Origin of the sequence: Alicyclobacillus herbarius DSM 13609, assembly GCF_000430585.1 — a bacterium.
Classification (GTDB): Bacteria; Bacillota; Bacilli; order Alicyclobacillales; family Alicyclobacillaceae; genus Alicyclobacillus_G; species Alicyclobacillus_G herbarius.
Genome location: NZ_AUMH01000008.1, coordinates 1 through 57,671, shown reverse-complemented (window position 1 = coordinate 57,671; position 57,671 = coordinate 1). Strand labels below are relative to the sequence as shown.

General features: G+C 56.2%; 46 protein-coding genes (1 of these 46 running past the window's edge). 6 read left to right on the top strand and 40 right to left on the bottom strand.

Going from position 1 to position 57,671, the window contains the following annotated elements; translation table 11 throughout:
• The 13 genes from neuB to H522_RS18035 form a co-directional block, all read right to left on the bottom strand.
• On the bottom strand, window positions 1–680 hold the 5' portion of the coding sequence (gene neuB / locus H522_RS0106910) for an N-acetylneuraminate synthase (RefSeq protein WP_026961769.1). Its footprint begins 403 nt before the window's first position; only the first 680 of its 1,083 coding nucleotides appear in the window; its start codon is at window positions 678–680; its stop codon lies off the left edge, out of view.
• Complete coding sequence (gene neuC / locus H522_RS0106905; RefSeq protein ID WP_026961768.1) at window positions 681–1,838, bottom strand: UDP-N-acetylglucosamine 2-epimerase; 1,158 nt, start codon at window positions 1,836–1,838, stop codon at window positions 681–683. It lies immediately after the preceding gene.
• Complete coding sequence (locus H522_RS0106900; protein WP_026961767.1) at window positions 1,825–3,012, bottom strand: LegC family aminotransferase; 1,188 nt, start codon at window positions 3,010–3,012, stop codon at window positions 1,825–1,827. Before H522_RS0106900 ends, neuC begins: the two co-directional genes overlap by 14 nt.
• Window positions 3,009–4,019, bottom strand: a complete 1,011-nt coding sequence (locus H522_RS0106895) for an NAD-dependent 4,6-dehydratase LegB (RefSeq protein WP_026961766.1) — start codon at window positions 4,017–4,019, stop codon at window positions 3,009–3,011. The genes H522_RS0106900 and H522_RS0106895 overlap by 4 nt, the downstream gene beginning before the upstream one ends.
• A gap of 212 nt (window positions 4,020–4,231) precedes the next feature.
• Window positions 4,232–6,553, bottom strand: coding sequence for an alpha-xylosidase (gene yicI / locus H522_RS0106890; protein WP_026961765.1), 2,322 nt, complete (start codon window positions 6,551–6,553; stop codon window positions 4,232–4,234).
• 143 nt (window positions 6,554–6,696) lie between these two features.
• On the bottom strand, window positions 6,697–7,854 hold the full coding sequence (xylA, locus tag H522_RS0106885) for a xylose isomerase (protein WP_026961764.1): 1,158 nt from the start codon (window positions 7,852–7,854) through the stop codon (window positions 6,697–6,699).
• Window positions 7,855–7,948: 94 nt separating this feature from the next.
• Window positions 7,949–9,493, bottom strand: a complete 1,545-nt coding sequence (xylB, locus tag H522_RS0106880) for a xylulokinase (RefSeq protein ID WP_026961763.1) — start codon at window positions 9,491–9,493, stop codon at window positions 7,949–7,951.
• A gap of 112 nt (window positions 9,494–9,605) precedes the next feature.
• Window positions 9,606–11,246, bottom strand: coding sequence for a glycoside hydrolase family 9 protein (locus tag H522_RS0106875; protein ID WP_051343990.1), 1,641 nt, complete (start codon window positions 11,244–11,246; stop codon window positions 9,606–9,608).
• An 84-nt stretch (window positions 11,247–11,330) separates the two neighbouring features.
• Window positions 11,331–12,305 (bottom strand): ABC transporter ATP-binding protein, encoded by a 975-nt coding sequence (locus H522_RS0106870; protein WP_026961761.1) that lies wholly within the window; start codon window positions 12,303–12,305, stop codon window positions 11,331–11,333.
• Window positions 12,292–13,281: an ABC transporter ATP-binding protein gene (locus H522_RS0106865; protein WP_026961760.1), complete on the bottom strand. Its 990-nt coding sequence runs from the start codon at window positions 13,279–13,281 to the stop codon at window positions 12,292–12,294. The genes H522_RS0106870 and H522_RS0106865 overlap by 14 nt, the downstream gene beginning before the upstream one ends.
• The gene (locus H522_RS0106860; protein WP_026961759.1) at window positions 13,278–14,171 is read right to left on the bottom strand and encodes an ABC transporter permease; all 894 of its coding nucleotides are present in this window, start codon (window positions 14,169–14,171) and stop codon (window positions 13,278–13,280) included. Before H522_RS0106860 ends, H522_RS0106865 begins: the two co-directional genes overlap by 4 nt.
• A 65-nt stretch (window positions 14,172–14,236) precedes the next feature.
• Window positions 14,237–15,199, bottom strand: a complete 963-nt coding sequence (locus tag H522_RS0106855) for an ABC transporter permease (protein ID WP_026961758.1) — start codon at window positions 15,197–15,199, stop codon at window positions 14,237–14,239.
• Window positions 15,200–15,407: 208 nt separating this feature from the next.
• Window positions 15,408–17,462, bottom strand: coding sequence for a peptide ABC transporter substrate-binding protein (locus tag H522_RS18035; protein ID WP_051343989.1), 2,055 nt, complete (start codon window positions 17,460–17,462; stop codon window positions 15,408–15,410).
• A 375-nt stretch (window positions 17,463–17,837) separates the two neighbouring features.
• Between H522_RS18035 and H522_RS18030 the strand changes: the two genes are divergently transcribed.
• Both H522_RS18030 and H522_RS0106835 read left to right on the top strand, forming a co-directional pair.
• Window positions 17,838–18,464 (top strand): polysaccharide deacetylase family protein, encoded by a 627-nt coding sequence (locus tag H522_RS18030; RefSeq protein ID WP_051343988.1) that lies wholly within the window; start codon window positions 17,838–17,840, stop codon window positions 18,462–18,464.
• A gap of 198 nt (window positions 18,465–18,662) precedes the next feature.
• Window positions 18,663–19,322: a YesL family protein gene (locus H522_RS0106835; protein WP_026961757.1), complete on the top strand. Its 660-nt coding sequence runs from the start codon at window positions 18,663–18,665 to the stop codon at window positions 19,320–19,322.
• A 77-nt stretch (window positions 19,323–19,399) separates the two neighbouring features.
• On the opposite strand, the gene H522_RS0106830 is transcribed toward H522_RS0106835, so the two are convergent.
• The 16 genes from H522_RS0106830 to H522_RS0106750 form a co-directional block, all read right to left on the bottom strand.
• On the bottom strand, window positions 19,400–20,200 hold the full coding sequence (locus H522_RS0106830; protein WP_245578046.1) for a carbohydrate ABC transporter permease: 801 nt from the start codon (window positions 20,198–20,200) through the stop codon (window positions 19,400–19,402).
• A gap of 56 nt (window positions 20,201–20,256) precedes the next feature.
• Window positions 20,257–21,180, bottom strand: a complete 924-nt coding sequence (locus H522_RS0106825) for a carbohydrate ABC transporter permease (protein ID WP_026961755.1) — start codon at window positions 21,178–21,180, stop codon at window positions 20,257–20,259.
• A 112-nt stretch (window positions 21,181–21,292) separates the two neighbouring features.
• On the bottom strand, window positions 21,293–22,606 hold the full coding sequence (locus H522_RS0106820; RefSeq protein WP_026961754.1) for an ABC transporter substrate-binding protein: 1,314 nt from the start codon (window positions 22,604–22,606) through the stop codon (window positions 21,293–21,295).
• Between the two features lie 91 nt (window positions 22,607–22,697).
• Window positions 22,698–23,939 (bottom strand): hypothetical protein, encoded by a 1,242-nt coding sequence (locus H522_RS0106815; protein WP_026961753.1) that lies wholly within the window; start codon window positions 23,937–23,939, stop codon window positions 22,698–22,700.
• A gap of 32 nt (window positions 23,940–23,971) precedes the next feature.
• Window positions 23,972–24,739 carry an SDR family NAD(P)-dependent oxidoreductase gene (locus tag H522_RS0106810; protein ID WP_026961752.1) on the bottom strand — a complete coding sequence of 256 codons (768 nt, stop codon included), beginning with the start codon at window positions 24,737–24,739 and terminating at the stop codon, window positions 23,972–23,974.
• A 3-nt stretch (window positions 24,740–24,742) separates the two neighbouring features.
• Window positions 24,743–25,993 (bottom strand): enolase C-terminal domain-like protein, encoded by a 1,251-nt coding sequence (locus tag H522_RS0106805; RefSeq protein WP_026961751.1) that lies wholly within the window; start codon window positions 25,991–25,993, stop codon window positions 24,743–24,745.
• A 47-nt stretch (window positions 25,994–26,040) separates the two neighbouring features.
• Window positions 26,041–26,745 (bottom strand): GntR family transcriptional regulator, encoded by a 705-nt coding sequence (locus H522_RS0106800; protein ID WP_026961750.1) that lies wholly within the window; start codon window positions 26,743–26,745, stop codon window positions 26,041–26,043.
• Entirely contained in the window at window positions 26,742–27,824 is a 1,083-nt protein-coding gene (locus H522_RS0106795) for a Gfo/Idh/MocA family protein (RefSeq protein ID WP_026961749.1), read from the bottom strand. The genes H522_RS0106800 and H522_RS0106795 overlap by 4 nt, the downstream gene beginning before the upstream one ends.
• Window positions 27,825–27,858: 34 nt before the next feature.
• Window positions 27,859–29,022, bottom strand: a complete 1,164-nt coding sequence (locus H522_RS0106790; protein WP_026961748.1) for a Gfo/Idh/MocA family protein — start codon at window positions 29,020–29,022, stop codon at window positions 27,859–27,861.
• 496 nt (window positions 29,023–29,518) lie between these two features.
• Window positions 29,519–30,532, bottom strand: a complete 1,014-nt coding sequence (locus H522_RS0106780; protein ID WP_026961746.1) for an endo-1,4-beta-xylanase — start codon at window positions 30,530–30,532, stop codon at window positions 29,519–29,521.
• Between the two features lie 5 nt (window positions 30,533–30,537).
• Window positions 30,538–32,613, bottom strand: coding sequence for a beta-galactosidase (locus H522_RS0106775; RefSeq protein WP_051343987.1), 2,076 nt, complete (start codon window positions 32,611–32,613; stop codon window positions 30,538–30,540).
• A gap of 15 nt (window positions 32,614–32,628) precedes the next feature.
• Window positions 32,629–33,615 carry an NAD(P)-dependent alcohol dehydrogenase gene (locus H522_RS0106770; RefSeq protein ID WP_026961744.1) on the bottom strand — a complete coding sequence of 329 codons (987 nt, stop codon included), beginning with the start codon at window positions 33,613–33,615 and terminating at the stop codon, window positions 32,629–32,631.
• Window positions 33,616–33,697: 82 nt separating this feature from the next.
• The gene (locus tag H522_RS0106765; protein WP_026961743.1) at window positions 33,698–36,055 is read right to left on the bottom strand and encodes a glycoside hydrolase family 3 N-terminal domain-containing protein; all 2,358 of its coding nucleotides are present in this window, start codon (window positions 36,053–36,055) and stop codon (window positions 33,698–33,700) included.
• A 94-nt stretch (window positions 36,056–36,149) separates the two neighbouring features.
• A complete protein-coding gene (locus tag H522_RS0106760) occupies window positions 36,150–37,025 on the bottom strand; it encodes a carbohydrate ABC transporter permease (RefSeq protein WP_035452952.1) in 876 nt (291 codons plus the stop codon).
• Window positions 37,026–37,030: 5 nt separating this feature from the next.
• Window positions 37,031–37,921, bottom strand: coding sequence for a carbohydrate ABC transporter permease (locus H522_RS0106755; RefSeq protein ID WP_035452950.1), 891 nt, complete (start codon window positions 37,919–37,921; stop codon window positions 37,031–37,033).
• A gap of 54 nt (window positions 37,922–37,975) precedes the next feature.
• Entirely contained in the window at window positions 37,976–39,322 is a 1,347-nt protein-coding gene (locus tag H522_RS0106750) for an extracellular solute-binding protein (protein ID WP_245578045.1), read from the bottom strand.
• 253 nt (window positions 39,323–39,575) lie between these two features.
• On the opposite strand from H522_RS0106750, the gene H522_RS18025 reads away from it, so the two are divergent.
• The gene (locus H522_RS18025) at window positions 39,576–41,852 is read left to right on the top strand and encodes an alpha-galactosidase (RefSeq protein WP_051343986.1); all 2,277 of its coding nucleotides are present in this window, start codon (window positions 39,576–39,578) and stop codon (window positions 41,850–41,852) included.
• A 179-nt stretch (window positions 41,853–42,031) separates the two neighbouring features.
• Complete coding sequence (locus H522_RS0106740) at window positions 42,032–43,204, top strand: ROK family transcriptional regulator (RefSeq protein ID WP_026961739.1); 1,173 nt, start codon at window positions 42,032–42,034, stop codon at window positions 43,202–43,204.
• 99 nt (window positions 43,205–43,303) lie between these two features.
• On the opposite strand, the gene H522_RS21450 is transcribed toward H522_RS0106740, so the two are convergent.
• Window positions 43,304–43,471: a hypothetical protein gene (locus H522_RS21450; RefSeq protein ID WP_155836235.1), complete on the bottom strand. Its 168-nt coding sequence runs from the start codon at window positions 43,469–43,471 to the stop codon at window positions 43,304–43,306.
• Between the two features lie 65 nt (window positions 43,472–43,536).
• Between H522_RS21450 and H522_RS22310 the strand changes: the two genes are divergently transcribed.
• The gene (locus tag H522_RS22310; RefSeq protein WP_281173080.1) at window positions 43,537–43,668 is read left to right on the top strand and encodes a hypothetical protein; all 132 of its coding nucleotides are present in this window, start codon (window positions 43,537–43,539) and stop codon (window positions 43,666–43,668) included.
• A gap of 268 nt (window positions 43,669–43,936) precedes the next feature.
• Here H522_RS22310 and melA read toward each other — a convergent pair whose 3' ends face one another.
• From melA to H522_RS0106685, 10 genes are all read right to left on the bottom strand, one after another.
• A complete protein-coding gene (melA, locus tag H522_RS0106730; protein WP_026961737.1) occupies window positions 43,937–45,235 on the bottom strand; it encodes an alpha-glucosidase/alpha-galactosidase in 1,299 nt (432 codons plus the stop codon).
• Window positions 45,236–45,276: 41 nt separating this feature from the next.
• Window positions 45,277–46,203, bottom strand: coding sequence for a carbohydrate ABC transporter permease (locus H522_RS0106725; protein ID WP_081411956.1), 927 nt, complete (start codon window positions 46,201–46,203; stop codon window positions 45,277–45,279).
• A gap of 77 nt (window positions 46,204–46,280) precedes the next feature.
• Window positions 46,281–47,639 (bottom strand): ABC transporter substrate-binding protein, encoded by a 1,359-nt coding sequence (locus H522_RS0106720; protein ID WP_245578044.1) that lies wholly within the window; start codon window positions 47,637–47,639, stop codon window positions 46,281–46,283.
• A gap of 79 nt (window positions 47,640–47,718) precedes the next feature.
• Entirely contained in the window at window positions 47,719–48,546 is an 828-nt protein-coding gene (locus tag H522_RS0106715) for a carbohydrate ABC transporter permease (RefSeq protein ID WP_245578043.1), read from the bottom strand.
• A 51-nt stretch (window positions 48,547–48,597) separates the two neighbouring features.
• Window positions 48,598–49,596: a LacI family DNA-binding transcriptional regulator gene (locus H522_RS0106710; RefSeq protein ID WP_026961733.1), complete on the bottom strand. Its 999-nt coding sequence runs from the start codon at window positions 49,594–49,596 to the stop codon at window positions 48,598–48,600.
• A gap of 207 nt (window positions 49,597–49,803) precedes the next feature.
• A complete protein-coding gene (locus tag H522_RS0106705; RefSeq protein WP_035452946.1) occupies window positions 49,804–50,964 on the bottom strand; it encodes a mannitol-1-phosphate 5-dehydrogenase in 1,161 nt (386 codons plus the stop codon).
• A complete protein-coding gene (locus H522_RS0106700; RefSeq protein ID WP_026961731.1) occupies window positions 50,964–51,398 on the bottom strand; it encodes a PTS mannitol transporter subunit IIA in 435 nt (144 codons plus the stop codon). The genes H522_RS0106705 and H522_RS0106700 overlap by 1 nt, the downstream gene beginning before the upstream one ends.
• A 5-nt stretch (window positions 51,399–51,403) precedes the next feature.
• Complete coding sequence (locus H522_RS0106695) at window positions 51,404–53,533, bottom strand: BglG family transcription antiterminator (RefSeq protein ID WP_026961730.1); 2,130 nt, start codon at window positions 53,531–53,533, stop codon at window positions 51,404–51,406.
• Between the two features lie 5 nt (window positions 53,534–53,538).
• Window positions 53,539–55,044 (bottom strand): PTS mannitol transporter subunit IIBC, encoded by a 1,506-nt coding sequence (locus H522_RS0106690; protein ID WP_051343985.1) that lies wholly within the window; start codon window positions 55,042–55,044, stop codon window positions 53,539–53,541.
• Between the two features lie 134 nt (window positions 55,045–55,178).
• Window positions 55,179–56,315, bottom strand: a complete 1,137-nt coding sequence (locus H522_RS0106685; protein WP_026961728.1) for a zinc-dependent alcohol dehydrogenase — start codon at window positions 56,313–56,315, stop codon at window positions 55,179–55,181.
• A gap of 200 nt (window positions 56,316–56,515) precedes the next feature.
• On the opposite strand from H522_RS0106685, the gene H522_RS0106680 reads away from it, so the two are divergent.
• A complete protein-coding gene (locus H522_RS0106680) occupies window positions 56,516–57,490 on the top strand; it encodes a hypothetical protein (protein ID WP_026961727.1) in 975 nt (324 codons plus the stop codon).
• Window positions 57,491–57,671 lie beyond the last annotated feature (181 nt).

The following is a 57,671-nucleotide window of genomic DNA, read 5'->3' as shown; positions in this document are numbered from 1 at the left end:
ACGGGCAATTGAAAAGCCTGACGAAGCGTATCCATCGCTCGCAAGTTCACGTCTTGGTATGGCGCCGGGTACTCTGACGTGGTGTGCAACAATATCACATGGTCTGCGAGCGCCTTCTGACCCACTTCGGAGCTGTATGCAAGACGCATGTCATGCAGGCTGGGCCGGCATCCGCACGGTTTTGTGAAACCAAAAGCGAGTACAGCCAACGCCTGTTCCACCTCTCCCAACGTGCACATCCCGGTAGACAAAATCACCTGCCTGCGAGTTTGGGCAATGTGCAACAGTAGGGGAGCGTTCGTCACGTCCCCTGAAGAGATTTTTACAATGGAAACACCGAGTTCATTGACCAACAGGTCTGCGCTGTCGCGGTCAAACGGGGTCGACAAAAACTCGAGGTGTCTCTTTTTGCAATAGTCGTATAGTTCCTGATGTGCCTCGGCCGACAGTTGGAATCTGCGCAGCATATCATATTGAGATTCGTCGATGTCTGTAGTATGCCTTTGATACTCGGGCTTCGGCGCATCCGTGCGTAATAACTGATCCGCCCGAAACGTTTGGAACTTGACAGCGTCCGCCCCCGCCGACGCCGCGGCGTCGACCAACTGTTTGGCCAAATCCAATGAGCCGTTGTGGTTGACGCCGATTTCAGCCACCACGAATGTACGAGAGAGATCCATCTAAATTCCCACCTCGAAAAACGGCTTGAGTTGTTGCCTCACTCCGCGATACAGGTGTCGTTTGATTTCCTGTACAATCTTCTGGCTGCTGGTTCCGTCACCGTAGGGGTTTTCGATCTTCCCATGGAATCGCAGTGCACAGTCGATAGCCCGGAGAATTGCGTCCGTCTGGGCCTCACAGTGAATGACGGAATTCCCTCTCAGCCTTCCCTTCTGTCGATCCCCGATGTCCACCGTCGGCCTGCCCAATGAAGGCACTTCACAAATTCCACTGGACGAGTTCCCGACCACGACGTCAACCCATCTGACGGCACTAAAGTAGTGTTGTTGGCCCAGCGAAATAAAGGCCTTGGCGTTCGAATGATGAGCCACGAAGTCGTCCACCATATCTGCCAGCACACGGCCCTCCGGATCCGCGTTCGGTTTGGTAAACAAAATCCCTGTCCCCTCGCCGAGACGATTCAACGCATTGAGTAGTTCGCCAAACTCCGTCGCTGAATCCCGCCGGCCCATCGTAACCGGATGAAACGTCACAAGAAGGTTTCGCGGGTGGAACTGAAACGCCAACGCACGCTCCAACTCCTTCCGAGACAACAGCCTCAATCGCCGAATCGCATCGATACCCGGGTGCCCAACGTTGAAGACACGCGCTGGGTCTTCACCGAGTTGGCACACGCGCCGGCGTGAACCTTCATTGGTGACGAAATGCAGAAAGGCCATTTTTGTGATGCTGTGACGGATAGATTCGTCAAACGCCCCCTCTGTGACATCGCCACCTCCGATGTGGGCAATCGGGATTCGCTCAATGAATGCGGCCAAAGCTCCCGCAAACGTCTCAAACCGATCACCCAAAACAACCACCATGTCCGGCTGCAGCCTTTGCAGGGTATCGGCAAACCCGATGACGCCCAGGCCAATAGATTTGGCCACACCTACCGGAGTATCACTGGAAACCAATATTTCGACCTTTTCGTCAATCTCGAATCCATCTCGCTCAATGGCTTGGTACGTCAACCCGAACTCCGGCGAAAGGTGCATACCGGTTGCGACAATTCGCAGTTCAAGCTCAGGATCGTCCCGAATCCTCCGCATCACACCATACAAAAGTCCGTATTCTGCACGGCTGCCGGTGATGACACAGATCCTACCCTTCGCCATGATGCCCTCCCAGAAATGAACTGCTTGGAATGTTCACGGTTCTTTGCGCCAAACTTTCAGCCACAGACAGATCCATGCGTGGACATCCCTTGTACATCTCAAGCTGGTGTAAGGGCGTCCAAAACGGCCGCGTCATCACGCCGGCGCGGTGGGTCTGTTCAAGCACGTCTTCCAAGTAATTAGCAAACGGTTCATCAAGAATCAGGGCATTCATCCAGTAGTTGCTGCGCGCAAACTTCGGCTCGCTGACCCAGCGATACCCGACCGCCCCTTCAAAAGCCTTTTGATACGCCAGAGCCAGCTCTCTCTTTCGGCGCACCAAGTCTGGCAAGCGCCTTAATTGAGCAATCCCGAGTGCAGCGTTGAGATTCGGCATCCGGTAATTGTACCCAATCCGGTCGTGCACAAACTTCCACCGATGTGGTCGTTTCGCCACCGTCGTGAGGTGTTTCGCCATACGCGCCAGGCTCTCGTCGTGGGTGAGGATGGCTCCCCCGCCGCCGGTCGTGATGATCTTGTTGCCATTGAAACTGAGAGCTGAAAGCTTCCCCCAACTCCCGGTATGGCGGCCCTTGTAAAAGGAGCCAAGGGACTCCGCCGCGTCCTCGATAAGTTCCAGTTTGTAACGAGTGCACAATTCGACGAGCGGATCCATATCCACTGGGTGGCCAAAGGTGTGCATCGCGACCACCGCTTTGATCCTGCGGCCAGTGACCCGATTCCACGAACCTTCTGCACGGATCTCGGCAACCTCCTTGAGGTGGTCAGCTAGTTTTCCTGGATCCATCCCCAGTGTTTCTTCGGAGCAATCGACCACGTGCGGAATCCCGCCGCAATACGAAACCGCGTTGGCTGTCGCCACGAATGTCAGCGCGGGAACCAACACCTCATCACCCGGTTCGACCCCGGCGAGCAACAGGCAAATGTGCAGGGCAGCGGTTCCATTCACCGTAGCCATGGCATACGCAATCCCTGTATACTCCGCCAGCCCCCTCTCAAACTCATCCACCAGTGTACCGGCAGAAGATACCCAACGTTGATCGAGACACTCTTTCACAACCGCCCATTCGCTTCCGTCAAAATCAGGCTCGTGGAGGGCTACGGGTTTCTCCGTCTCTCGAACCACATTCCGCAGTCGGGACAAGATGTCGGCGACCAACTGATCCTTCGTCATAGGTTGTACATGTATGGCTTGTAGCCACGTAGGTTTGTTGGATCCGTAAACCACGCCACCGTCTCTTGCAGTCCTCGTATCAGCCCTTCCCGGCCGCCATAGGTTGGAACCCACCCGAGCAATTGTTGGGCTTTCGAAGTATCCGCCCATAAGCGCTCCACTTCACTGCCTGGTGGACGAAGCCGATTCGGCTCCACTTCCACTTCGACGTCAACTCCCATCACGTCCGCAATCAGGTGTACAAGATCGCCGATGGAAATCTCATGGTTGCTGCCAACCTGGATGACTTGACCCACGGATTGATCCGACTCCGCTATCGCCACAAATCCACGGACCGTGTCTTTGACGTACGTAAAGTCTCGTGTCGGCTGCAGCGCCCCCAATCTGATTCTCGTTGTCCCGCTCGCAATTTGTGCAACAATGGTAGGAATGACAGCCCGCAGCGACTGCCTGGGACCGTACGTGTTGAACGGACGAAGGATGGCCACTGGCATGCCAAACGAGTGGTGAAAGGACAGCGCCAACTGGTCGGCCCCAATCTTGGTCGCCGCATAAGGGGACTGGCCCTGTAGAGGATGCTCCTCTGTTATGGGCACCCATCTGGCAGTGCCGTAAACTTCGCTAGTTGAGGTATGGATAACTTTTTGGATTTCCAAATCTCGAGCTGCTTGAAGCACGTTCAGCGTACCCTTCACGTTCGTCTCCACGTAGCTTTCTGGTGCGTGGTACGAATACGGAACCCCAACCAGTGCGGCGAGATGGAAAACCGTATCGCAACCAGACAACGCCTCCTTAACCATGCAAGAATCGCGAATATCCCCTGCAACAATGTCAATCTGCGACATGACATCCTTTGGTAAGTGTTCAATCCAGCCAAACGAGTTCAATGAGTTATAAAACACAAACGCTCTCACATCGGCCCCAACGCGGACAAGCTGTTCAACCAGGTGCGAACCAATAAATCCGTCCGCCCCGGTGACCAGTACACTCTGATGGGCGAGCTTCACCGCTCATCCTCCAATCTTTGGAACCAAGAAACTCCTCCTTCTGTGCCAGCTTATTCACCGGGCTGCCGCTTTGTTCCGCCAGAAAATGTCAATGCGGGTCATGTCAAGGTCAAATTCGAATACACCGTGAGTCGTTTTACGTTGTCGATTCCTCCAGGGGCACTAAGAAAAGAGGCCTGGATACCCAGACCTCTTTCAAACTCCCGTTGCCTTCAGTGGGAAAGCCGAATCGCCAAGGAGGAAGCGCCATCTTCGGGGACAATGCGCACCCCACGCTCTGTCCTCTCGACGCCGCCTCCCTCGACGCTGGCCACGTTCTGCACTCCGTTCAGGAGCACGGTCCACGGCTTCACCGCCCCGTCCACCCGGAAGTCGATGCGATTTGCGTGACGTTCGGCCACCGCCTTGGCACGTCCGGAGGCGCCAGGAGTGTACACGGTGGCTTCCGCCCTATGTTCGTCCTCCAGCGCGAACACCTCATAGCAGACACCGTCGGTATAGTCGTATTCCGCCTTATCCGATCGCGATCCGGTCGCCAAAATGGTGTTGCCGCGCACGAACAGGGGCAGGCTGAAATAGTCGTAACGGCTGCGCAGCCAGCGGCCCCCGACCACCTGCTCACCGGTCAGGTAGTGAGTCCACAGCCCTTCCGGCAGGTAAAAGTCAACCAGGCCATCGGGCGAGAACACCGGCGCCACCAACAACGAGTCCCCCAGCATGTACTGACGGTCCAACGTGTCACAGGCCGGATCGTCCGGGAACTCAAGGAACATCGCCCGCATCATCGGAATTCCTTCGGTATGCGCTGTGACGGCCTGCCCGTAGAGGTAGGGCATCAGCTTCAACTTGACGGTAGTGAAGTGGCGCAGGACATCGACTGCCTCCTCGTCAAACAGCCACGGCACACGGTAGGACGAGCTCCCGTGCAGGCGGCTGTGGCTGGACAAGAGACCAAAAGCAATCCAGCGTTTGTAGACGTCTGCGGTGGCTGTTTCCTCGAAGCCGCCGATGTCGTGGCTCCAGTAGCCAAACCCACACACCCCCAAGGACAGCCCGCCGCGCAGGCTTTCCGCCATCGACTCATAGCGCGCATAACAGTCGCCACCCCAGTGGACCGGGAACTTTTGTCCACCTGCGGTCGCAGAGCGGGCAAACACCACCGCTTCACGCTCGCCGCGCTTCCTCTGCAAGAGCTCAAACACCGTCTGATTGTAGAGGTAGGTGTAGTAGTTATGCATCTTTTGCGGATCCGCCCCGTCGTGATAGGCCACGTCGGTGGGAATGCGCTCGCCGAAGTCGGTTTTGAAGCAATCCACCCCCATGTCGAGGAGAGGCTCCAGCTTGCTCTGGAACCAGGTCCGGGCCGCTGGGTTCGTAAAGTCGACCAAGCCCATGCCTGGTTGCCACAAATCCCATTGCCAGACGTCCCCATTCGGCCGTTTGAGCAGAAAGCCCTGGGCGGCCGCCTCATCAAACAAGGGAGACTTCTGCCCGATGTACGGGTTAATCCAAACGCAGACGTGCAGCCCCTTTTCCTTTAGTCGCCGGAGCATGCCTTCTGGGTCAGGGAAGACCCGCTCGTCCCAGGTAAAGTTGCACCACTCAAACTCCTTCATCCAGAAGCAGTCGAAGTGGAAGACGTCGAGCGGAATCCCCCGTTCGGCCATTCCATCGACGAAGTGGTTGACCGTCTGTTCGTCGTAATCGGTGGTAAACGATGTGCTCAACCAGAGGCCGAACGACCAGGCCGGCGGCAGGGCGGGTTTGCCGGTTAAATCGGTATAGCGACGGATGACGTCTTTGGGTGTCGGGCCATAGATCACAAAGTATTCCAGCACCTCCCCGGTGACAGAAAACTGTACCCTGGACACCTTCTCCGATGCGACCTCAAACCCTACGTGTTCCGGGTGGTTGACAAACACCCCATAGCCGCGGTTGGTGATGTAAAAAGGAATGTTTTTATACGCCTGTTCGGACCCGGTGCCGCCATCTTCATTCCAGATGTCAACCACCTGTCCGTTCTTGACAAACGGGCCAAACCGTTCGCCCAGGCCGTACACGCATTCGCCCACGCCCAAGTCCAGCTCTTCCTTGACGTAGGGTGTCTCTTCGTTCATCCGGATGTAGGCCATCGCCTTGCTGCCGCTGCCGGTCAAGCGCCGCCCGTCTCCGAAAAAGTCCATTTGAAACCGACGCTTGTTTACCCGCACAGACAACTTGCCAGAGGTGAAACGAACCGTGTCCTCCGTCTCCTCCACGGCTACAGGAACCGGATGGTCCGCCAATTCAAACTCGGGGCCCCGCATCTTGCCGCCGCGAAAGTGCTCCACACGCACACGGATTACGTTCTCCAAGGGGGACGACAGGTGTATCGTCAGCAGGGGTCCTTGTAAGGTCGCGCCGCGGTGAACGATGGGGTGGCAGGGTGCATATAAGACCAGAGACCGCTCGCGATGGTCGACTGTATGCACCTCTGCCGGCAGGTGCATGTCCACCCCGGGGCGGTTGAGCCAGTTCCCGTTGCTGAACTTCACAGGCTTCTCTCCTTTTCCGTCGATGATGCGCGTACGGACGGCCGGGGTGCTCCAGCCGTCCGTTTTTCAGCTGATGTGTACAATGTGCTGCAGTCTCCTGGCCGCCGGTCAGAAGTGTACGTGCGTGGATGCTCGGTCCAGAGTCAACGGACGCCAAGCAGCAGTTCGACGACCAACTGGTCGAGCTTCTCGTACTTGTACCCTTTCTGTCCGTACGCCACGCGGTCAAACGCCTGTGTGCGCAGACGGTTGACCGTGTCCGTCGAATACACAATCGAGTGCCCATCGTCTTCCGCCTGGATTTCCTTGAGCAAGCCCTGAATCTCCGCGTCTTGGTTGAACCGCTCCACCTTGTCGCGGAGGATAAGGTAGTTGCGGATGCAGCCACGGGCAAAGTCCTTTACCCCTTCGAGGTCTTCACTGCGGTACGCGTGTGCGTCAAAGTGCCGCATGCCTTGATAACCGGCATCCTCCAGCAGCTTGACCAGGTAGAAGGTGGCCTTGATGTTTTCCGATCCAAACCGCAAATCCTGGTCAAAACGCCCGATTTTCTGATCATTCAGGTCGATGTGGAACAACTTGCCGGCCGCCAACGCCTGTGCCACCTGATGGTGGAACACCAGACCCGCCATCTGTTCATGCGCCACTTCCGGGTTGACGCCGACCATCTCGGGATGGTCAAGGGTGGCGATGAATCCGAGCATCGCGCCGGTCGTCGGTAGGAACAAATCCCCGCGCGGCTCGTTGGGCTTTGCCTCGAGCGCAAACTTCAGGCCGTACTTATGATCCAGTACGTATTCACACAAAAAGTTGATCGCTTCCTGATACCGTTTCAGCGCATCGCGCGGGTCTTTGGAAGCATCCACTTCTACACCCTCGCGGCCGCCCCAAAGCACGAACACTTCCGCGCCCAGCTCGTGCGCCACGTCAATCGCGTCGATGGTCTTGCGAATCGCGTATTCCCGCACCGGCTTGCGATTTGACGTGAACGCGCCGTCGCGGAACACCGGATCAGTAAACAGATTGACGGTCATCATCGGCACCTTGAGACCGAGAGATTGTGCCTTGTCCTTGAACTGGCTGACAATCTGGTCGCGTTCGGCCAAAGTCGCGTCGATTGGAATCAGGTCGTTATCGTGCAGGGTGACCCCGTAGGCCCCGACTTCCGCCATCAGTTCCAGGTTGTCCAAGGGATTGAGTACCGGACGCACCTCGACGCCGAACGGATCGCGCCCGCGGTTGCCGGTGGTCCACAAGCCAAACGTAAAGTGATCTTCGGGACGGGGGGTGAAATTGCTCATTGATTCGCCAACTCCTTTTACTCAACGTTGCTGTCTCCATTCACTTTGACGCTTAGACGAGCGGTGCATCGTGTACTGGCCGCCAACGAGAGTTCTACGCGTCCAACGCGCGCAGCGACGAAAACACCGGCTTAAGCGCTTGGTACGCCTCCTGGTACAGCCGGTACTGGCGGTCATAGCGAGACTGCCAGGTGAGATTGGGTGCGACCGTATCGGCCACTTCAATCCAGGCCGCGATGTCCTCAAGCCCGATAACGCCAGCGCCCAGCGCGGCGAGGATGGCTGCCCCGTAGGCCGGTCCCTCGATACCGTGGACGATTTGAATCGGACGTCCCAAGACCGAAGCCAGGATTTCCACCCAAAGCCGTCCTTTGGCGCCGCCGCCGGACACCCGCCAGGTGTCGGCCGCCATGCCGCTCGCGGCCAGGCACGCCCAGCAGTCCCGCAGGCTGAAGGCGACCCCTTCGAGCACGGCTCGCACCATCTCTGGTCGACCGTGCCGCCAGTCGAGGCCAATCCAGCTGCCGCGCGCGTCCGCGTCCAAGTGCGGCGTCCGCTCGCCCAAGAGGTAAGGCAGAAAGAGCACACCTCCGGCGCCCGCCTCCGCCTGTGCCGCCTCTCGCGTCAGCAGGTCGTACACGTCTTGGCCCGATAAGCTGGCGGCCGCATCCTCCACCTGGGCCAACTGGCGCCGATACCACTGGAGCGATCCGCCCGCGGCCTGGGTCACGCCCATCGTAAACCACTGCCCAGGTACCGCGTGGCAGAACGTATGCACACGGCCGAGCGGATCGCGAATGGGATGATTGGACGGGCTGAGCACCACGCCCGAGGTGCCAAGGACTACCGAGACGGTACCAGGGTCCACGATGCCAAGGCCAATGGCTCCAGCCCCCTGATCGCCCGCACCGGCGACGACCGGAACACCCGGCGGGATGCCGAGGACGCCCGCGGCCTCCGGCGTCACCCGCCCGGCCACAGAGCCCGATTCAAACACCTGTGGCAGCCACGCCATGGGAATGTCCAACGCTTTGCACATCTCCTCCGACCAGTTCCGCGCGGCCACGTTAAACAGGAGAGTGCCCGACGCGTCACAGACATCGGTGGCCCGCACCCCGGTCATGCGGAACCCGACATAATCTTTTGGCAGTAAGAACGATGCGATGCGTGCGTATGCTTCCGGTTCATGCTGGCGCATCCACAAGAGGCGCGTGGCGGTGAAGTTGGCGAGAGGTGGGTTTTCGGTCAGGCGAATGACCGTGTCTCGGCCCATCTCCCGTTCAATCCACTCGGCCTCCGCCACGGTGCGCAGGTCGCACCAGATAATGGCCGGGCGGACCGGTTTCCCATCCTGATCCAGTGGCACGAGGCCATGCATCTGCCCGGACAACCCGATGGCGACGATGTCCGGGTCACCATCTTTGGCCCGCAGTTTATCCATCAGGTCGTGCACGGCCGTCACTGTGGCCTGCCACCAATCCTCTGGGTGCTGCTCCGCGTAGCCGGATTTGGGGGCGTACAATTCATAGGTCGCGCCCGCCGCGGCCAACAGTCGGCCGTACGCAGACACAGCCACCACCTTGACTCCGCTTGTTCCAACGTCAATGCCCAGCAGTACGGAAGGCGCTTTCTCGGTCACAGGCCTTCCCTCGCTTTCTCCGAAATCCAAACTCTTTGTTCTCTGTAATTTAACTCTCTACTCGACTCTCTATTAGTTTATTGAATCACCAAATGAACGTCAATGAATATTTTCAGATTCGCAAGGCGTTCGCGTAGGCCGATACAAAGACGGCCGGCGAGTTCCAGTAGATGGCCACCTCGTTCGTCGAATAGCTGCCCTCATCGTCGATGTAGCACTTGGCCGGCGGGATTCCATCCGGCAGCTTGGCCCGGGCCGCTTCATCCTGGCGGTGACAGTTGGGTCCTCCGGCCAACATACCAGGTACAGGCTCCGGTAGACCATCTGCTACCGACGGGCGATGGTGGGGATAGCGCATCGGCTTTGTCCCGAATCCACTGACGTAGCTTTGGGCAAGCGGGTTGAACCCGAGGATGTAATGCAGTTGCTGGAGCACGTGTTCTCGATAGACGGCCGTATTCTGCAACCTATCGACCAGAATCATGTGCATCGCGCGGTTGAGCAGAACCATGTTGCTGCCCCAGATATAATCTGATTCACTCAGGCACACGCCGTACGGGTTGGCTTGGCATAAATCGGCCCACGACGCTGCCCCCTCGCACCAGACCCGCTGGAGTTCTCTCAGCCACGCTTGAGTGGATGGATTGCCATGCCGGCCGTCGCGAGAACCGTCTAGAATAGCCCAGGTTCCGTATCCGCCAACGTCGGCCCAACCCAGCTCCGTCGGATTGAACGCCTCGTCCCACAGGCGCCGGGCGGAGTCCAGGTACGCTCGGTTCCCGGTAAGACGCCAGAGTTCCGCGCTGGCCCAGTACCATTCGTCCGCGACCATGTTGTCCCCGTATTCGCCGGTGTGAATGTCGAACGGATTGCGAAATCCTTGGCGAACGGCGTCCGGATGGTTGCACCCCCACTGGTAAGCCTGATCGGCGTTACGTTGACAGCGTTCTGCCAATTTCGGGTCCCAGGCCTGGTAGATGCGAGATGCCAATGCCATAACTGCCGCAAACGCCGCCGTTGCGGAGGACGAGACTGGCGAGAAGTATAGCTGGTCCTTATCGTCCTCCGGCATCACGTTCAGTCCTGGAAACTCCTTCGTCGTCACCTTGTGATAGACCGCCCCGTCCGGCCTCTGCATGGTCCACAACCAGCGTAGTTCATACGCCACCTCGTTGAGAATGTCGGGCATCCCGTTTCCCGATTCAGGAATCGAAAGTGAATCTCGAAAGGCGTGTGGGAAGCATTCGTACGCGAGCAGCAAATCGGCCACTGTCACCGCTGCGGCCACCGTGTACTTACCATAATCCCCCGCATCGTGCCAGCCGCCGATGGAAGGACGCCGCACCTCAGGATGGTCGTAGTCGATACACTCCCCTAAGTGACAGGCCGCGTGCGACCACGGCCCGGCATATTCTTCCGAAAGCTGAGTTCCACAGCGCTGATAATAGAAAAATTTCAGCAACGCTTGCTGCAAACCTTGGTACACATTATGAGCAACGACAAATTCTGGACGTTCCGCGACACCCGGAATTACCAGCTTATATTGACCCGGCGCCCGCACAGGACTAAAGTCCCCGCGGCGCACCACTTCACCTGAGATGGCGCTCGGCGTTGGCTCTTCGAGGCGCCCCTCATAGATACACCAACCGTGGGCATCGTATACGGCAAACGTCTCCGCCGAACAATCGGTCACAAACCCCTTCTTGGCTCCCGGCAGATAGCCGAGTTGGTTCATGCGAATGGAACCTTGCATTGGAACCCTCTCCCCATACATTCTCCGATGCAACAAGCAGCCGCCCGTGTCTGAGTTTCCAGATGGGCGGCTCACGTATCTCGCTCACACGACCTGAGCGACCAACTCCGCTTTGTGACAAGCCACCTGATGCTGTTCGTTGACAGGTCTTACCTCTGGTTTGACGCTCCGGCATTCGTCGCTCGCCAACGGGCAGCGGGGATGGAACGGACACCCGGAAGGTGGATGGATGGGGCTTGGAATTTCCCCGGGCAATGTCTTGAACGTGGACCTCTGCTCCAACGACGCGGGCACCTTCAGGACCGACTGCATCAGGACGCGGGTATACGGATGCTGCGGGTTGGCAAACAGCTCGTCGACCGGGGCCTGCTCGACAATCTCGCCCAGGTACATGACAGCCACGTAGTCGCTCATGTACTCGACGACAGCCAGGTTGTGCGAGATGAAAATATAGGACAAGTGGTTCTCACGCTGCAGGTCCTGCAGGAGCGAGATAATCTGCAGCTGAATCGATACGTCCAACGCGGACACCGCTTCGTCACAGACGATGAGCTTCGGGTTTAAAGCCAGGGCACGAGCAATCGCCACCCGCTGCTGCTGACCACCAGACAGTTCCGTCGGATAGGCGTGCGCCATGTTGTCCGACAACCCAACCCGCTCCATCAGCTCGCGGACGCGGCGGCTGCGCTCCTTCGCATCGCCGATATCGTGAATGATGAGCGGATCTTTAATATTCCGTTCCACAGTCATGCGTGGATTAAGCGAAGAGAGTGGGTTTTGAAAGATCATCTGCATGTCTTTACGCTTCTGACGCAGTTGCTTGGCAGACAGGCTGCGAATATCGACGCCGTCAAACTGGATGCTGCCACTGTCTGCCTCAATGAGACGCAGGACCGTTCTTCCCAACGTCGATTTGCCCGATCCGCTCTCTCCTACCAAGCCGAGTGTCCTGCCAGCCTCCAGGCGAAAGGAAGCGTTCTGTACCGCCCGGAGCGTGCCCCCCGGAACCTTGAAGGTCTTGTTCAGGTTTTCGACCACCAGCAGGTCATTGCGCGACATATTCCAACACCTCCTCGGCGCGGTGACAGGCCACGAAGTGCTCGGCCTGTAGACCGCGCAAGTCCGGGACTTCGGTTCGACAACGGTCGATGGCGAGCGGGCAACGATCGGCAAACGGACAGCCGCGAGGCGGCTCAATCATCACCGGCGGGTTACCCGGTATCGGCGCGATTTTGCGGCCGCGGCTGCCAATCTCTAAAATGGACGACTTGAGCGCGCGGCTGTACGGATGCGCCGAGTGGCGGATAAACTCCTCCACCGGTGCCGATTCCATCACTTTCCCGCCGTACATGACAATGATTCGGTCGCAAAGGTTCGTGGCCACACCGAGGTCGTGGGTAATCATGATGGTGCTCATCTGCCGGTTGACCTGCGCCTCCCGGAGGATTGACAGCACCTGCATCTGCACGGTGACATCGAGCGCGGTGGTCGGCTCGTCGGCAATCAGAAGCCGGGGCTGGCAGGCGAGGGCGATGGCAATCATCACGCGCTGACGCATACCGCCCGAGAGCTCAAACGGGTAGTTCTTCATCCGTCGTTCCGGATCGGAAATACCAACTTCCTCGAGCAGCCGCACCGCCCGCTGACGGGCTTCCTGCTTGCTGCACAGGCGGTGGACCAACATCGCCTCCATGACCTGCTCACCGACCCGCTTGATGGGATTGAGGCTGGTCATCGGGTCTTGGAACACGACGCCGATTTCACGGCCGCGTATCGCCCGCATCTCGTGCTGGTTCAACTCTAGCAGGTTGACACCCTCGAACTCTGCCGTCCCGGCTACAACCTTCCCATTTTCGCCAATCAGTCCGAGAATCGACAGGACCGATACCGATTTGCCCGATCCGCTCTCACCAACGATGCCCAGGGTCTCACCCCGACGCACCTGAAAACTCACGCCGTTGACGGCGTACACCACCCCGTCCGGCCGCCGAAACTGGGTGGTCAAGTCGCGCACATCAAGCAGGATGTCACTCATTTCGAGGCCCCCTTCGTATTAAACGCTTCCTGCAACCCATTTCCGACGAACAGAAAGGCCAACAAGGTTATCCCGAACAAGACGGCCGGAAACACGAGCAGCCAGGGATACCCCATCATGTCGGCCGCCCCGGTGGTGACCAAGTTGCCAAAACTCGGCATCGGCGGACGTAACCCGAGGCCCACCACGCTCAAACCGGCATCTTGAATCAAGGCGTACGGAATGCCGAAAGACAACGACACGATGACGCTGCCGATGATGTTCGGGAACAGGTAGTGCAGGGCGATGTGCCGCTTAGTGGCGCCCAGGGAGATGGCCGCTTCGACCATTTCTCCACCTCGCAGGGACAAGACAAGCCCTCGAATCAGGCGGGCGTAGCCAGACCATTGGGTGATGCCAATTGAGATAAAGATGGGCAAGAGGCCGCGGCCCAGGTCGATGACCAAGATGAGGTTCAAGAAATAGGCCGGAAAGGCAAACATCAAGTCCACCAGACGCATGATGATGTTGTCGACGACGCCGCCCATGACACCGGCCAACAGACCCAGGATGGCGCCGATGATAAACGCGACGGCGGTCGCACCGAAACCGATGATACAGGCAAAGCGGATGCTGTAGAGGATCTCGCTGAACATGTCGTGCCCGAGGCTGTCGGTGCCAAACCAGTGGGCGGCGCTTGGGCCCATGTTGGCGTTCACAGTATCCGTGGCAGTATACGTGTACGGAGCAATCCACGGACCGATGATCCCAAACAAAATAAAGATGCCCACCCATACCAGACCCATTACGGCCAAACGGTTGCGCGCAAATCGGCGCCAAGCCAGCCTACGCCTGGAAGCCGGCGGTTTCGGATTGAGACCGGTTTGCACAGCACTTTCAAGAACCGCCATGGACCATCTTCCCCTTTCCTCGTTATTCGTCGGGCGCAAAGCTTTCGATGGATGCATCTGCACCATTACTTGAGTCGGATACGTGGATCGAGCAGGGTATAACAGATGTCCACCAAAAGGTTCGTAATCATGACGAGTAGACAAAGGATAAAGATGTAGGTAATGGCGAGCGGCAGGTCGTCTGCGCCAAACGCCTGGTTCAGGAGCGAACCGAGCCCGGGGATGGAAAACAGATTCTCAATCCACACCGTTCCGACGACGGTAAACGCAAACTGGGGACCAATGACGGTGACTAATGCAATCAAGGAGTTCGGGAAGGCGTGACGCATGATGGTCGCCCATTGCGGCACCCCTTTCGCCTTGGCCGTCCGGATGAATTCCAGCCCCATCGTGTCAATCATGCTGCTACGCATGTATTGCGCCACATTGCCGATATTGCCAACCGCCAAGGCGATGATAGGGAGAATCGCCTGTTGCACGGTGCCCCAACCGCTGATTGGGAAGATGGGGAAGATCACCCCGAAAACCAACATCAACAGCACCGCGATGACAAAGGCCGGGATGGCCTGTCCGCCCAAGGACAGGGTGGTCATAACGTAGTCCACCCAGGTGTTTTTACGAATGGCCGCCAAGATGCCGAGCGGGATGCCAATGATGGTCGACAAGATGATGGAGCCGAGCGCCAGGATAAAGCTAATTGGAAAGCCCGACTTGAGTAAGTCCATAATCGGTGTGGTCGGGTTTTCAAACGAGGTTCCGAAGTTGAGCGTGAAACAATGGTAAATATAACGCAAGATCTGCAGATACAACGGTTGATCCAGACCGTAGCGTTCCTTCCAGTCCTGCATCATCGCCTGGTACGCTTGTGGGTTTTCAGCAGCCAGCGTTTGCGCCTGTTGGCCCACCTGTTGTTGGTTGAAGAAACTCCCTGGGGCGATGTACATGAGAATGTAGGACAGGGCGATGATGACGGCCGTCGTAATGAGAATAAGGATGATGCGCTTGACTAAAAACTTGGAAATGGCCATCCTGAATCCCCTTTCCACGAATCATTTACGCAACACGTTGCCTATATGGCACCGTCCCTGAGGGCGTCCGACGAACCCTGACGATACGCCGCGCCGGATGCCAGCGTACCGCCGGAAGTGCCCCGATTGGCCCCTTTGGCTCACCTAAGACCCCCGGGATGCCTCCGGAGGGTCTGCATGGCACCCGGCCTAGCGCGGGCTGACGCGTTTACTGGGTGGTATCCTTCCCGTTATCCACCGTCATGTATTGCAGCTGAAAGACGTTGCCCCACGCAAACCGGTTGGCGACGACGTTGTGCACAAACGGCTTGGTCAGGTACGTGTTCATGCTGTCATACAACGGCACCATCCAGGCGTTGTCGATGATGGACTGGGCCAGCTTACCCGCATCCGCAGCTGCCTGAGCATCCGTGTCATAGAACTGCTGCTTGGTATTCCAGACAAACCAGTTGTACTCGGTCTGGTTGCGGTGCTGGTCCTTCCAGACGGTAATATCGAGCCCATCCGTCGCACCGCCACTGTTGGACGCGGACCCAATCCAGTTCCACGCATTCACCCAGGCCTGGTGCTTGTCGGCATCCGTCTTCGCATCCTTCCAACTCTGTACAAAACCGTTCCAGGTTTGCGAGTACGGGATAATCGGCGTCAGGTATTTCTTGATGTCTGGGTCGGTCTGTTTGTTGGCGAAAGCCATGAGAAACTTGGCATCCTTCTGGTACGCCTTCTCGAGCGGCACCCAGTCCGACCAGGAGATACCCTTGCTCTTGTCATCCGGGTTCCCGTATTTCGTGACGGAATATGGATTGTTGTTCGCAATGGCGGCCTGGCCGACGTAATTTCGCCACTCGTAGTGGAAATCGTACCAGCTCGCCTGGGCCGCACCCAGGTCGGCGTTGGCCGGGCTCGGCCAGTTGAGGGCCTGATTGAACATCATGTAGCCTGGTTTGACGCCTTTTTGGTAGTTGCCCCAGACATAACTGCCGTAGACGGAGCTGGGCGTCGGTTCAATCTTGAAATTGATGTTCAGGTTCTGTTTCAGTTGCTGCTGAATGGATTCGGCGGCTAACAAGGCTGGACGGTTGTCCGTCTCGGTCCACGTGTACAATTCAAACGTCGGGAGACCCTTGCCGTTCGGGTAACCCGCCTTTGCCAACAGTTTCTTCGCGTCCGCCACATTCGCCTTGATACCATGTTGGTACTTGGTCGCCGGCCAGGAAGAAGGACCAAACACCTCTGTGGGATTGGCCATCCCGCTCAGGGCCTTGACAACCTTGTTACGGTCTATTGCCTCGGCAATTGCCTTGCGCACCAACGGATTATCCAGTGGCGATTTTTCGATGGACTTGTCAAAGGCAAACGTGTAGACATCATAATTTGGCACCTCATGAAGCTCGTTCTTCAGGCTTCGCTCTGCGTACTGGAAGTCGGACGGATTGTTGATTTGCACCACGTCCAGCTGGTTGGCCTTATACGCCTGCAACGGTGATGTCGGGGTGGGCACAATGTTGATGGTCTGCACATTGCCGACGTTGACTTCGTTCTTGTTGCCGACATAATGCTTGTTACGCGTGAGTACAATCTTGCCGTTCGGTTTGAACGAAGACACCACATAAGGTCCGTTGCCGACAAAGTACTGCGGGAGATACCAGTTGGTCGGGTGCTTATCGACCACCTTTGGGTCCAAAGGCATGGCCGACGCCAGCGCCAACTCGTTCGGCAGGCCGTAGTTCGGGTTCTGCAGCTGAATCTGGATCTCGTAGTCGTTGATGACCTTTATGCCTACGTCAGACTTCTTCGCGCTGCCGGTGTGGTAGTTGGTCGCGTTTTTCACGGTCGGCAGGAAACTGGCCCACAACTGTGCGCTCGTATTTTTCGGATCGAGCATGCGCATCCATGCGTAGTAGAAATCGTGAGCGGTGACCGGATCGCCATTGCTCCACTTGGCGTCTTTGCGCAAATAGAACGTCCAGGTCAGGCCGTCCTCGGAAGTCGTCCAGTGGTCTGCCACCTTCGGGACGATTTTCAGGTTCTTGTCATACCCGGTCAGCCCCTCGAGAACGGTGCCCTGGTCAATCAAAATCTGCGCCTGCCAAGCCGTGGGGTCGAGGGATGGAATCGGCGGCAGTCCCACCGTGACCGAATCGTGTTTTTGCGATCCGTTCGATGAACAGCCGGCCAACGTCAGGCTAGCGGTCATCGCGATAGCCACGGTCGCCGCGCCGGAAAACGCGGTGTACTTGCGCTTGTTCAGCTTCTTGGACATGGTTTCCCCTCCCTGAAATCCACACATCGACATCCACTGCGAAACGGAACGACTTCGTAACAGACCGAATTTGTTTTGATGGGCAATCAACTAATGGTGGAACGCAGAATGCCTGCAGAGACCCACCTATGGCGACCCTCAGATCCCGGCTACTTATACCCCCTCTATGTGTTGTAACAACTTTGTAACACCAATGATAGCGGTTACTTCATATTTAGACCATGTACGGGAATAGATGTTTGTGGTCAAAATTCGTTATTTTTTGCATAACAAAATCAATGGGTTTCGAAACCGGACCGAGGTTTCCCCACAAGGCGAAACGTGCTATAAGTTTAAGCAACAATCGAACTTTCAGTAGACACAGGAGGAATACGTATGCAAACCGACGCCCAGAGCAGAGTCGTGAGAAGAATAGACCGGCCCACTCTCACGCTGACCTTCGATGACGGCCCCGATGCTGACTATACCCCTCAGATTCTAGCCATCTTGCATCACTACTCGGTTTCGGCCACCTTCTTCTGCCTGGGCCAGCAGATTGACCAATGCCCGCACATTCTGAAACAAATCGCCGCAGCCGGCCACACGGTAGGGAATCATAGCTACAGTCATCCCAACCTGACCGAAATCACGTCAGGTGAAGTGCTGAAACAAATGACCGAAACGGACGAGCGGATTGCCAACGAGCTGGGCAGCAGACCCCGCTGGATGCGTCCGCCGTACGGCGCAATAAATGAAAACGTCAAGGCACAGCTGCAGGAACTGGGCTATGAGATCATCCTCTGGGACATTGACTCGCGCGACTGGGCGGGGATCCCCGGCCCACAAATCGCCCGCAACATTCTCAGTCAACTCAAACCGGGAGCCATCATTCTGCAGCACTGTTCGAAAAGTGCCGCCGGGACCGTTGAAGCCCTTCCCTATGTCATCGAGATTGCCTTAGGTCTCGGTTATGAGTTCACGACCCTGGATGCGTTGCTGGGCCAGTCCCCCTATCAAGACTAGGCATTCTCCCGGTGCGGCCTTTCGGCCGCCCCGCGTTCGCAGGATCTTTTGTAAGCCTGCCCCGTCCCGAAGATTGGCACTTGTCGGATGGGCCTCGGTTCAAGCATACTGATATGGAAAGTAATTTTGTCGTGAACAAAGATGAAAGGGCCTTCATAGCTACCAAGTACTCCGACTTGCAGGTGAGGTGTGGAAGCTGTGTTTCAATTGGACGGATTTATATACCGGGCGTGCAAGTGGATTTACAATCTCCTCGTTCTCAACTTTCTCGTGCTCGTCAACTGTGTTCCGATCATCACGGTCTATCCTGCGGTTGCTGCTGGTTTTGCCATTGCCCGCCAGTGGATGAAAGGGAACGATCCGGCCGTCTTTCGCACCTATTACCAATATTACCGCGAGAACTTTCGGCAAAGCCTGGTCACCGGTGTCATCCTGACTGGCATCGGGATCATCCTGTTTGTGGACCTGCGTATCGCCCTGCACCTGCACACCGGCCTGAGCCTGGTAGCCGAGCTGTTCTTCGGCGTTTTGACCATCCTGTATGGGAGCACCTTGTTAAGCCTCTTCCCGCTGATGGTGAACGGGTACTACTCGAATCGAGCACTCCTTATCAACAGCGTCAAGCTCGGCATCTACAAGTTCCACCTCACCTTTCTTAATCTACTAAGCATCGCCGCGCTGTTAGTTCTGTCGCTGCGGTTCACCTTTCTGCTGGTTTTCTTCTTTGTTAGTTTGTGCATCTTTGTCACATACTGGTTTGCGGAGCGGAAGTTTGTACGGCTGATTCAGGTGACCGAAGACGCGAATATCCCGTCCGATGCGAAGACCTCGTCCGCCACCGGAGAGGACATGGTGTGATGGAATCATCGCAGAAACTTGGCAAAATCCCCCTCCAGACGGAAGGGGGATATCATTCAATGAGCTGCTCTCTTCTTCTAACCCTTAAGTCCATGTGTCGCTATGCCCTCAACCAAGTAACGCTGGAAGATCATAAAGATAATCAGCAAAGGTATGACGGAAAGGATGGACATCGCAAACAAATCTCCCCATTGTGTCATTCCCATGTTTGAAAGAAACATACTCAAGCCGAGAGAAACCGTGAACAAATTCGGATTTGAGAGGTAAATGAGTTGACCGAAGAAATCGTTCCATGTCCAATAAAACGCAAAAATAGAAATTGTAATGAGCGCGGGACGCGCCAAAGGCAGAATCACGGAATAAAACAACTTGAATGTACTACACCCGTCAATCACGGCGGCTTCATCCAGGTCTTTCGGGATGCCTCGAATAAATTGAACCATGAGATAGATAAAAAACGGGACGGTTCCCAGAAAACTGGGTAACATTAGTGGGATAAAGGTGTTCACCCACCCTAATTTATGGAAGATAATGTACTGTGGAATCATAACCACCTGGGCTGGAAGCATCATAGTCGACAACATGAATCCGAACAAAAACCCTCGTGCCCGAAACTTCAGGCGTGCAAATGCAAACCCCGTCAGCGACGAGCTAAAGAGCGAACCGACAACCACCACGGCGGAGATTTCGAAGGAGTGTACGAACATCGGTCCAAAATTCATACCCGAGGCGCCCGTAAACCCATTGATATAATGCTGCAACGTCCAATGCGTAGGCAAGAGTCGGGTTGTTGAGAAAATCATGTTATCCGGCTTAAACGATGAAAAGAACATCCAGAGTATGGGATAGAGCATGATAAACGTCACAATAATCAGCACTACATGTCGCGAACACGTAGAGATCTGAGCTTTTCGCCACACGGATTGACCCCACCTTATACGTCGTAATTTACCCAGAGTCGACTCGTCAAAAAGAGAATTCCTGAACAGAGTGCAATCAGTACAAGCAGAATCAAGGATAAGGCTGCAGCATAGCCCATGTTCAGGTAGGTAAACGCTTCACGGTATAGGTATAGAACGTATACTAACGTGGAATTAATCGGTCCCCCATTTGTAATCACGTACACTTGAGTAAAGACCATGAAGGAAGAGATGGTTCCCATCAGCAAATTGAAGAATATCAGTGGCGACAGCATGGGGAGTGTGACCCTAAACCATCTTTGTATGGAACCCGCTCCATCAATGGTGGCCGCCTCGTACAGATAAGCGGGAATCTGTTTAATTCCGGCCAAAAAGATGACCATTTCAGAACCAAACTGCCAAACACTTAATAGAATCAACACAGCCATGGCGGAAACTGGACTTCCTAACCACACCGGACCATGAATCCCGAAGACCTGAAGTAGTGCATTGATGGGACCGGTTTGGTCGAACATTTTCCTCCATCCAATTGATACTCCAACGCTACCTCCAATCAATGAAGGTAAATAGATAAGGGCACGGTAGATGCCGATTCCGCGAACATTTTTACTCAATAGCGTCGCGATGAGTAACGAAGCAATCAGCCGAGCAGGAACAGAGAGCACGACATAAATGAACGTAACACGAATCGCCGCCCAGAAATTCCCATCCTTCACAATGGATGCGAAATTTTGTGTTCCGACCCACTGTGGGGCACTGATTAGATTGTATTTGGTAAACGCCAAGTAAAACGTAAACAACATTGAGCCCATCGTCAGAAACATCATCCCGATGAGCCAAGGAGTCATGAATCCATAAGCTGCCGCACCATTTCCAACGCGTTTTCTGGTCGCCTTTTGAGGTCTCGCTCTTACGATGATATCCACCTGAGTGTCCACTTGCGGAACCCTCCTTTCGACCGAGGCCCGGAGTCCGGGCATCGGCCCAATCGAATCACACATTGAGTGCGTCCGGAAGGGGGATAGGGAACCCCTTCCCGGGATAGCCCCGTTACGAACCTTGGGACAGAATTTGGTTCGCCTGGGTGTAGAATTCGTCTGCTCCCTCTTTCGCGGAGATTTGCCCAAATAACACCTTCTCCGCAATCGTTTTCAAGGCATCGTGAATGTTGCTGTCGACTGGAGGTGATAAAGGTGCAGCTTGCGCAATTTTTTCGACTCGCTGCATGAATTCGTCTTGCTTTTTAACCTCTTCTCCTCCGACCTTGGCATCCGCCTGTAAATTCTTATTGTTGGCCGGGATTCCGCGGTCATTTAGAAACAACTTGGACACCTGCGGATCGTTCTCCAGAAAATTCACCAGCTTTGCCGCAGCATCCGGATACTTGGTTGTCGACGAAATGGTCCAGTACATCGCTGGATGCAAGATATACGGTTTATTCGTGTTTCCCCACTCGGGCAGTAGAGCCCTCACGATGGGCTTACCGAGATCCTGCTCAAATTCCGGTTCTTCGCCAATCCACATCCAGTCAAAAGCAACCTTTCCTTTGTTAAAAGGGCTCGATTCAAGATCGGAGTGCGTGTACGATGTCTCTTCCTGCGCGGGAGGACATCCGCCGTTCTTTTGCATATCGAGCCAGTAGTTAAACCAATCTTCAATGGTCTGTTTGGTGAGTCCAAGGGATTTGCCGTCGGCTGAGTATAGGCTCTGACCTCGCGTACGAGTATAGTAGTCCAGTGCAAATGTTTGCCACACGTCATTCTGTGAGCCATAAACGTCCGGCAATTTCTTGTGAATTTCCTCGGCCATATTCTTAAAGTCGTCCCATGAGTAGTTCCCGGTTGGGAACGTAATTCCGGCCTTCTTGAGAATTTCCGGGTTATAAATCCACGCCGACGTATTAACGGCGGTCGTTAAGGCATAAAGTTTTCCGTTCACCCTACCTAGGTCAACTGTGTTCTTACCGATTTGTGACGTATCAATGTGAACCTTAGACAGATCCATGAGCCGACCATTGTTCACGTATTGTTTTAGATAGCTTGCGTCCATCTGCATAACATCCGGTTGACTTCCACCCGCTATCTCCGTGGACATCTTCGTCCAATACCCGCTCCATGGATAGTATTCCATGGTCACATGGATGTTTGGATATTTCTTTTCAAAGAGCTGCACGGCCTTTTTCGTGACAACAGTCCGATTGGGGTTCGTCCACCAAGCAAAGGTAATGTTTTCCTGTTTATCCGATGACCCTGACGACTGGCCGCCAGCATTCTGACCCGTCCCAGTACCGCACCCTGCAGCAGCAAGCGTTGCGGCGATTCCGGCCACAATCCAAAATGTCTTTCCAAACTTGGATTTCTGCATTTGAGATCCCCCTTCAGATTCGAACGTTGAAATATACTAGGATTCTTGTATACGAACCACTTTCAGTAAACGGTCGTTTCTTCTCCCAGGGTCACTCCACCCCCGCAAACTGCTTGAAATTCCCGGACAGCAGCCGCTCCACGTCACGGCGGATCTGGTCTTCCGAGATGGACCAGCCGGAGGCGGCCAACGCCTGATACTTGTCTACCAACACGCGAGTCAAAACACGTCTTGCCCGCTGCCACTTGTAAATCAGGTGTTCGAGTACGCGGGCGTCGGAGTGCTGCGGGATGAAGGTGGGTCCCAACAGTTCCAATCGCATGCGGATGATTTCCTCGACGAGAGTGTCTGTGTTAACGAACCACCAGCAGCCAAACGGCATCAGGTTGTGGAACTTGCGCGCGGCTACCACCAGGGCGTGCTGGTTCTCCCTTGAGAGCATGCTCACCAAAAACCGATTATCGGGATAATCGGCACAAAGGGCCTCCAAGGGTCGAACGGGTGCATACACGACGCTGTCGCCCGCATCCCGGAGATCCGGATTGACCTGGCGTCGCGCGCCAATCATCAATGACAAGGGAATCCCGCGTGCCCGGCAGAACGGCAGCAGTGCCTCGCGCAGGATGCGTCCGCGCGGCCCGGTCTCCTCCGGGTAAGCAAAGTCGGCCGCAGTCGAAAAGGCGACATAGACGGGGTTCACCGCATTCGCGCAGTCCTCTAAAAAGCGTCGCACTTCGGCCGTCGAACGGCCCGACAGTTCCAGGTCCACGTCATAGCCTTTGGCCTGCAGGATGAGCACGACAGAGGCATACTGATTCATCAGCTTGTCCAGTCGCAAGGACGCGAGGAACCGTTTATCCATCGTGGCAAAGTCACGCCAGAAGGCCGTTTCCTGGTCGTCGAACGGATCGTTCGTCATCACAATCTGGGTGACGTTGGCCAACTCCATAATGCGCGAGATGTACTCAGGCGTGGGCACGTCTGACAGGGCTTGACGCAAATCCTGCAAGGTCAAGCGGCTGGTGTCACAGCCCAGCGCTTGGGCAATCTCAATCACCCCGGAAGCCGCCTCGCTCAACGGCGAGGTATCGCGAAACAAGGCGTTCCACACAACCTCGGCCCGCTCCGATTTGGTCAACCCCCAAAACGCTGAATAGGGCATGTGGTGAACGCGAAAAGATTCGGAGACCAGATAGTGAAAATTGAGCGCCTCGTCCGCGCCGCACAACAAGAGCGAGCCCATCTCCGGCGCGTACAGGTGCGTGTGCATGTCGAACGCCGGGGTCTCCTGAACGATACGGGCAACCATCGATGCCAACTTGTCTTGGGACACGCCCCATCCCCCTTTCCATGGGCAGAGTGGATTCAAATGTAACCGTTTGCCAAAACGCCCCCATCGACAATCAGGGTTGTGCCGGTCACGTAGTCACTGTCAGAAGACGCCAGGAACACAGCCGGACCGGCGATATCTTCAATCCGTCCCATCCTGCCTGCCGGAATGCGAGCCTCCAGCTTGGCCGGGTCATGCACACCCTGTTCGACAAAGCGCCGGAAGATCTCGGTGTAGATGTAACCGGGAGTGATGGCGTTGACTTGGATGTTGTGCTTTCCCCACTCCACGGCCAGGTTTTGCGTCAGCTGCTTTACCCCGCCCTTGCTTGCCGCGTACGCAGCTCGGGCGGGGATGGCGGCGTGCGCCACGACCGACGTGATGTTGATGATTTTCCCGCCTTGTCCTCGTTCAATCATGTGCCGACCCACTTCCTGGCAGAAGAGAAACGTTCCGTCCAGGTTGATGTTCAGGCACTCCTTCCATTTGTCAAACGGCAGCGCCTCAGACGCGCCCGCCACCGAAATACCAGCGCAGTTGACCAGGATGTCAATCTTCCCGAAGGTCTCAAGGGCGGTTTGAACGGTCCGCTTCACGTCCTCGGGGCGGCTGACGTCGCCGGTAACGGCCAAGGCGCGGCGTCCGGTGTTTTGCTCAATCCAGGCGGCTTGCTCTTGCAGCTCGCTCTGTGTCCGGCTGACCAAACAGACGTCAGCTCCCTCTTCCGCCATACGCCTTGCAATGGCCGATCCGATGCCACGCCCGCCGCCGGTCACGAGCGCCACGCGATTTGCCAGTCGCACGGTTTATCCCTCCTTGACGGCCACTTTGTCATACGCCTGATTCGGATCTGCCCAGCGGTCGTTCGGAATCAACGGGAACCAGCCCGGGCGGGCGGGGTCTCGGTCGTACGGGTAGCCGCCGAGCCGCTTGTATTCCTCGGCGTAGTGGCCCAATTTATCTTCATCCAGTGTCACTCCAAGCCCCGGGCCTTCGGGCACCCGGATGCAGCCATCCATGTACTGGAATTTGCCGCCGGCAAGGATGTCGTCCCGCAGGTGGTGATAGTGGGCATCCGCGCTAAAGGTCAGGTTAGGGATCACGGCTCCCAGGTGGAGCATGGTGGCCAACTGGATGCCCAGTTCTCCGGAAGAATGAACCCCAACGGACACCTGGAACGTCTCGCACACCCCGGCCGCCTTGATGCAGGGACGAATCCCACCCCAGAACGTGGTGTCCAAAAGCACCACATCGATGGCCGGATGGAGAATGTTCTCAGCAAGTTGCTCAAAGTTGACGACCACGGTGTTGGTGGCTATGGGCAGCCCTACCAAGTTGCGCACGCGGCGGTTTCCGTTTAACCCCCAGGTCGGGTCTTCCAGGTAATCGTTGTTCAGGTCACGAATGGCCCGACCGAAACGAACCGCCTCTTCCACGCTCAGAGCTGCGTTCGGATCATACCGAAGGGTGTCTTCCGGAAACGCGGCCGCCAGCGCCCGGTAGCACTCCAATTCATAGTCGGGCGGAAAGACACCGCCTTTCAGCTTGTGCGAACGGAAGCCATAGCGCCCACGGAGTTCGCGGGCGTGATCGACCAACTGGTCGACCGTACGCACCTCTCCTTCCCCCGAGGCCTCATCCGGTAAGCGAAAGAACAGGTAGCTGGCAAACGGAACTTGGTCTCGCAGTTTGCCGCCAAGCAGCTGGTACACAGGCACTCCGAGCGCCTTGCCCACGATGTCCAGGCAGGCGAACTCGATGGCCGCCAGCATTTGTGTTCGATTGTTGTAGAGACTGGCGGTCGGGTTGGCGATTTTGAACCGCAGTTCCTCGAGGGAGAACGGGTCATGCCCGAGTAGATACGGCTTTAAGCCCGCAAACGCCTGCTCAGCGCTCTCACCCCCGCCGCCCATTTCCCCTAAACCAATAAGCCCGTCATCCGTCTCCACCTCGACGATGGTCCGTACAAACCGCCCCCAGTGCGCACCGTTGCTGTGGCGCAGAGGCGCCTCCAACGGTACACTGACGGTCGTCGCGCGGATGTCCGAAATACGCATCGCAATCCACCTCTCTGCGGTCTATCTCTTTTGTGTGAAGGTACGCGTTAGTCTCGAAAGTATTGAGGATATTGACTCCGCACGACCGCAACGTCCTGTTTGAGCCGGCGCAGGTGGCGCGTCAACAGGCTGACCGCCTGCTCCTCATCTCCTGCCGCCAACACGGACACCAACTGTTCATGCTCCTCAATCAGTGTCGACACATTTTGCAACTCCTGCAAGGAGAGGGTGCGAACCCGGTTCAGGTGCGCGCGCATCTGCGTCACGATGGAGACGAGGGTTCGGTTGTCGGCGGCAGCCATCAGCACCCTGTGGAACGCCTCATCGGCTTCGAGAAAAGCGAGTACGTCCCCCGCGTCCGCCGCCTGGCGTTGGGCGGTGATGGCCTCCTCCACCTCGTGGGTCCATTGGGCACGCCTGGTGGCGTCGCTCTGCCAGCGCGCCATCGCTGCGCGCAGTGCACTGACCTCCAAACTCTCGCGGACGAAGCGTGCCTCCTCCACCTTTTTCTCGGAAATAAGCGCAACCTTCATCCCGCGCTGGGGCAGAACCTCCATCAGCTCTTCCACCAGCAGGGTGCGCACCGCCTCACGGATGGGCGTCCGGCTCATGCTCAGCAGGTTGGCCAGCTCATTTTCGTACACCGTGCGCCCAGGTTCTAGGCGCAGCGACAGAATCATGTCACGGATGGCCTCATACGCCTGCTCGCTGAGCGAACGCCGATCCGTCTCAAGTCCAAACGGATTGGTCACTGTGCCCCCTCCAGCCGGACTGCCTGGCGTTGGGCGAGCACCGCCAGTTCCGCAGCCTTGAGGGCGTGTTCCTGGGTCATAGCCCTTTCCGTCCGCTCCAAACAGTCGAGAATCAAATCCCCGAAAAACGGGTATCCCACCCGTCCCGATACCGGGATGTGATATTCACCTTCGTCGTTGACCAAGTAGACGTGATCACCCTGTTCGTCGCGGCCGATGTCGATGTACTTGCGCAACTCAATGTACCCGTGGGTACCGAGAATGAATGTCCGGCCATCGCCCCAGGTACGAAGGCCGTCAGGCGTAAACCAATCAACCCGGAAGTAGCCGGCGGCCCCGTTGGCCAGATTCAGCTGACAGTCGCCAAAGTCTTGAAACTCCGGATACTCCTTGTACCGGTAGTTGGCAATGCGGCTTTGCGTGATGGTGGCGTCATCACAGCCGGTGTAAAACAGGATTTGTTCAATCTGGTGGCTCCCAATGTCACACAGAATTCCACCGTATCTCTCGGGTTTGAAGAACCAATCGGGCCGGCCGCTAAGCCCAATGCGATGAGGCCCCATGCCTATCACCTGCACCACCCGGCCGATGGCGCCGTCTTGAATCAACTGCCCAGCAAACACCGCACTCTCCACGTGCAGGCGCTCGCTGTAATACACCGCGTATTTGCGCCCGGTCTTGGCCACCGTATCACGCACCCGCTGCACCTGTTCCAGGGTGGTTAACGGCGGTTTGTCGACGAAATAGTCCTTGCCGTGGTTCATCACCTGAATGCCCAAGGGGGCCCGGTCAGCCGGGACCTTGGCGCTCGCCACCAGGTGCACCTCCGGATCCTGCAAAACCTCTTGCAGAGACCGGGCCGCTCGGGCTGATGGGTAATTGCGCTGGAACGCCTCAACCTTGCTCTCATCCTCGTCGTACACCCACTTCAGTTCCCCGCCTGCCTCGATGAGGCCATTGCACATCCCATAGATGTGGCCGTGATCGAGCCCCACGGCGGCAAACACAAATTCAACTTTGTTGCACACCGGGTTGGGTTTGCCTTTGGGGGCATAGTTCATGCCGTCCGCTTTTGACACTCTTAACGCCTCCTTGAGATGCATGCCCGAAACCTTACGCGTTGCGCCCGTAGGTCCCACTGGTCGTAATCTCGTTATCCGCAAACGAAACCACCGAACTGGTCTTTTCGTAGAAGTGAGGCGCCCGCGCCAACAGCCCGTCGCGGGTATAGAACTCATCGTCTTGGGTAAGGGGCAGACTGACCGGCTGGCTGGTAATGGCCGATTTGTAGATGGCGGTAATCAACTCCAGCGTCCGCCGTCCCTGCATACCATCAATTAGGACCGGCTGACCGGTTTCAATCGCGGTCAGAACGTTGTCAATCTGACCCGTGTGCGCCTCGTAGCGAACCTCGGGCAGAGAATCGTAGAACGATTGAATCTCCGCCTCGACGTCGCTCGCGCGCTCAGGGAATCCGTTTTCACGCGAAACCGAGGCATACAACCGCCAGGGCATCGCCACCATCGCCTTTTCGGTCTGAAACACGAGCTGCTGCTCCTGACCGTGGTGGACGACCGAGCTGGTGATTTGAGCCAACGCCCCGTCTCCAAAACGCAAGAGTGCCAGCGAGATGTCCTCGACTTCCGCGTTGTCGTGGGCGAGGTTTGCCATGACGGCGGTGACCTGCGTCGGCATGCCCATCATCCACTGCAGGGCGTCGATGTGGTGGACCGCGTGATTCAGGGTGCAACCGCCGCCTTCACTGGCCCATGTGCCGCGCCACCACAAATCGTAGTAGCTGTGCCCCCGCCACCAGTGCGAGTCCACCTGGGCATGTAGGACCTTGCCAGCCACACCGGCCTCCAGCACCTGCTTAAGCTTCATCATCGGCGTGCGGAAGCGGTTTTGCGCCACCACCGACAACACCTTCCCCGATTCGTCCGCAGCGCGAATCATCTCGTCACACTCGGCCAGGGACGCGGCCATGGGCTTTTCGACCAGGACATGCTTGCCCGCCTTCAAACACGCACAGGTGATCTCCTTGTGTGTCCCCGGCGGGGTGCAGACAGAAACCAGTTGAATCTCCGGATCGTCCAAAAGGTCCTGGTAGTCTTTAAGCGCGCGTGCCGTCAGGTGGTAACGGAAAATCTGCTGTTCCGCCTTCTCTGGATACACATCCGCCACGGCGACAATCTGTACCCGATCTGGAAACGTTAGGTACGCCTCAATGTGACTGCTCGATATCGCGCCAGCGCCGATTACGGCCACCTTGGTCATGACTACGCCTCCCTGTTCTATGTAAAGTCGAGCCTCTCACAAACCGTCGAAGAGAGCGAATCCTTTCACAGCCAAGTCTATTGTATACTTGCATGCAAGTCAAGTGGGAAAAAGGGGGCTTGACAGACTTTTTGAGCTACTAGCTTGAAGGGGAATTTTGATAGAATGAAAGGCGAGGACAGGGAATCGTGCGCGTGCCTTGCCGAAGCCGAGATCATCGGCGAGGAGGTGAGGTGCGCATGGGATGGATACAAGCAGCACGTGCTCTTGTACAAGCGGCTGGTGCCTTGGCCCGCCTGTACCTCGACTGGATCGAGTGTAAGAGACGTAGCTAAGTCGGAGGAATGGCAAGGCCACCTGTGATTCGCGGTCACAGGTGGCCTCCGGCTCAGGTAAGGCCGCTCCCGATAACGTTTCCCTGTCCTCAGTATATTTCCCGCAAAGTTTCGTTGTCAAACGGTTTTTAAAGATTGTCCGGAAAGGGGGCCTGAACGGTCTACTCCACCGTCGACAGGACCCGCCAAAACGCCGGTTTCGGTGCGCCCTCCCCGGTAAACAACAGTGGCCAGTTCCCCCGGCCACGCACCGGAAAGTCGTTCAACCAGCTCAGGTCGTCCGTTGTTCCCCAGAAGGTCACCGAATCGATGACATTCCGGTATTCTCGAAACACCCGAAAGATGTCCGCGTACCGAGCGGCCTGCCGCTCCAAGAGCTCCTCCGGCGGCTCGGCCCAGCGCTCTGTGTCATTCCAGGCAAACAACGAGACATCCAACTCCGTCACCTGCAGCCGCAGGTTCAAGCTGGCAAACCGTTCGATGGTCCGACGAATCTCGTCTAAAGAAGGGCTGTCCAGTCCCCAGTGCCCCTGCATCCCGATGCCGTGAATCGGCACCCCAGATTCTTTCAGGCCACGCACCAGGCGATAGATTTTCTCCCGTTTGTCCGGGTGGCATTCGTTGTAGTCGTTGTAAAACAGCTGCGCCTCCGGGTTGACCTCGTGCGCCATGGTAAACGCCTCGGCGATGTACCCGTCGCCGAGGATGGACCGCCAAGGAGACTCCCGCAGCCAATCCCCGCCACCGTCCGCGACGGCTTCGTTGACCACGTCCCAGGCGTACACCTCTTTTGGCCACCGCCCCATGACCCGCTCCATGTGCTCGCGCAGTCTGCGGCGCAATTCATCCGGACGCACCGGCTGCCCGTCTTCACCCGCGAACACCCAGTCCGGGGTTTGGTTGTGCCAGACCAACGTGTGGCCGCGCACCACCAGGCCGTGTTCGACCGCGAACCCCACCAGTCGATCCGCCTCGTCAAACCGATACCGATTGGGCTCTGGGTGCACCTCGCTGAATTTCATGTGGTTTTCCGGGGTGAGACTGTTAAAATGGTGAGCCAACAGCTGCCCGTGCCGGGTCAGCGCCTCCGGGCTCACCGCAGCGCCGATGCGAAAGTCCGCCGCAAACGCCTCCGCCAACGACGGCGCCAAAGGTGTGTACTTCGACTCAGCCATGGTGGTCACTCTCCTCTCACTGGCGGCGCATCTGTGCGCACGACCCAGACTTCTCCAGGATTCAGCTGAACCTCTCCCGCCAGACGACGGCTGGACAGGATATCTGTTCCAGACGCAGTCAGATTCAGGGTGACCGGTTCCGTTCGATGGTTGACGACAAACCGGTGTACCTGCTCACCCGCTTGACGGTCCACGACCTCCACCCCAGCCGGGGCGTCAAGCAGCGGTTGAATCCCTTGTTCAGCACATACGTGTTGAATCAGTTCCGTCAACACCACCGCATCTGGGCAGGTCGCCAGGTAGTACGCGCGCCCCGCTCCGAAACGGTTCTCGGTCAGGCACGGCATCCCCGCGTAAAAATCCTCCCCGTAGACAGCCAAGGCCGTAGCCCCCTCAAGGTGAACGAGATCGCACAACAGGCCGCACTGATAGGCACCCTGCAATCGCCCCAGCGGCTGCACAAACCGCATATGGTTGGACTCCTCCGGCATCAACGCGTCCGTTTCCTCGACCCATAGTCCCAAAAGGTCCCACCATTCCCCGGGCGATCCACCCGTGAACACGCGGTCGTGCTCGTCCACGAGGCCGCTGAAAAAGGTGGTGACGAAGGTGCCCCCCGCGCGCACGTGGGCCTTGATGCGCTCGCTGAAGCCGGGGTGCAGCAAATACATCAAGGGCGCCACCACGACCTTGTACGAGGAAAAGTCCTGCCCTGGGTGAAGAATGTCCACCGGCAGGTGCTGTTGCCAGAACGCTCGATACACCTGCTCCACGAAGGGGACGTATTGCAAATCCTGGCTTGGCCCACTCGACATCTCGAGCGCCCACCAGTTCTCCCAGTCGAACAAGATGGCTGCCTCGGCCCGACGCACCGGTCCCAACTGCTGCGGCGAAACCTTTTGCAACTCCTCGCCCAGCTGCGCCACGTCGCGAAACACGCGGGTGTGTTCATGTCCGGCGTGGCTAATCACGGCCCCGTGGAACTTCTCGCATCCGGCGACGGACTGACGCAGCTGGAAGTACATCACTGTGTCCGCCCCGTGCGCTACGGCTTGCCAACTAAGGCGACGCAGCTCACCCGGCCGCTTCACAGCGTTGTACGCCTGCCAGTTCTGCTGGTTGGGTGTCTGTTCCATGAGCATGAATGGCTGGCCGTTTTTTAAGCCGCGCATCAGGTCGTGGCGAAACGCAATCGACGCCATGTCCGCGTTTTTGACCGGATAGTTGTCCCAGGAAACGATATCCAGATTGGGCGCCCAGGCAAAATAGTCGAGCGGCTTGAACGTCCCCATCAGGTTGGTCGTAACCGGGATGTCCGGAGTGAACAACTTGAGGATGTCGTACTCGGCCCGATAACAGGCCAGGCTGCTCTCCGACATAAACCGCATGTAGTCGAGGGACATCCCAGGCAAAACGCTAGAATCGGCCGGGCGGGATCGCGGAATGTTATTGGACCGGTTGTCGGGCGGTACGATTTCCTCCCAATCGCGATACAGGTGGCCCCAGAAGGCCGTGTTCCAGGCCTTGTTCAAAGCCTCCAGCGTCTTGTAGCGCGCCTTCAGCCAGTCCCTCCAGACGTCCGCACAGACGTCGCAATAACAATACGTTCCGTATTCGTTACCCACGTGCCAGGCAATCAAGGCCGGATGATGGGCATAACGATCCGCCAGACGGCGCACTAATTCGGCGGCGAAGTGACGATACACTGGACTGTTGGGACAGAAGTTCACCCGACCACCGTGCCGCCGCCGCATCCCGTTTTTGTCCACCGGGAGCATCTCCGGGTACTTGTGCGACATCCACGGCGGCTGAGCGGCAGTGGCCGTCGCCAGACAGACATGGATGCCGTTATCCCAGAGCTTATCAAGGAGCGCATCCAGCCAGGCAAAGTCATACACATCTTCCGCCGGCTGCAGGCGGGACCACCCGAACACCGGCAGCGTGGCCACGTTTAGGTGGGCCAGCCGGAACAGGCGCATGTCTTCCTCCCAAACCTCTTCCGGCCACTGGTCTGGGTTATAGTCTCCGCCATATAAAATGGTAGGAAAAACAGGATACGTCGCCGCTTTCTCGGCTGTCATGCGGCCCCCTCCCTGTCACAGTGTGACCAAGGTTTTGACGTACTGCCGGTGCGCGCCGGACCTCAGGCACTCCGGCAAATCCGCTAAGGGAATCCGGTGTTCGGTAAAGACCTCCAGCACGTCCTGGCGACGGCGTAGCAGCTCAATGGCCGCCGGGAATGTATTAGCATACCGGAATACGCCCTGTACGGAGACCTCGCGCAAACAGAGGTCCAGCCCGTCCAACTGGACTGCGCCCGGCGCGCCCATCCCCACCAGGACAATGCGCCCGCCGGGCCGCACCGCCTTTTGCCCCCAGGCCACCGCGGGTCCACTGCCGCTGCAATCGATGACCACGTCAAACTGCTCCTGCCGCTCGGCATCGAAGGTCAGCGTCGTGAAACCGAAACGCTGAGCAACCTGCAAGCGGTTCTCCTGTATGTCACAGAGCGTCACCCTGGCTCCTTCCGCATCGGCCGCCAGCGCGGTCAACAGGCCAACCGGCCCGGCCCCAAGAACCAACACCCGCGCCCCCAGGTGCAGCTGCGCCTTGCGGACGGCCGCAATCCCCACCGACAACGGCTCCGCCAGACTGGCTTCCGCCGGCGTCAATCCGTCCGCCCGATAGGTGAACGCGGCCGGGTGATTGACCAGCTCGGTCATGGCCCCGTCGACCGGCGGGGTCGCGAAAAATTTCACGTCCGGGCACAGGTTATACCGCCCCTCTCGACACGCCGGGCACTGTCCGCAGGGAATCCCCGGTTCCAGCGCCACAACCGCGCCCACCGGTAAATCGACGCCCGGGCCGACCGCCGTAATCACGCCGCCCACCTCGTGGCCGAGAATCATCGGCTCCTTCAATACGAACGATCCGATGGCTCCTTCCTGGTAGTAGTGCACGTCCGATCCACAGATGCCTACGGCCTTGACGGCGACCTGCACCCATCCAGGGGCGGGATCGCCAGGCGTTGGGATGTCGTCAATGACCAGGTCCTTTACCGTCCGTAACACGGCTGCCTTCAAGCGCTTTCACCTCAATGGGTCCAGGGGTGCCATGACAGCACCCTGAACGAAGTAGATTGGCGAGAGTCCCGACAGGTTAAACTCAGAGTTGACCGCCGGTCATAACTTGCACGCGCGTCGTGAACACCTTCTCTGCCTCCACTTGGGCTGTCTCCCCGATGACGGTGAAGCTGCCCTGCAGGCGGATGTCCTCACTGGAGGCACCCACCATGACCTCTATCTCTCCCGGCTCCACCACATACTCCAGTGCGCGGTTGTAGAATCCCAACTGGTGCGCGGAGAGTGTGAACACCACCTGAGCCGCTTCGCCCGCCTTAAGGTGAACGCGAGCAAAGCCCTTCAGCTCTTTTACCGGACGGGTTACGTCGGCTTCGGGGTCACGGAGATAGAGTTGAACCACTTCCTCCCCATCGCGATCCCCGACATTCTGAATGGTGCAGGTGATGTCCACCTGGCCGTGCACATCGACCTCAGCGGCAGAAATCTGGAGATTGCGATACTCGAATCGAGTATAGCTTAGGCCATGGCCGAACGGGAACAAGGGTTTGGTGCTCTCGTCCAGGTAGCTGCCTGTCCAATGGGAACGTCCACCCGACAGCTTGTGTCCGTAGTAAACGGGTAGCTGCCCGACAGATCGGGGCACACTGATGGGCAGGCGTCCCGCCGGGTTGACATCGCCAAACAGGACATCGACCACCGCCTCGGCCCCTTCTTCCCCGGGTAGCCAGGCTTCCACGACGGCCTGCACATGCTCTGCAATCCAGGGAATCGCAAGCGGACGCCCGCTGACCAGCACGACGACGGTCGGGGTACCCGTGGCCACAACCTCCTGCACCAGCCGCTCCTGGTCACCAAGTAGCCCCAGGGTTGCCCGGTCGCGGGACTCACCGGTGGTGCACTCCGCAGTCAGCCCGGCCTTGTCGCCGACCACGACCACCGCGACGTCTGCTTCCTTGGCCGCTGCCACGGCTTGCGACAAGTCGGCTCCGGTCTCCTGCACGTCGCAGCCTTTCGCGTACACGACCTCAGTGTCCGATCCGACCTTGGTCCGCAGCGCCTGCAAAATACTGTTCATGCGGACAAACTCGTCGACCGTCGTCACGCTCTCTGGCATCGGCGTATCGAACACGTTGTCTTCGTCCCACTCGAGCAGGGTTTCGATGTGGCATGGATACGCATAGTCGCCGACCAGGTTGCGTGTACTGTCCGCGTTCGGCCCAATGAGGGCAATCTTCGCCACGTCGGGACGCAAGGGGAGCAATCCGTCATTCTTGAGCAGCACAATCGATTTTTCCGCCGCCTCCCGCGCCAATTGGCGCTGTTCTGCGTTGTCAAACACGGTGAGGGCTCGCCCTTCATCGACAAACGGGTGCTCGAACAAGCCAAGACGCATCTTCATCGTTAGCACACGACGGACCAGGGCATCCACTTCGCTCACGTCTAGGCGTCCCGCGGCCACCGCGTCGATGAGTGGATCGGCATACACATCCCGGCTCGGCAGTTCCACGTCGACCCCAGCCTTGACGGCCAGCTCAGCCGCTTTGACCTTGTCTCGTGCCACCCGGTGATACTCAAACAACTGGTTGATAGCGAAGTAGTCGGAGACGACGATGCCATCGAACCCCCAACGCCCGCGCAGGGTATTCGTTAACAGTTCCTGCGAGTCGTGACACGGCACCCCGTCCAGCTCGTGGTAACCGGGCATGATGGACGCCAGTCCCGCCTCACGCACCGCTGCTTCAAACGGATACAAGAACACCTCCCGCAGCTCCCGCTCTGGGATGTGCGCGGGCGCCCAGTTCATGCCACCCTCCGAGGCACCGTAACCGACAAAGTGTTTCCCAGTGGCGACCACCCCTTCACGCAGGTTGTCGCCTTGTAGCCCCTTCACGTAGGCAATCCCCATTTGAGCCACAAGATACGGGTCTTCCCCAAACGTCTCCTCCACACGTCCCCAACGGGGATCACGTGTGACATCGAGCAACGGCGCCAATGCCTGATGCGCCCCTGCCGCCCGCATCTGGGTGCGAATCACTTCCCCAATGCGCCGAACCACATCCACATCCCAGGTGCTGGCCACGCCAATCGTCTGCGGAAAGCAGGTCGCCCCCTGGGCCATATAGCCGCTGCACGACTCCTCGTGCACCATGGCGGGAATCTTCAAGCGTGTGCGGTGAATCAGGTAGGACTGAATCTGATTGGCAAGGCGCGCAGTCTCCTTAGGCCCCAGGTTGGTGGCGCCGCCGATGCGCGTCACCTGGCCGATACCATGCTGCATTAGCCGGCCCGCCTTTTCTTCCGAAAAGCTGAGGCCGTCCAGCACCTCGTAGGCCCAAAAGGACGTCAGCTGCGCCACCTTTTCTTCAAGGGTCATCTGCCCGATGAGATTGTCCACACGTTCCTCTATGGATAATGTGGCATTAAGATACGGTGCGGTCATAGGTAGCAGACCTCCAAGTGTTGTATTTTCAGGGTCAGGCCTGGTTCCACGTATTCCTCTCTGCCAATCGCACTTCGAATCAACTTCGAGCCTTCTATTTCCCAAATCCCGCCAACATCCCTTGGAGTAGGTAACGCCGGCCAAAGATGTAGGCCAGAATGAGCGGAAGTGCGGACAAAATGACTGCCGCCATGATGACTGGTACATTGATTGTATATTGACCTTGGAAACTCACGATGGCCAATGGCATCACACGCGACTGGTCACTCTGCGTGAGCACCAGTGGAAATAAGAAGTTGTTCCAAGCTTGCACGAAATCGTAGATACCGACCGAGACAAGCGCAGGACGGGTTACCGGAATCACCAAGTGACGGAGGACTTGAAAGTCTGTCGCCCCCTCCAACTGCATCGCTTCATATAGTTCTTTGGGCACATCTCGGATAAAATTGACAAGAATCAAGATGGTCAGTGGCAAGCCAAAGGCAACTGAAGGAAGAATCAGCCCAAGCAGGGTGTCATAGAGGCCTAAATGACTCACCATGATGTAGATGGGAATGATGGCCGCTTGAATCGGTAGGGCCAAGCCAACGAGAAAGACCTGAAACAGGAGGCGTACGACGCGGTTCTCCGTTCGCACCACGACAAACGCAAACAGGACAGCAAACAAGACAATGAAGATGACGCTCGCTACCGATACAATCAGGCTGTTAAAAAAGTAATGTCCAAAATTCGCCTGGAGGACGGTTGCATAGTTTTGGAAGGTGGTGTTACTCGTTGGTAGCCACGGGTTTCCAACCAGAAACCCTTGCTGCGAACGCAAGCTGGTCATCAAAATATATAGAATGGGATAAAACGAAACCACCAACCAGACGATACCAAAGAGAGCTCCCACGACTCGCCAAAACACGGGAGGCCGTCGAACCGAAGATGCTCGTGCAGGCTTACGTTGGACTTGGATAGCCTCTATCATACCGTTCACATCCCTTCCATCTGGCTCTCCATGCGGTTGAAGCCGGTGGCCCGAAGCATGATCAGTGAGAGCAAGACGCCCGCAATTGCAAGAATGACCGCCAATACACTGCCGTAGCCAATGTGCTGATTGACAAACGCCTGCTTGTACATATCCATGGCCAAGACGTTGGTGGCATCACCCGGTCCGCCACTCGTTAGGACATAGATTAAGTCAAAGTAAGTCAGAGACCCCGTTAGGATCAAAATGCTCGACGTTGCAAACGTGTACTTCAACTGGGGCAGGGTAATGTGAAAGAAAATCTCAAGGGGCCGCGCTCCATCTATCCGTGCAGCTTCATACAACGAATCTGGAATTTGTCGAGCCCCGCCTTGATATAACAAAGTATGGAATGGGATAAACTGCCACGCAATCACCAACGCAACAATGAAAAGGGCGACGTGCGGGTTACCCATCCAGTTCTGCATTCCACTCCCAATGTGCAACGCTTTTAAGAGGGCAGTTACCAAGCCAAAGTTTGGATTGAAAATGTAGGACCATGTAATGCCGATTGCCGTCGAAGAAAACAGCAAGGGAGTAAAGTAAAAAACGGCCAATACAGCCCGATGTCTCTGGCCACTCGCCAGGTACACACCGAGCAATAGACTGAACGGCGTTTGTATCAACCATGACAAAATCATCACCCAAATGGTTAGGCGCAACGCCTTCAAGGCTTCCGTATCATGAAACACCTGCGCCCAATTTGCCCCGCCGACCCATGTTGCCTTACCAATTCCATTCCAATCGAGCCCGCTGAAGTATACAGCCATGACCATCGGAACGAGGGCAAAAACAGCGAAAAACACGACAGCCGGCGTAATCATCAGCCAACGCTGCATGTTCATACGTGTAGTCATAGTGGTCCCCCCCTTGCCTGGCGCTGCCGCTGCAGCGCCAGGCCGTTCACTACATTACTTTTGCAGATACTTGTTCATGTCCGCCGAGAACTGTTGGGGAGTCATCTGTTTCAAGAAAAGCTTGTCCAGATCCGTCAACAACTGTTGAGCCTCTGTTGGCGGCAACGCTTGGTCCCAAGACATTTGGAAGTTTGGTGCATTTCTTACCAAGTCGTACACAAACGTCATGTAATCCCCGTTGTCCGCACTCTTCAGTTCGCTTTCAATACCGGTGACGGGCGGGACCTGGCCTTGCTTGATGAAGTTCTTCACCGTTTCATCATTGAGGACCGCATCTTTCAAGAAGGTCACAGCCGCATCCTTATTCTTGGAATCCGTAGCTATCGAGTAATAGTTACAGGGGTTTCCGGCAATGTCTGCCGGGTCACCTTTTCCACCGGTAACTGCCGGAAACGGCATCCAACCCAGGTTTCCGTTTTCAACGAAGGACTTGTTGTTCGTGAGAATTCCGGAGAACTCCCAGCTCCCCATCAGTTCCATAGCAGCCTTACCCGTGTAAAGTAGCGCAGTCGAAGACCCATCGTTTTGCCCAACCGAGTTGAATCCGGGTTCAAATCCACCCGCGTCGACGAGCTGTTGGATCATTTGGTTGGCCTTGATGACAGCCGGGTTGGACCAAGCGTTTGGCTTTCCTGCCACGATATCGTTAAAGACCTGGGGTCCACCGATTCGATCAACCAAATATTCCTCCCACATTAAATCCGGCCACTTGTCCTTGGCACCCAACGTAATCGGGATAACTCCATGCTGCTTGAATACCTTTACATCCTTCAGCAGGTCATCCCAGGTCTTCGGCGGCGTCAGGTTGTATTGTTTAAACAAGGACTTGTTGTAAAAAAGAAACACCGGCTGAACGTAGTTGTTCGGAACACCGTAAATCTTTCCATCAAATGTAACCGGCTTCATCACGGATGGAAGAAAACGGTTTTTCCACGACGGATTTTGATTTAGGACAGAGGTCAAATCATAGACGTCACCGGCATCAATATAGGACTTGAGCGTGCCTCCACCCCAACCGAAAAAGATATCCGGCGGATTGTGTGCGCCCATCGCAACCTGTAACTTCTGTTTGTACGGATCATTTTCGAAAAATTGAACCTCTGCATCAATCTTGGGATGCTTTTGATCAAAACCGCTAACCATGTCTTTGACCACGGTCTGTAAGTCTCCCGTTTGAATGTCCCAGAGCGTTATCTTTGTCTTCCCTGCTGCACTCACCGAAGAACCAGTAGAAGTGTTGGATGCGCCTGAATTTGCTGTCCCGCACCCAGCAGCGAGGGCCGTGAGCGCCAAAACCGCCGCAGCCATACCAAAGCGCTTTCTCTTTGCCAATGTGTGCACCCCCGATGTTCGTTTAATTAATCAACAAACAATCTATTAGGAGATTATTCGCGAGCACTCGACAGATTCCTGCTTCATGTTGCAAAAAAGTTTTTCTTTCATTTCGCATCGTTTCCATCCCCCCGTGAAAAGGTTTTCGCCTGATTCACGTCGAACTAGCAGACGGTTGTGAAGTTTACAAGTTACATTAAATGCAAATGCGTGTCCGGAAAGGGTTAGGCTTTCCGGACAGCCTCTTGAAGGAGTGACCCATGTGCCCATCTCGTATGACGCCTCGTGCCGTCAATTTCACTTACAAACCCCAAATACCAGTTATGTCCTTCAGGTGACAGAGGAGGGTTACGTAACCCACCTATACTGGGGACCTCGTTTGCGAAACCCACGGCTGCAGGATGCGGTACGCCTCGTTCCACGGGCGTTTTCACCCAATCCGGACCCCAATCGTCCGGAGCTTTCGCTGGATACACTGCCGCAGGAGTACCCGGGCGCAAGTTCAGATTTTCGCGCGCCCGCGTTTGTCGTCGGGCAGACGGACGGATCGACCGTGAGCGACCTGCGATACCAGACCCACCGCATCCTCCCGGGCAAACCAAAACTCGCTGGTTTGCCGGCCACCTACGTGGAATCTGCAGATGAAGCAGAAACCCTGGAACTCGACTTGATGGATGATGTCAGCGGTCTTACGGTGACGCTGGTCTACAGCGTGTTTCGGGATTTCGACGCGATTGCCCGATCCGTTCGTTTCCAAAACCAAGGTACGCACCCGCTGCAACTCCTCGAGGCGCACAGCGTCAACGTCGATTTTGCCGACGATGCCTTCGACCTTCTGCACCTTTCCGGGGCTTGGGGACGGGAGCGGCACGTGGTCCGCCAACCCCTGCGCCCAGGTACACAATCGGTGGAAAGCCGGCGCGGAACCAGCAGTCATCAGCACAACCCGTTTCTCGCCCTCCTGCGCAAAGACACCGACCTCCATCACGGCGAGGTCTACGGGTTGAATCTCGTGTACAGTGGAAACTTTCTGGCTCGCGTCGAGGTGGATCAATTCGCGACCGCGCGCTTGTCCCTTGGCATCCACCCGTCCCAGTTCGCGTGGCGGCTCCATCCCGGAGACACCTTCCAGACACCGGAAGTGGTCATGACCTTCTCCAACCATGGGCTTACGGGCATGAGCCAGACGTTCCACGCGCTTTATCGATCCCGCCTCTGCCGTGGCACCCATCGAGATAAACCGCGCCCGATTCTCATCAACAGCTGGGAGGCAATGTACTTCGACTTCGACGTGCCCGGGTTGGAACGGCTGGCCAAAGAGGCGAAAGAACTCGGCATCGAACTGTTCGTCCTCGATGACGGGTGGTTTGGGAAACGCAACGACGATACAACGTCCCTGGGGGACTGGGTGGTAAACCGCGATAAGATTCCCTGTGGTCTGGATGGACTCGCCCAGCGCATTCACGACCTCGGCCTCTCCTTCGGACTGTGGGTGGAGCCGGAGATGGTCTCACCGGACAGTGACCTTTTCCGTGCGCATCCGGATTGGTGCCTGCACGTCCCGGGCCGGAACAAGTCCCTCGGGCGCAACCAACTGGTGCTTGACCTGTCTCGGGACGAGGTCTGTGATTACGTGATAGAGACGATGACCCAGGTGTTTTCCAGCGCCCCGATTGACTACGTCAAGTGGGACATGAACCGACACCTGACCGAAGTCGCATCCGCAGCCTGGCCGGCCGACAGACAAAAGGAGGTGGGTCACCGCTACATCCTGGGCTTGTACCGAATTCTCGAGACACTGACAGCACGGTTCCCGCACATCCTGTTTGAGAGCTGTTCTGGGGGAGGCGGGCGGTTTGATCCCGGCATGTTGTACTACATGCCGCAGACGTGGACCAGCGATGATACGGATGCCTGGGAACGCGTCTATATCCAATTTGGCACCAGCCTTGTCTACCCCCCGGTCACGATGGGCGCTCACGTCTCCAGCGTGCCAAATCACCAAGTCGGGCGTATCACACCCTTGAGAACCCGAGGCGATGTGGCGATGTCCGCCAATTTGGGCTATGAACTGGATGTGAGCAAACTTGGCGAGACGGAGAAACAAGAGATCCGCCGGCAAATCGCAACCTACAAGGCCATTCGCTCATTGGTGCAATTTGGGGTGTACTATCCGCTGCAGAGCCCGTTTGACGGACCGCAGGCGGCGTGGATGTTCGTCTCGGCGGATCAACGCGAAGCGGTCGTGTTCTGGTTTGGCAGTCTGGCCGAGCCCAATGGCCGTCTGCGTCGTGTGCGGCTTGCAGGACTTCGCAAAGACCTCACGTACCAAGTCTCCGACAGCGTTTCTGCGACAGACTTGAGAGGTCAACCGGAAACGGATTCCGAACGGCCGCAGCCGGTACGGGTGAATGGAGATGAACTGATGGCCTTTGGACTCGCGGTTCCATATCCCGATCAGGACTTCCAAAGCGCCTTCTGGCACCTGCGCGCGGTGGAAGAACCGACAGATGTGCCTGCAACCGACAGCCGTTCGTAACCGAGAAGCGTGCATTCAATGGTTGACCGAACAAACTATTTATGGTTTCCTGGCAAAAAGGGACTGGGGGCCGGTAGACGCCCCCAAGACCCGAATTACACTCGCGCGTGCGGTTGAAGCCCAATGTGCCGCCATACGCGCAACAGGAAACCGAATCTAGATAGAGGAACGAGTACACCATGAAACGTACGGGTGATCAGGCTTTCATCAAGGAGTTGAACAAGTCCATTGTTCTCAACCTCCTGCGCTTTCAAAGCCCAATTTCACGAACGCAGATTTCCGTTCAGACTGGCCTCAACAAGGCCACCGTATCGAGCATTGTGGAAGAACTGATTCAGGAAGACCTAGTACTCGAGGTAGGCAGGGGCCACACCCGAGTCGGTCGCAGACCGGTTTTACTCCTGTTCAATGCCCGCGCCGGATATGTGATTGGGGTGGACTTGGGCGTGGATTACGTCCGGGTCCTGGCGACAGACCTAGCCGGTGAAATCGCCGGAGCGCGTGAATTTCGACTGACAGACAACCGCACTCCACAACATGTGGTGGAATCGATTGTTCGTGGCGTTCACGAGTTGAAGGCGGAGCTTCCTAGGTCCCCCCATGGCATTATCGGGGTTGGCGTGGGGGTACCCGGCCTGGTCGACTTTTCCCACGGCATTGTCCTTAACGCCCCCAACCTGGCGTGGCGTGACGTGCATCTGGGGGCTCTGCTGGAAAACTACCTCAGTCTGCCTGTGTACGTAGACAACGAAGCCAATACCGGCGCCTTGGGCGAGAAATTGTTTGGTGTCGGCAAAGAGGCCTCCAATCTCATCTATATCAGCGTCGGGACAGGCATCGGTACCGGCATCATCGTCAACAATGAGTTAGTCCGAGGCAGCCAGGGCATCGCCGGCGAGTTTGGCCATATGACGATTGAGGCACAGGGACTCAAGTGCTCGTGCGGCAATCATGGCTGCTTGGAAATGTACGCTTCCGAACGGGCACTCGTACAGAAGTACCGTCACCTGACCGGATTGACCTTACCAACGGAAGACATTCTCGCGCGGCTAAAGACCGGAGATGCCGACGCCCTGCAGGCGATACAAACGGTCGGGCAATACCTCGGCATCGGGGTCGCCAACCTGGCCGGGGGACTGAACCCTTCCCTCATCCTGGTTGGCAATCGACTGGCCAGTGCTGGTGAATGGTTGCTGCGCCCGATTGAACAGACCGTACAGAACCGTTGTTTTACCATGCCATATACCCAACTGCGCATCCAGGCTTCCTCCTTAGGTCGGAACGCCTGTGCAGTCGGGGCCGCCTCGTTAGTGCTGCACGAATACTTCGCGGGGCCACAGGCGGCTGCGTGAGTGGGCACGGGTGTGCGACGACGTGTTGGGAAACTCCGCTGAAAACAAGCGGCCTAACAGCCGTTCGAACGGATCGCTTGGAGTTTACCGCTCCTTGCATCACTGCCACATCACGGTGCGGATGGCCGGATATAGACGCCGTAAGGCGAGCAGCAGGTCATCCCAGTACTCGGGATGACTGTGTGTCAGTACGGTGTAGTCGCGAAGCCAATCGTCCGGAGCAGCGACACAGCGAGAGTGATGCGCTCCTTGTAGCCCTACTGCCAACGCGCCAGATCCTCCAGACTCTCCTCATAGGCGGCAAGAAGCGGCCTGACCCGGCGGAGTCGGCGATGGCCGGCTGCACTGAGGTGAACCAGGCGGCCGCGGCGTTCGAACAGGCGGACACCCCATTCCTGTTCGAGTTTTTGATTTGCATGGTCACGGTAGGCTGCGCGAGGTACAGCCTGTCCGCCGTGCGATGAAAGTTTTCCTCCTCGGCCGCAATCGGTATATGTAGGGGCGGTTACACAACAGGCTGCAAGAGCTACCGAATAGTGCTAGAGATACTTACGACAAACACAGTACGACCGGGTCGAGTCTCGGCACGAGACCATGCATAGCCTCAGACGGCCGCTCCTGCTGGCCCGGGCTCCAACCCACATTGCACGCCCGACTCGGCACGCGAAATGTGGGTCAGAGAAGTTGTCTGAATTTGTATTTACATGGTTTAGGCTATATCCCTCGCATCGTTCAATGGAATTTCGGTAGCCAATCTCCGTGTGCCTCAATCAGGTCGTCACATAGTGAGACGATATCGTCAATCGACAACTCTGCGGCCGTGTGCGGGTCTAAGAGAGCTGCCTGATAAATGTACTCCTTTTTGCGCGTTATCGCCGCCTCAATGGTAAGAAGTTGCGTGTTGATATTCGTGCGGTTGAGTGCAGCACACTGAGGCGGTAAATCCCCTACGTACGTCGGCGTAATACCACTTCCATCGACCAAACAAGGAACTTCTACGCAGGCCTCCTTCGGCAGATTGGTAATGAGTCCAGTGTTCATGACATTGCCGCCAATCTTATAGGGTTGATTGGTTTCGATGGCTTCAAGGATATACGAGGCATATTCATGTGTACGTTCATGAGTCAGGTTGCGATTCTGAACCAGTTCATCACGCATTGATTTCCACCGCTCGATTTGATCAAGACAGCGGCGTGGGTATTCGTCCAAAGGAATGTTGAAGCGGTCTATCAACTCTGGGTAGTTACGCTTAATAAAGTATGGGTGATATTCAGCGTTATGTTCCGACGATTCGGTCACATAATATCCGAATCGGAACATGAGTTCGAACCGAACCATATCGTCATGCTTTGTTTTTTGCAGCTCCCGCGCACGCGCTTTGATCTCCGGATAAAGATCGACACCGTCGCGTTTTACCTCTAACAACCAAGCCATATGGTTGATACCCGCGATTTTATAGTCTACACCCGTTGCATCCATACCGAGCTTTTTGAACAAATGTGGAACACATACCTGCACACTATGACACAACCCAACGGTTTTCACCTGACCGTAGGTATTCATGACGTTGGTTAATACAGCCATCGGGTTCGTATAGTTGAGAAACAACGCGTCTGGACAAACCTCGTGTATGTCTTCTGCGAACTCAAGCATGACCGGTATCGTCCTCAAGTTACGAAAAATACCGCCTATCCCCACCGTGTCCGCAATGGTTTGCCGTAGGCCGTATTTCTTCGGTACTTCGAAGTCCGTGATTGTGCACGGATCGTAGCCACCGACCTGAATCGCGTTGATGACGTATTTCGCACCCCGTAAAGCCTCTTTACGATCCGTATAAGCACGAACGGAAACACGACTGCCTAGGTTCTCTTTTAGGTTCAACAGCATCATTTCGCTATCGCGCAAACGCTCTAGGTCGATATCGAACAACGCGAACTCGAAGTCCTGCAGCGCTGGGCTGAGCATGCAGTCACCCAGCACATTTTTCGCAAAAACTGTGCTCCCGGCACCTAGAAATGTAATCTTATTCATGGTTGTCCCTCCTGGTCATCTGTACACATCGACGGTAGGATTCAACTCAAATCGTACGTTGTTCGATTTCCCACGTATTTCATTTGCACAAGCGTCACGATTAAGATGACAAGAAACAGAATTACAGAAAGTGCGGATGCATATCCCATGTGGAAAAACTGAAACCCTTGTTGAAAGATATAGAAGTTATACACATTCGTGGCGGTACCTGGCCCGCCCTGCGTCATCACATATACCGTGTCGAACACTTGGAACGATCCGATAACACTCGTTACAAGTACGAACAAGGTGGTTGGACGCAAAAGGGGGAGTGTAATCGAAAAAAATGTCCGTACGGGCCCTGAACCGTCCAGTTCTGCCGCTTCATATAAATATTTCGGAATTCCTTGTAGACCGGCTAAGAAAAACAGCATATTGTACCCGGTCCACTGCCATATGTTCACTGCCGCCACACAAGGTAGCGCTTCCGCAGGCGACGATAGCCAACCTTGTTTCGAGACTCCGAATACCTGAAGAAACGAGTTTAACACACCTGAAGTTGGATCAAAAATCCATTGCCACACAACGGAAATCGCCACTGGAGCGGCAAGCCATGGTAACACGTACACGGCGCGAAAGAAGGCCATTCCGCGGATACGGCGATTTAATAGGAGAGCCAGGAGAATGGCCAACACCGTCTGTATGGGGATGTTCAGAACGACGTAGTAAACGGTAATCAACATGGCCTGCAGCGCGGCCTTATTATGGAAGATGCTTACATAGTTTTGTAGCCCGATGAACTTCGGTCTGGTCAGCATGTTCCAATCAAAGAAGCTGATTACGATTGCCGCTAAGGCCGGTAATAGGAGAAACGCGAGCAAACCGATGAAGCTCGGACCGATAAAGAGGTAGGGTACGGCAAAGTGCCAACGCGAGCGGTCCTTAGCGGCTGCGGAAACAGGAACACTCTGCACTGTAAGAGACTTCATTGTGGCAACCCCTTTCATGGTCCGGACTCCCCGGATGACGATTGAGGAAATCCGGACCTTCCACAGGTACCTTGGACTTATTGATTGCCTTGCAGCGCAGCGTTTGCTTGCTGAACGGCAGTTTTCACGGCCTCGGACGGCGAGACCTTACCCAACCACATTAGGTCAAACTCCTTGTTAATGGCTGTATCTGCCTGGCCCCAGTTGAACGTGATTGGGAAACTGATGGTTTTGCCCTTGGATTCTTCAAGAAACGGAGTTACATCCACTCCTCTCTTCTGCCACGAATCCGCAAACAAAGGTGCCAGCTTTTGAATGCCCGGCCATACATAACCGCCGCTTGCCAAAATCCTTTCAGATTGTGGGCTGGCCAACCACTTTTCCAGTTCCCACGCTTCCTTTGGGTGTTTCGTGTGGGCATAAATTGCATCCGAGAGTCCATTCATCACCGACACCCTGCCCTGCGGGCCTATGGGTAAGAGGGCTACACCCACGTGAAATTTGCACGACGATACAACCGGTGTCAAATTCCAGTCCCCATCCATATACATTGCCAACTTGCCCTGCTCAAATAGTTTTTGTGCATTCGCATTCCCATTGGCATTGGTTCCCTCAGCGCCAGGTGGGCTTATGTGGTACTTATTTATCATGTCCATAATGCCCTGCATGGCTTGAATGCCTTGCGGACTGTCAAACAACAGCTTATTGCCAAACTGTTTGTTAATGATCTTTGCCCCATTCTCGGCCATGAAGTTATAATAGAACGACTGATTCGAGTTATACGCCATAAATCCGTATTGTTTGACGTGGTTCGGATCGAACCCTGGGTCTCCAGGATGTTTTCCGTTGTTGTCTATAGTCATTTTTTCAGCTACTTTTACTAAACTACCTCCGTCCGTTGGATTCCAGGTGAGGTTTGTGGGAGCGGGCACGCCCTCCTTTTTGAACATATCTTTGTTGTAGAAAATGGCGATGGTATCCCAATCCTTCGGAAGGCCGTACGTGCCTCCGTTATATTGGTACTGTTTCAATAGTTGCGGGTAATAAATCGATGTATCCACGTGGTCTTGTTTGATATACGGTGATAAATCAAGTAACTGTCCGTTCTTCACGAACGTAGGGAAATACGTGACATGGTCCCAAAATACATCCGGAGCTGTTCCCGCCGCCATTTCGGTTTGGAGTTTTTGCCAATACTGGGCCCATGGATACTGCTCAATATTCACTTGAATATTGGGGTGCTTTTTCTCGAACTCGGCAATGGATTTCTTGTATCCAACTTCCTCATTCGGATCCCATAACATGTACGTCAACGTCACCTTACCGTTGCCGCTGGATGAACCACTGTTACTCGTTGAAGACCCACAAGCCGCAACGCCACCCATTAAAATTGCAGATACGCCTGCTAAAATCCCAATCTTTGCAATCCTCTTCACACGAATCCCCCATTTCGTTTAAGATTGCTGTTGCCACGACTACCTATAGCTGGTACCGTAGATTGGATTTATCCCTCCTCTACTTCAGTCCAGTGATTTGAATGGACTCGATAATCCTTCTTTGAAATACAATAAATAGAATGATGAGGGGTAACAGCGCAATCGTCGCCGCAGCCATCATATAGTTCCATTGGGCTCCGTATTGCAGCTGAAAGGACGCGATACCAACGCTGATAAGCTTCATGTTGTCCGAATTGGTTACAATCAAGGGCCATAAGAAGTTATTCCATGATGCCACGAACGTAATAATGGCCAATGTGGCTAAAATCGGTTTACTGAGCGGTAAGATAAGCTGGGCGAAGATCCGCATGACACCCGCACCGTCAATCCGCATGGCTTCTTCGAGCTCAACCGGAATTGTTAAGAAGAATTGTCTCAGTAGGAAGATGCCTACCGGTGTACCGAGCGCAGTCGGGGCAATCAATCCGTAGTATGTGTTAATCCATCCGAGTTGCTTTATGAGAATAAACAGCGGGATTAAAGTCACGATATTTGGGATCATCAAGGTACTAAGATACCCTAAAAAGATGATGTTTTTACCCCGAAAGCGCATTCTTGCAAAAGCGTACGCAGCTAATGATCCGAAGATTAGCTGACCGAGTACACTGCAAATCGCGACGAGGAAGGTGTTTAGTAAATAACGGAGCAACGGTACCGAAGTGAAAACATGCGTGTAGTTCGACCACTCGAAATGGCTTGGTAAACCTAAGAACCCTGCGCCGAACACGTCATTGGCTGGCTTGAGCGAGGTTAATACCGCCCATACATAGGGAAAGACAGAGATGCAGGCACCGATGATGAGTACCGCGTAAATCAGGGCCATTTTCAATCCACGCCTTATAGCCATCGTCAACACCTCATTCTGGAAGCGGATTCATCGGATTCACCCGTTGATACCTCAACAATCGGCAGCTCCACCGCAAGTCTCTCGAATCACTAAGTGAAAAGGGACATGGACTTGAACCGGGACGTCCTCATCCAAGGGTCTTTGCAACAAGCGAACTGCCAACCTACCCATCAACTCTGTGTTCACATGAATGGTCGTCAGTGAGGGGGATACGTACGCTGCGGTTTCGATGTCGTCAAACCCGACCACCGCGATGTCGGTAGGCACCTTTAGCCCACACTCGTGAATGGCTCGAAGTGCCCCAATCGCCATTGGATCACTCGCGACGAAAAATGCGGTTGGTCGATTACTCTTGCTTAAAGCCTCCATCATACACTCATAGCCCGAACCCATGGCCCAATCACCGATAAAAATATCATCCTCGGAAAATCTACAAATCTCTCTCATGAAGGATTCGTACGCCAAGTGTCTGGGATCCTTACCGAACGGCCTCCCTCCTCCTATGAATCCAATCTTCTCATGTCCTAATTGGACGAGGTGTTGTAAAACAGTTCTTGTGGCCTGGTTAAAGTCCACCACGACCGAGGTATAACGGTTCACATCTGGGCAATAATCGACAAACGTGAGTCGTTTCGCGCCTAGGCATTCGGGATTGAAATTATCGCCATTCACGACAATAATTCCGTCGTAATCGGAAGCTTTTTGCTTAAGTCCAAGTTCTTCGTCGTTCCAATGGTAGGTGTGGACAACGGTCCCGAGTCTCAGCGCCTCTAGCTCAATGCCCCTTTGAATATATGAAAAATATGGATCTTCCTTTTCCATCTCTTCCGATTGAAACCGGATGATAGCAATGCGATCGAGAGATTGCGAGTCCTTATTTTTACTTAAACGACGTCTTGTTTTTACTCGATAATTCAACTTTTTTGCCGCTTCCAAAACGCGCTGACGGGTATTATCCGATACCGCCAAAGTACGGTCGCCATTCAGCACGCGGGAAACCACTGCTGTCGACACATTCGCAAGTTCCGCTACATCCCGCATCGTAGTCATACCTGGATACACTCCACGAAGGCTTTATTGAGATTACTAAATTACGAATACATTTTATCGCTAATTTTAATTTCACGTCAAGTAAATTTTTTGTTTTTTGCAAATGGATGATTGTCGAAGAGGCACGCTAGAGGCAAATCCTTGTTAGCGGCCAACACTGCAACTACGAATATGTCAGTCCAGTGTTGGCCACCGTTTTATGAAGATTTATTCGGCGGAAGAAAAGACCTCATATGCGCTTGCGATACGACTTGAAACCCTACTGTCCTCGATACCACTCACGACCCGAATCGTCGCAGCCAGCCCTTGCTCACGAATCATCTTCTGCAGTTGCTCAGCTTCCGGATCGCCCGGGTAGTCGAAGCGATAGCCAGCTGCAATACCGGTTACCATATGGTCAAACGGTAGGTCGTAGCGCTGGCAGAGCTGCAAAGGTGCGACGAGACGGTCATTGGGGCCCAGCTTACGGATGGGATCGCGCCCGACGCGTACGGTTTCGTCACCGAGGTACGGATTGCGAAAACGTACGAATGCCTTGTCCGCGTACGTGATCAGGTCATTGGCCGAGAAGGTAGCCGCGTGTTTCCGCGCCATCGCCGCTATAACTTCAGCCTGGGCACCCTGGGCAACCGCTGCGGCGGCTGGGTGAGCAGCCGCTTCGTCAATCGTCCGACAGCCGTATAAATAACCAACGTAAGCCAGAATCGCATGGGCCCCGTTGAGTAAAAACAGTTTGCGTTCCAAATACGGGCCTAACTCGTCAACCAGGTGCGCCCCCTGAATCCGGAGGTTGCCTCTGAGGGCAGAACGTTCTATGTCCCACTCAAAGAACGGCTCCACGTACGCATCCAGCGGCTCCGTATTCGTATCGGGACGGTGATTGGGCGCAATCCGGTCAACCGCAACGTTGGCAAAACCGATGTATGTCTCTGCAAACTGGCGCAACGAGTCATTCAGCTTGGCGAAGACAGCCTCTTTCAGCTGCTGTGTCGCATACAACGCATTCTCACAGGCCAGTACGTTTTGCACGTTTACGTGGCCGGCGGCCGCGCGGCGGCGAATAGCTTCCGCCAACACATCCGCCACTGCGGACAAGTTTCCAACACCGACCGCGGTGGTAATTATATCGGCCATAACGACGTCATCCACACACTCGCCCGAGTTCAGCCGGACCGCACGAACCCCGTCCACCCATTCCGTTTGCAGAGTGTCGCCGACGATGCAGACACGGTAGCGACCGCGGCGGTTGATCTCCTCAACCAACCCTTCCGCCACATCGGCGAACACCAGGTCGTAGCCGGATTGATGAAGGAGTTGTCCAATGAACCCACGCCCGATATTGCCGGCGCCAAAGTGGACCGCCTTCATCAGAGGCCCTCCCTCCGGAGAATGTCGAGGATTTGCCGGGCATCGGTTGCCGTGGCCATGGCCTTCACATTCTCGTTCTCCAGGCACACATTCGCAATCTTGCCGAGGACCTCTACATGTTCGTCACCGCGCCCCGCGATGCCTATGACCAGACGGGCTACATTACCGCTGCCGAAATCCACACCCTCCGGATATTGGGCAAGCACGATTCCAGATTCACGAATGAAGGGCATCGATTCAGGCAGACCGTGTGGAATAGCGACGCCATTGCCGATATATGTGGTCAGGCTGTCTTCACGGGCAATCATGCCGTCAATATAGCCGGCCTCCACATACCCGTTGTCAACCAGCTGCTGTCCCACCCGGCGAATGGCTTCATACTTCCCTTCCCGAGCAAGGCCTACAAGAATGTCTTTTTCCGAAAGTTCCATCATACCTCTCACTCCCGCTTCTTCATCATTCGATTTGCTTCGACGGTCAGGGTTGCAGCATCCGCTGTATGCAAGGCCATGACCCATTTGGGGTCCTCCACCAGGGCACGGCTGAGCTGTCCGAGCTGCAACAACACCTCTGGGGGTTCATCCGCCCGCGCCAGTAGCACAAGTACGGTGCGTACCGGTTCTGCTTGTCCGCCGACCCCTGCCATCAAGAGGGGACTCGATAGGCGGACCACACCCACATACGGACGGTGGAGGCTACCGACACGGGCGTGCAACAAGGCCAGCCCAGCTCCGGGAAGGATGACGCTTCCTTGCCTTTCTCGCTGCCAGAGTGCCTCTTGCACCTCGGCCACACTGTCAGCCGATTCCTCCACCCGTCCGGCAATCTCTTGCACCAATGCTTGAATCCCAGGGGAATGGCTTTCCCAAACGTCCACCCGGACGGTCGGACAATCGTGAACACCCCACCGTTCCTGCACGGCGTGGGCCGACGGAGCGGAGACGGTCCGGAATGCACGTACCCGCGGGCGATCCGCTCGTATTACGGATGTCCCTCTGTGGAACGCGGTTTCCTCTGACCGTTCTGCGGATATAACAGCTGCCTCCTCCCGGACGCGGTCGACATCCTCCGGCGGGAGAAACGGCGAGACCACGACAATCGGCACCCCCTGTTCAGAACTCCACGGCACCGTGCTCAGGATGAAGTCACAATCCACCTCATTGCCACCGCACAGGGCCCCAATGCCGACAATTTCTAGCTGCGGCAACTCGGCGCGGATACGGCTGGCCAACAGTTCAGCAGAGCTGATTCCATTGGGACAGACAATGCGTACACGCGGGCGCTGGTGAACACGCCAGCGTTCCAGAGCAGCACCGGCGTGCATCGCAATGTAGCCCACCTCCGCCTCGGGCACAACAAAACCGGCATCGACAAACACTTCGCGGCAGGCCGCAAAGGCAGCGGCGTATACGTCCGGGTAGCGGTGACGAACCTCATCCAGCAGCGGATTACGGATAGACAGACCGGTCGCCATCCTGTGCATGGCCGGCTCCAGGTGTTGGGCCAGCCCCACCGTAAATTGCTTGTCCGCCTCCAGCGGGAAATTCAGCCGCTTGCCGATGGATTCAGCCAGCCGGTGCGCAAACTGGAGTTCCGTCACGTTGGCCGGTAGGAGGAGATTCTGTTCCGTCAACTGTACCTTTGCCCCGCGCAAATGCATCGCGAGGTCGTCAATTTCTGCGTCAAGGCCACTGGCTTCCGGCGCCAAGCGCTTTAGAATACGAGCGACGACCTTCCGGTCGCGGCCGGCCGCCGCGTCACGGGCTTGTCCGATGTCGTACCGTTCCGGCAGGACCTGACCGTCCCGCAGTCGGGCGAGGACAATCAGGACGTGCAGCAGGAACGCAGAAAAGCCCGCCTCGTCCAAGGGCGGATCGAACGAAGAAAGCTCGCACTTGACAACCTCATAGGCGCGTGTGACCTCATTGATTCCTAAGTAACGGATTAAAAACTGCCACTGGGCGTCGCCGGACGCCTTGGTTCCTTCCTCGGCGGGCGTTGAGGACGCTTGTGCCGCTTCACGATGCGCCAACGTGAGCAAAAAACGCGTCTGAGTACCGGTGTGAATCAGCTCGACGAGGGCCATCCGTCGCTGGCGCTCGTCCCCGGTCACCTCAACGCCGTACCCGCGGCGCCGAATCAAATGGAGGCCATACTGGGCAAACCAATCTTCCAGCCCGTCGAGCAGGTGGCTGATGCTTGCCGGCGCCAGGTTCATTCGACGGCTGAGATAGGCCAACTTAACAGGTCCATCAGCCGTCAAAAGTTCGACCGCAGCCAGCCAGGTCCGATCCGAAGGATTTAAGGGTACGGGCTGTGCCTTGCGCGGGATTCCCGAGACCGCATCCACCACGGCCTGCCGGGAACCGGCCAGGCGCCAAACCCCAACCTCGTCGCTCACCAGCTTGACTCCAAACGGCTCTAAGTACGCCTGTACTGCTCTTAGGTCACGCTGCAAGGTCCTGCGACTGACGCCCAGCTGCTGCGCCACTGACTCCACATCGACTCCCCGCGGCTCCGCCGCGGCTCGCAGGACGAACGACTGCCGGGCCGACAGGTGCCGATTCATGGGCATCACTCCGAAATGCGTTTCAAATCTTCGACGAACGAATCATATGTGGCCTTGTCCAAAAAATTGTCGATGACATAAATCTTCGCCTGTGGAACCACCTGGCGGGCACGCCCGGCCAGACTCTGCTGCGTAAAGACGACCGTGGCATCCGATGGAATTTGATTGACCGGAACGTGGCTCACGTCCATCTTGAAGCCAGCAGCCTGCAGGCGCTTTTTGAGAATTGAGGCCCCCATCGCACTGGAACCCATGCCCGCCTCACAAGCAAACACCACCTTGTCGGGTATACGGTCGAGGGTACGAGTCCCCGTCTCGGTCACGGTGCGTTTCATCGTCGGCGAGTCCACAGCAGCCTCAGAAACCGACCTGACACCTTCCGCGCGAGCCGGCACCACCATGCCCTTACTCTGCAGCTTCATCCCGCGTACCCGCTGCTTCGCTTCATCCAGATTTCCTTCCTCACCTTTGACTGTACGCAGGAGCAGGCTTGCGATGAGGAACGAGACCGCCGCGCCGACAAAGATGCCAAACAAGACCGGCAGCAGTCCGCCGCGCGGGGACATCATAATTTCTGCGATGATGCTTCCTGGCGAGGCAGTGGCCACCAGCCCTGCTCCTGTCCACATGAAAGTGGCGTCCGCCGCAATGCCGCCGCCAATTACCGCCAAGACAAGAATCGGCTTCATCAAAACGTAGGGAAAGTAAATTTCGTGAATCCCGCCGAAAAACTCAATCAAAATTGCACCTGGAGCAGACAGCTTAGCGTTTCCTTTGCCAAACAGCCAATAGGAGAGCAAGATGCCCAACCCCGGACCCGGATCCGTCTCCAGTAAGAAGAAGATAGACTTCCCTGTCTGCTTCGCCTGCTGAAGCCCGAGCGGATCGAGAATGCCGTGATTGATAGCGTTGTTCAGAAATAGAATCTTTCCCGGCTCAATGAAAATCGCTATCAACGGCAACAGATGAATCGAGGTCACCCACTGGGCCGCAGCCCCCAGAGCAACCGATAAGGCCGTCATGACAGGCTCTACGACCAAAAACGCCAAAATCGCCAATATACCACCGAGAATGCCCGCGGAGAACGTGTTGACCAACATCTCGAAGCCGGCCGGAATGCGATCTTTAACCGCGCTATCAAACGTTTTCATTAGATACCCAGCCAAAGGCCCCATGATCATCGCGCCTATGAACATCGGCACGGCCGATCCGACGGCCACCCCAGCCGTGGCGATAGCGCCTACCACGCCGCCGCGCTCTCCGTGCACCAGCTTACCGCCCGTATACCCGATGAGTAACGGAATCAAGAAGTTGACAAACGGTGTCACCAACTGCGCCAGTTTTGGATTGGGCAGCCAACCGGTTGGAATAAAGAATGCCGTAATGAGTCCCCAGGCGATAAATGCGCCGATATTCGGCATCACCATGCCGGCCAGAAAACCACCAAATCGCTGTAAAGCGGTACGGGCCCCGGCGTCTGACCCTGGCATTGCTGTCGCTGGAACCGCCATCATTGAAACCCCCTTCATGGTTGAACCTGTGACACAAATCCGCCACATGTCTACTCTACGAGGGGTCGGAAGAGGGGTCAATACAAACAAATTCAGGTCTGACGCGGGCTATTGCGACAAAACTGAAGAACTGGTTAAGGGCTAAGGACCACTTTGATGCACCCATCCTCTTTGCCATCAAACAAACGGTATGCTTCTTCGGCTTCGGCCAGGGGAAGTCGGTGGGTGATGATGTCGGTAGGGTCAATCCGACCGTCGGCCACCATCTTGTACAGTCGTTCCATTCTTCGGATTACGGGGGCTTGCCCCATCTTGAGCGTGATGTTGCGGGCGAATAAATCGCCGAGCGGAAACGCGTTATACCGCATCCCGTAGACACCCGTGAGCTGAATCGTGCCGCCCTTGCGCACCGCCTGGGCGGCTATTTGAATCGCTCCCAAGGTTCCACCCTGCAATTTGAGCAGGGATTCGACCTTCTCGACGACTGTCATTTTGCCGTCCATGCCGACGCAGTCAATCACCACGTCGGCCCCACCATGCGTCATTTCCTTCACGTAGGTGCCGATGTTTTCTTCCTCCTCAATGTTCAACGTCTCCACCTGGTTGATGCGATGGGCATGTTCAAGCCGGTACGGAAGGTAATCGAGTGCAATCACGCGTTTCGCCCCTGCCCACCAGGCAAACTTTTGCGCCATTAGGCCGATCGGACCACAGCCCAGGATGACCACCGTATCGTGATGTTTCACGCCGGCGTTCTCGACACTCCAAAGGGCCGTGGGCAAAACGTCCGAGAGAAACAGCAAGTATTCATCCGGCAGTTCACAGTCTGGTGGAACAACGAACGGGACAAAGTTCGCAAACGGGACGCGTAGATACTCAGCCTGTCCGCCTTCATAACCGCCAAACGTTTCGGAGTACCCGAAATACGCGCCACTATCCCCATGCGGATTGGCATGGTCACACTGGCTTTCGAGCCCACGCCGACAATAAAAGCAATGCCCACAGGCGATGTTAAACGGAATGACCACCCGGTCTCCCTTCTTGACCCGCTCGACCTCTGGCCCTACTTCCTCGACGATGCCCATCGGCTCATGCCCAATCACCGTATCGGGATGAAGATTGGGAATCATCCCGTGTAAAAGGTGTAAGTCGGACCCACAAATAGCAGTCTTCGTGATCCGTACGATAATATCGTCCGGTTTCTCGATACCTGGATCGGGCATATCTTTGACCTGCACCTGTTTAGGTGCCTGAAACGTGACGGCCTTCAAATTCATCCCCTCTTTGCACGCCATAAATTCCCTCAATAAGGTGTACCTCTTGTTGCGGAAACATGTGGGCTTTCTACGGAAGTCTACATGGATGGAACTGGAATACGAGGTGGTGCCGTGTCCTGCATAAGATTCCAGGTCACGCGCAGATTAGGGAAGAGGTCTAATGGATCTCGCATTCTACAAGGGGAGGACTAGGAATGCATCAGGCTCTGCAAGAACTACAGCAGATTCGCGCAATTTGTCAGCAATTGGCGGCTAATGAGCAGCAGAATGCGCAAATGCTGCATCAGTCGCCCACTGGCGCCACGATGGCGTCCCGCGAGTCCCAGGCGGCTCAGCAGCTGCAACAGTGCGTGCAGCTGTGCGACCGCGTGGCACAGGCGATTCAACAATCGGGTGCACAAGCAAGCAGCCAGTTTGGTGGATACGCGTCAGCGACGTATGCGGGGCAGGCGTATCAGCCGCCCGGTTTTTCGTCGTCCACCATTCAACAGGTCATGCAGGCGGATCGCACCGCGGCCACCGACCGGCGCGAGGGACCCAGCTACACGAACTACAACACTCAATCGGCCGGGTACAGCAATGCCTACGGCGCACAGGCGGGTCAGTATGGACAGCAGGTGAACAGTGCAGGAATTAGCCAGGTGATGCAGGCGGATCGCACCGCGGCCACCGACCGGCGGGAGGGTCCCAGCTACACGAACTACAACACCCAATCGGCCGGGCACAGCAACGCCTACGGCGCACAGGCGGGTCAGTATGGACAGCAGGTGAACAGTGCAGGAATTAGCCAGGTCATGCAGGCGGACCGCACCGCGGCCACCGACCGGCGGGAAGGGCCCAGCTACACCAACTACAACACCCAATCGACCGGGCACAGCAACGCCTACGGCGCACAGGCGGGTCAGTATGGACAGCAGGTGAACAGTGCAGGAATTAGCCAGGTCATGCAGGCGGACCGCACCGCGGCCACCGACCGGCGGGAGGGCCCCAGCTACACCAACTACAACACGCAGGTGGCTGGAAACTACCACACCCCGGCGTCGAACGCCCAGTATGGGCAGTCGTTTGGGTCTAACGCGGGTGTACAGCAGGTTCTGCAGGCGGACCACCAGGCAACCGACCGCCGGGGTCCAAGCCAGACGAACTATAACAGCCGTTCATATCAGTAACAGCTTGCACGGCAAGAACGGGCTGCCCCAACCCCGTCGCTAGACGGGGGCAGCCCTTGTCGTGTTTGTATGTTTGTTTTGACGATGGGGATTACCTCACCACACCAGGACAGGCGGCCGAGGCCGATTGGAGGATGATTGAGGATTTCGGCTTCGAGATTGAGCCTGCCGAATAGCCCCG

Coding starts and splice junctions, on each gene's coding strand:
- H522_RS0106870 (WP_026961761.1), bottom strand. CDS start 12,305: ATGTCGCGCAATGACCTGCTGGTGGTCGAAAACCTGAACAAGACCTTC.
- H522_RS0106790 (WP_026961748.1), bottom strand. CDS start 29,022: ATGACCAAGGTGGCCGTAATCGGCGCTGGCGCGATATCGAGCAGTCAC.
- xylA (WP_026961764.1), bottom strand. CDS start 7,854: ATGAGCAATTTCACCCCCCGTCCCGAAGATCACTTTACGTTTGGCTTG.
- H522_RS22310 (WP_281173080.1), top strand. CDS start 43,537: ATGGCCGGCTGCACTGAGGTGAACCAGGCGGCCGCGGCGTTCGAACAG.
- H522_RS0106860 (WP_026961759.1), bottom strand. CDS start 14,171: ATGGCGGTTCTTGAAAGTGCTGTGCAAACCGGTCTCAATCCGAAACCG.
- H522_RS0106700 (WP_026961731.1), bottom strand. CDS start 51,398: ATGATGGAACTTTCGGAAAAAGACATTCTTGTAGGCCTTGCTCGGGAA.
- H522_RS0106705 (WP_035452946.1), bottom strand. CDS start 50,964: ATGAAGGCGGTCCACTTTGGCGCCGGCAATATCGGGCGTGGGTTCATT.
- H522_RS0106755 (WP_035452950.1), bottom strand. CDS start 37,921: ATGACTACACGTATGAACATGCAGCGTTGGCTGATGATTACGCCGGCT.
- H522_RS18035 (WP_051343989.1), bottom strand. CDS start 17,462: ATGTCCAAGAAGCTGAACAAGCGCAAGTACACCGCGTTTTCCGGCGCG.
- neuC (WP_026961768.1), bottom strand. CDS start 1,838: ATGGCGAAGGGTAGGATCTGTGTCATCACCGGCAGCCGTGCAGAATAC.
- H522_RS0106715 (WP_245578043.1), bottom strand. CDS start 48,546: ATGGCTATAAGGCGTGGATTGAAAATGGCCCTGATTTACGCGGTACTC.
- H522_RS0106820 (WP_026961754.1), bottom strand. CDS start 22,606: ATGCAGAAATCCAAGTTTGGAAAGACATTTTGGATTGTGGCCGGAATC.
- H522_RS0106900 (WP_026961767.1), bottom strand. CDS start 3,012: ATGACGAAGGATCAGTTGGTCGCCGACATCTTGTCCCGACTGCGGAAT.
- H522_RS0106710 (WP_026961733.1), bottom strand. CDS start 49,596: ATGACTACGATGCGGGATGTAGCGGAACTTGCGAATGTGTCGACAGCA.
- H522_RS0106725 (WP_081411956.1), bottom strand. CDS start 46,203: ATGAAGTCTCTTACAGTGCAGAGTGTTCCTGTTTCCGCAGCCGCTAAG.
- H522_RS0106875 (WP_051343990.1), bottom strand. CDS start 11,246: ATGCAAGGTTCCATTCGCATGAACCAACTCGGCTATCTGCCGGGAGCC.
- H522_RS0106775 (WP_051343987.1), bottom strand. CDS start 32,613: ATGACAGCCGAGAAAGCGGCGACGTATCCTGTTTTTCCTACCATTTTA.
- H522_RS0106690 (WP_051343985.1), bottom strand. CDS start 55,044: ATGGCGGTTCCAGCGACAGCAATGCCAGGGTCAGACGCCGGGGCCCGT.
- H522_RS0106865 (WP_026961760.1), bottom strand. CDS start 13,281: ATGAGTGACATCCTGCTTGATGTGCGCGACTTGACCACCCAGTTTCGG.
- H522_RS0106805 (WP_026961751.1), bottom strand. CDS start 25,993: ATGCGTATTTCGGACATCCGCGCGACGACCGTCAGTGTACCGTTGGAG.
- H522_RS0106780 (WP_026961746.1), bottom strand. CDS start 30,532: ATGGCTGAGTCGAAGTACACACCTTTGGCGCCGTCGTTGGCGGAGGCG.
- H522_RS0106760 (WP_035452952.1), bottom strand. CDS start 37,025: ATGATAGAGGCTATCCAAGTCCAACGTAAGCCTGCACGAGCATCTTCG.
- H522_RS18030 (WP_051343988.1), top strand. CDS start 17,838: ATGCAAACCGACGCCCAGAGCAGAGTCGTGAGAAGAATAGACCGGCCC.
- H522_RS0106680 (WP_026961727.1), top strand. CDS start 56,516: ATGCATCAGGCTCTGCAAGAACTACAGCAGATTCGCGCAATTTGTCAG.
- melA (WP_026961737.1), bottom strand. CDS start 45,235: ATGAATAAGATTACATTTCTAGGTGCCGGGAGCACAGTTTTTGCGAAA.
- H522_RS0106765 (WP_026961743.1), bottom strand. CDS start 36,055: ATGACCGCACCGTATCTTAATGCCACATTATCCATAGAGGAACGTGTG.
- H522_RS0106855 (WP_026961758.1), bottom strand. CDS start 15,199: ATGGCCATTTCCAAGTTTTTAGTCAAGCGCATCATCCTTATTCTCATT.
- H522_RS0106695 (WP_026961730.1), bottom strand. CDS start 53,533: ATGAATCGGCACCTGTCGGCCCGGCAGTCGTTCGTCCTGCGAGCCGCG.
- H522_RS0106740 (WP_026961739.1), top strand. CDS start 42,032: ATGAAACGTACGGGTGATCAGGCTTTCATCAAGGAGTTGAACAAGTCC.